Source organism: Flavonifractor sp. HCP28S3_F3 (assembly GCF_052065355.1).
GTDB lineage: Bacteria > Bacillota > Clostridia > Oscillospirales > Oscillospiraceae > Flavonifractor.
Genome location: NZ_JBQHUF010000005.1, coordinates 171,630 through 223,592 on the forward strand (window position 1 = coordinate 171,630; position 51,963 = coordinate 223,592).

Annotated in this window: 47 protein-coding genes, 1 tRNA gene and 1 riboswitch (1 of these 49 cut by a window edge); of the genes, 18 read left to right on the forward strand and 30 right to left on the reverse strand. The window is 60.7% G+C overall.

Annotation, left to right across the window (positions count from 1 at the left end; genetic code table 11):
• Together ACTNB1_RS07025 and ACTNB1_RS07030 are read left to right on the forward strand one after the other, a co-directional pair.
• Positions 1 to 958, forward strand: the 3' portion of a protein-coding gene (locus ACTNB1_RS07025) for an alkaline phosphatase (protein WP_441168544.1). The gene continues 605 nt to the left of window position 1, outside the view; only the last 958 of its 1,563 coding nucleotides appear in the window; the start codon falls outside the window, past its left edge; its stop codon occupies positions 956 to 958.
• A 78-nt stretch (positions 959 to 1,036) separates the two neighbouring features.
• A complete protein-coding gene (locus tag ACTNB1_RS07030) occupies positions 1,037 to 2,206 on the forward strand; it encodes a YibE/F family protein (RefSeq protein ID WP_441168545.1) in 1,170 nt (389 codons plus the stop codon).
• Positions 2,207 to 2,229: 23 nt separating this feature from the next.
• Here ACTNB1_RS07030 and ACTNB1_RS07035 read toward each other — a convergent pair whose 3' ends face one another.
• The 8 genes from ACTNB1_RS07035 to ACTNB1_RS07070 form a co-directional block, all read right to left on the reverse strand.
• Positions 2,230 to 3,657: a MerR family transcriptional regulator gene (locus tag ACTNB1_RS07035; protein WP_441168546.1), complete on the reverse strand. Its 1,428-nt coding sequence runs from the start codon at positions 3,655 to 3,657 to the stop codon at positions 2,230 to 2,232.
• A 67-nt stretch (positions 3,658 to 3,724) separates the two neighbouring features.
• Positions 3,725 to 4,852, reverse strand: a complete 1,128-nt coding sequence (locus ACTNB1_RS07040; RefSeq protein ID WP_441168547.1) for a S41 family peptidase — start codon at positions 4,850 to 4,852, stop codon at positions 3,725 to 3,727.
• Positions 4,853 to 4,930: 78 nt separating this feature from the next.
• Positions 4,931 to 6,190: a murein hydrolase activator EnvC family protein gene (locus tag ACTNB1_RS07045; RefSeq protein ID WP_441168548.1), complete on the reverse strand. Its 1,260-nt coding sequence runs from the start codon at positions 6,188 to 6,190 to the stop codon at positions 4,931 to 4,933.
• A gap of 35 nt (positions 6,191 to 6,225) precedes the next feature.
• Complete coding sequence (locus ACTNB1_RS07050) at positions 6,226 to 7,506, reverse strand: murein hydrolase activator EnvC family protein (RefSeq protein WP_441168549.1); 1,281 nt, start codon at positions 7,504 to 7,506, stop codon at positions 6,226 to 6,228.
• Positions 7,507 to 7,546: 40 nt separating this feature from the next.
• Positions 7,547 to 8,437, reverse strand: a complete 891-nt coding sequence (gene ftsX / locus ACTNB1_RS07055; protein ID WP_441168550.1) for a permease-like cell division protein FtsX — start codon at positions 8,435 to 8,437, stop codon at positions 7,547 to 7,549.
• Positions 8,421 to 9,113, reverse strand: coding sequence for a cell division ATP-binding protein FtsE (ftsE, locus tag ACTNB1_RS07060; RefSeq protein ID WP_130868891.1), 693 nt, complete (start codon positions 9,111 to 9,113; stop codon positions 8,421 to 8,423). The genes ftsX and ftsE overlap by 17 nt, the downstream gene beginning before the upstream one ends.
• 92 nt (positions 9,114 to 9,205) lie before the next feature.
• Complete coding sequence (locus ACTNB1_RS07065) at positions 9,206 to 10,297, reverse strand: PucR family transcriptional regulator (RefSeq protein ID WP_441168551.1); 1,092 nt, start codon at positions 10,295 to 10,297, stop codon at positions 9,206 to 9,208.
• 191 nt (positions 10,298 to 10,488) lie between these two features.
• On the reverse strand, positions 10,489 to 11,205 hold the full coding sequence (locus tag ACTNB1_RS07070; protein ID WP_441168552.1) for a pseudouridine synthase: 717 nt from the start codon (positions 11,203 to 11,205) through the stop codon (positions 10,489 to 10,491).
• Positions 11,206 to 11,303: 98 nt separating this feature from the next.
• On the opposite strand from ACTNB1_RS07070, the gene ACTNB1_RS07075 reads away from it, so the two are divergent.
• Positions 11,304 to 11,780 carry a DUF4830 domain-containing protein gene (locus ACTNB1_RS07075; protein WP_441168553.1) on the forward strand — a complete coding sequence of 159 codons (477 nt, stop codon included), beginning with the start codon at positions 11,304 to 11,306 and terminating at the stop codon, positions 11,778 to 11,780.
• A 47-nt stretch (positions 11,781 to 11,827) separates the two neighbouring features.
• Here the strand turns inward: ACTNB1_RS07075 and ACTNB1_RS07080 are convergent, their stop codons facing one another.
• On the reverse strand, positions 11,828 to 12,355 hold the full coding sequence (locus ACTNB1_RS07080; protein ID WP_441168554.1) for a hypothetical protein: 528 nt from the start codon (positions 12,353 to 12,355) through the stop codon (positions 11,828 to 11,830).
• Positions 12,355 to 13,215 (reverse strand): mechanosensitive ion channel family protein, encoded by an 861-nt coding sequence (locus tag ACTNB1_RS07085; RefSeq protein ID WP_441168555.1) that lies wholly within the window; start codon positions 13,213 to 13,215, stop codon positions 12,355 to 12,357. Before ACTNB1_RS07085 ends, ACTNB1_RS07080 begins: the two co-directional genes overlap by 1 nt.
• 124 nt (positions 13,216 to 13,339) lie before the next feature.
• On the opposite strand from ACTNB1_RS07085, the gene ACTNB1_RS07090 reads away from it, so the two are divergent.
• Entirely contained in the window at positions 13,340 to 14,575 is a 1,236-nt protein-coding gene (locus ACTNB1_RS07090; RefSeq protein ID WP_441168556.1) for a hypothetical protein, read from the forward strand.
• Between the two features lie 268 nt (positions 14,576 to 14,843).
• Here ACTNB1_RS07090 and tuf read toward each other — a convergent pair whose 3' ends face one another.
• The 5 genes from tuf to ACTNB1_RS07115 all read right to left on the reverse strand — a co-directional run bounded on the left by tuf (position 14,844) and on the right by ACTNB1_RS07115 (position 19,702).
• Positions 14,844 to 16,046, reverse strand: a complete 1,203-nt coding sequence (gene tuf / locus ACTNB1_RS07095; RefSeq protein WP_441168557.1) for an elongation factor Tu — start codon at positions 16,044 to 16,046, stop codon at positions 14,844 to 14,846.
• A 126-nt stretch (positions 16,047 to 16,172) separates the two neighbouring features.
• Positions 16,173 to 18,278: an elongation factor G gene (fusA, locus tag ACTNB1_RS07100; RefSeq protein ID WP_441168558.1), complete on the reverse strand. Its 2,106-nt coding sequence runs from the start codon at positions 18,276 to 18,278 to the stop codon at positions 16,173 to 16,175.
• Positions 18,279 to 18,292: 14 nt separating this feature from the next.
• The gene (gene rpsG, locus ACTNB1_RS07105) at positions 18,293 to 18,763 is read right to left on the reverse strand and encodes a 30S ribosomal protein S7 (RefSeq protein WP_441168559.1); all 471 of its coding nucleotides are present in this window, start codon (positions 18,761 to 18,763) and stop codon (positions 18,293 to 18,295) included.
• A gap of 198 nt (positions 18,764 to 18,961) precedes the next feature.
• Complete coding sequence (gene rpsL / locus ACTNB1_RS07110; RefSeq protein ID WP_087187743.1) at positions 18,962 to 19,384, reverse strand: 30S ribosomal protein S12; 423 nt, start codon at positions 19,382 to 19,384, stop codon at positions 18,962 to 18,964.
• Positions 19,385 to 19,459: 75 nt separating this feature from the next.
• Positions 19,460 to 19,702, reverse strand: a complete 243-nt coding sequence (locus ACTNB1_RS07115) for a L7Ae/L30e/S12e/Gadd45 family ribosomal protein (RefSeq protein WP_441168560.1) — start codon at positions 19,700 to 19,702, stop codon at positions 19,460 to 19,462.
• A gap of 425 nt (positions 19,703 to 20,127) precedes the next feature.
• Here ACTNB1_RS07115 and ACTNB1_RS07120 point away from each other — a divergent pair, with 425 nt between their 5' ends.
• Together ACTNB1_RS07120 and ACTNB1_RS07125 are read left to right on the forward strand one after the other, a co-directional pair.
• A complete protein-coding gene (locus ACTNB1_RS07120; RefSeq protein ID WP_441168561.1) occupies positions 20,128 to 20,943 on the forward strand; it encodes a cell wall hydrolase in 816 nt (271 codons plus the stop codon).
• A 143-nt stretch (positions 20,944 to 21,086) separates the two neighbouring features.
• A tRNA-Ser gene (locus ACTNB1_RS07125) sits at positions 21,087 to 21,178 on the forward strand.
• A 157-nt stretch (positions 21,179 to 21,335) separates the two neighbouring features.
• Here the strand turns inward: ACTNB1_RS07125 and ACTNB1_RS07130 are convergent.
• On the reverse strand, positions 21,336 to 28,052 hold the full coding sequence (locus tag ACTNB1_RS07130; RefSeq protein WP_441168562.1) for a leucine-rich repeat protein: 6,717 nt from the start codon (positions 28,050 to 28,052) through the stop codon (positions 21,336 to 21,338).
• Positions 28,053 to 28,686: 634 nt separating this feature from the next.
• On the opposite strand from ACTNB1_RS07130, the gene ACTNB1_RS07135 reads away from it, so the two are divergent.
• From ACTNB1_RS07135 to ACTNB1_RS07145, 3 genes are read left to right on the forward strand one after another with little or no spacing between them, the layout of a single operon-like run.
• The gene (locus tag ACTNB1_RS07135; protein WP_441168563.1) at positions 28,687 to 29,361 is read left to right on the forward strand and encodes a TVP38/TMEM64 family protein; all 675 of its coding nucleotides are present in this window, start codon (positions 28,687 to 28,689) and stop codon (positions 29,359 to 29,361) included.
• Positions 29,358 to 30,020 (forward strand): lysoplasmalogenase family protein, encoded by a 663-nt coding sequence (locus ACTNB1_RS07140; protein WP_441168564.1) that lies wholly within the window; start codon positions 29,358 to 29,360, stop codon positions 30,018 to 30,020. The genes ACTNB1_RS07135 and ACTNB1_RS07140 overlap by 4 nt, the downstream gene beginning before the upstream one ends.
• A gap of 1 nt (position 30,021) precedes the next feature.
• A complete protein-coding gene (locus tag ACTNB1_RS07145; RefSeq protein WP_441168565.1) occupies positions 30,022 to 30,675 on the forward strand; it encodes a TIGR01906 family membrane protein in 654 nt (217 codons plus the stop codon).
• A 36-nt stretch (positions 30,676 to 30,711) separates the two neighbouring features.
• Here the strand turns inward: ACTNB1_RS07145 and ACTNB1_RS07150 are convergent, their stop codons facing one another.
• Genes ACTNB1_RS07150 through ACTNB1_RS07170 form a run of 5 tightly spaced genes read right to left on the reverse strand, consistent with a single transcriptional unit; the run spans position 30,712 to position 35,158 of the window.
• Positions 30,712 to 31,905, reverse strand: coding sequence for a hypothetical protein (locus tag ACTNB1_RS07150; RefSeq protein WP_441168566.1), 1,194 nt, complete (start codon positions 31,903 to 31,905; stop codon positions 30,712 to 30,714).
• Complete coding sequence (locus tag ACTNB1_RS07155) at positions 31,906 to 33,054, reverse strand: hypothetical protein (protein ID WP_441168567.1); 1,149 nt, start codon at positions 33,052 to 33,054, stop codon at positions 31,906 to 31,908.
• Positions 33,051 to 33,905 (reverse strand): ABC transporter ATP-binding protein, encoded by an 855-nt coding sequence (locus ACTNB1_RS07160; protein WP_441168568.1) that lies wholly within the window; start codon positions 33,903 to 33,905, stop codon positions 33,051 to 33,053. The genes ACTNB1_RS07155 and ACTNB1_RS07160 overlap by 4 nt, the downstream gene beginning before the upstream one ends.
• Positions 33,892 to 34,629 carry a hypothetical protein gene (locus ACTNB1_RS07165; protein WP_441168569.1) on the reverse strand — a complete coding sequence of 246 codons (738 nt, stop codon included), beginning with the start codon at positions 34,627 to 34,629 and terminating at the stop codon, positions 33,892 to 33,894. Before ACTNB1_RS07165 ends, ACTNB1_RS07160 begins: the two co-directional genes overlap by 14 nt.
• A gap of 1 nt (position 34,630) precedes the next feature.
• Positions 34,631 to 35,158 carry an RNA polymerase sigma factor gene (locus ACTNB1_RS07170; protein WP_441168570.1) on the reverse strand — a complete coding sequence of 176 codons (528 nt, stop codon included), beginning with the start codon at positions 35,156 to 35,158 and terminating at the stop codon, positions 34,631 to 34,633.
• Between the two features lie 190 nt (positions 35,159 to 35,348).
• Here ACTNB1_RS07170 and ACTNB1_RS07175 point away from each other — a divergent pair, with 190 nt between their 5' ends.
• From ACTNB1_RS07175 to ACTNB1_RS07185, 3 genes are all read left to right on the forward strand, one after another.
• A complete protein-coding gene (locus tag ACTNB1_RS07175; RefSeq protein WP_441168571.1) occupies positions 35,349 to 35,501 on the forward strand; it encodes a hypothetical protein in 153 nt (50 codons plus the stop codon).
• Between the two features lie 104 nt (positions 35,502 to 35,605).
• Positions 35,606 to 35,779, forward strand: coding sequence for a hypothetical protein (locus ACTNB1_RS07180; protein WP_441168572.1), 174 nt, complete (start codon positions 35,606 to 35,608; stop codon positions 35,777 to 35,779).
• 26 nt (positions 35,780 to 35,805) lie between these two features.
• On the forward strand, positions 35,806 to 35,982 hold the full coding sequence (locus ACTNB1_RS07185) for a hypothetical protein (protein ID WP_441168573.1): 177 nt from the start codon (positions 35,806 to 35,808) through the stop codon (positions 35,980 to 35,982).
• A 40-nt stretch (positions 35,983 to 36,022) separates the two neighbouring features.
• On the opposite strand, the gene ACTNB1_RS07190 is transcribed toward ACTNB1_RS07185, so the two are convergent.
• From ACTNB1_RS07190 to ACTNB1_RS07200, 3 genes are all read right to left on the reverse strand, one after another.
• Positions 36,023 to 37,276: a replicative DNA helicase gene (locus tag ACTNB1_RS07190; protein ID WP_441168574.1), complete on the reverse strand. Its 1,254-nt coding sequence runs from the start codon at positions 37,274 to 37,276 to the stop codon at positions 36,023 to 36,025.
• Positions 37,270 to 37,782, reverse strand: coding sequence for a hypothetical protein (locus ACTNB1_RS07195; protein ID WP_441168575.1), 513 nt, complete (start codon positions 37,780 to 37,782; stop codon positions 37,270 to 37,272). The genes ACTNB1_RS07190 and ACTNB1_RS07195 overlap by 7 nt, the downstream gene beginning before the upstream one ends.
• Positions 37,783 to 37,858: 76 nt before the next feature.
• Complete coding sequence (locus tag ACTNB1_RS07200) at positions 37,859 to 38,167, reverse strand: hypothetical protein (RefSeq protein ID WP_441168576.1); 309 nt, start codon at positions 38,165 to 38,167, stop codon at positions 37,859 to 37,861.
• 346 nt (positions 38,168 to 38,513) lie between these two features.
• On the opposite strand from ACTNB1_RS07200, the gene ACTNB1_RS07205 reads away from it, so the two are divergent.
• From ACTNB1_RS07205 to ACTNB1_RS07215, 3 genes are all read left to right on the forward strand, one after another.
• Entirely contained in the window at positions 38,514 to 38,888 is a 375-nt protein-coding gene (locus tag ACTNB1_RS07205; protein WP_441168577.1) for a PH domain-containing protein, read from the forward strand.
• 99 nt (positions 38,889 to 38,987) lie between these two features.
• Positions 38,988 to 40,472, forward strand: a complete 1,485-nt coding sequence (locus tag ACTNB1_RS07210; RefSeq protein ID WP_441168578.1) for a recombinase family protein — start codon at positions 38,988 to 38,990, stop codon at positions 40,470 to 40,472.
• A gap of 165 nt (positions 40,473 to 40,637) precedes the next feature.
• On the forward strand, positions 40,638 to 41,252 hold the full coding sequence (locus ACTNB1_RS07215; RefSeq protein ID WP_441168579.1) for a hypothetical protein: 615 nt from the start codon (positions 40,638 to 40,640) through the stop codon (positions 41,250 to 41,252).
• Between the two features lie 36 nt (positions 41,253 to 41,288).
• Here ACTNB1_RS07215 and ACTNB1_RS07220 read toward each other — a convergent pair whose 3' ends face one another.
• A complete protein-coding gene (locus ACTNB1_RS07220; RefSeq protein ID WP_441168580.1) occupies positions 41,289 to 41,786 on the reverse strand; it encodes an SLOG family protein in 498 nt (165 codons plus the stop codon).
• A gap of 163 nt (positions 41,787 to 41,949) precedes the next feature.
• Positions 41,950 to 42,083, forward strand: a riboswitch (FMN riboswitch).
• Positions 42,084 to 42,165: 82 nt separating this feature from the next.
• Between ACTNB1_RS07220 and ACTNB1_RS07225 the strand changes: the two genes are divergently transcribed.
• From ACTNB1_RS07225 to ACTNB1_RS07235, 3 genes are all read left to right on the forward strand, one after another.
• On the forward strand, positions 42,166 to 42,786 hold the full coding sequence (locus ACTNB1_RS07225; protein WP_441168581.1) for an ECF transporter S component: 621 nt from the start codon (positions 42,166 to 42,168) through the stop codon (positions 42,784 to 42,786).
• 183 nt (positions 42,787 to 42,969) lie between these two features.
• On the forward strand, positions 42,970 to 44,391 hold the full coding sequence (locus ACTNB1_RS07230; protein ID WP_441168582.1) for an MATE family efflux transporter: 1,422 nt from the start codon (positions 42,970 to 42,972) through the stop codon (positions 44,389 to 44,391).
• A 163-nt stretch (positions 44,392 to 44,554) separates the two neighbouring features.
• Positions 44,555 to 46,348 carry a Na/Pi cotransporter family protein gene (locus ACTNB1_RS07235; protein WP_441168583.1) on the forward strand — a complete coding sequence of 598 codons (1,794 nt, stop codon included), beginning with the start codon at positions 44,555 to 44,557 and terminating at the stop codon, positions 46,346 to 46,348.
• Between the two features lie 100 nt (positions 46,349 to 46,448).
• Here ACTNB1_RS07235 and ACTNB1_RS07240 read toward each other — a convergent pair whose 3' ends face one another.
• The 5 genes from ACTNB1_RS07240 to ACTNB1_RS07260 all read right to left on the reverse strand — a co-directional run.
• Complete coding sequence (locus ACTNB1_RS07240; RefSeq protein ID WP_441168584.1) at positions 46,449 to 48,086, reverse strand: recombinase family protein; 1,638 nt, start codon at positions 48,084 to 48,086, stop codon at positions 46,449 to 46,451.
• Between the two features lie 77 nt (positions 48,087 to 48,163).
• The gene (locus ACTNB1_RS07245) at positions 48,164 to 48,457 is read right to left on the reverse strand and encodes a hypothetical protein (protein ID WP_441168585.1); all 294 of its coding nucleotides are present in this window, start codon (positions 48,455 to 48,457) and stop codon (positions 48,164 to 48,166) included.
• A gap of 26 nt (positions 48,458 to 48,483) precedes the next feature.
• Positions 48,484 to 49,959 carry a MobQ family relaxase gene (gene mobQ, locus ACTNB1_RS07250; protein ID WP_441168592.1) on the reverse strand — a complete coding sequence of 492 codons (1,476 nt, stop codon included), beginning with the start codon at positions 49,957 to 49,959 and terminating at the stop codon, positions 48,484 to 48,486.
• Positions 49,960 to 49,961: 2 nt separating this feature from the next.
• Complete coding sequence (locus ACTNB1_RS07255) at positions 49,962 to 50,279, reverse strand: DUF3847 domain-containing protein (RefSeq protein ID WP_441168586.1); 318 nt, start codon at positions 50,277 to 50,279, stop codon at positions 49,962 to 49,964.
• Positions 50,280 to 50,598: 319 nt separating this feature from the next.
• The coding region (locus ACTNB1_RS07260; protein WP_441168587.1) for an S-layer homology domain-containing protein at positions 50,599 to 51,963 on the reverse strand (1,365 nt) is incomplete at its 5' end.

Consider the following 51,963-nt stretch of genomic DNA (forward strand, 5'->3'; position numbering starts at 1 on the left):
GCTGGTGGAGTCCGGCTTCGAGTACTTCTCCGGCGGCGGCCTGCTGAAGCCCACCGGCGCCGAGGGCGATCAGGAGGACCTGTACGCCCTGGCTGAGCAGGCGGGTTACAACGTGGTCAAGACCCAGGCTGAGGCCGAGGCCGTTACCGAGGGTCCCGTCATCATCATTGACGAGCACCTGGCCGACGGCGACGCCATGGCCTACGAGCTGGACCGCACCGATGACATGTGGTCCCTGGCCGACCACGTCTCCAAGGGCATCGAGGTCCTGGAGCAGGACGAGGACGGCTTCTTCATGATGTGCGAGGGCGGCAAGATCGACTGGGCCTGCCACGCCAATGACGCCGCCTCTACCATCCACGACACCCAGGCTCTGGCCGACGCGGTGCAGGTGGCCATCGACTTCGCCAAGGAGCACGCTGACGAGACCCTGATCCTGGTCACCGGCGACCACGAGACCGGCGGCCTGACCATCGGCTTCGCCGGCACCGACTACGACACCTACCTGGACCTGCTGGAGGCCCAGAAGATCTCCTTCGCCAAGTTCGACAGTGACTATGTGGCCGGCTATAAGGAGAACAAGACCTCCTTCGAGGATGTGCTCAAGGACGTGGAAGAGCTGTTCGGCCTGAAGACCCAGGGCGAGGAAGGCGACAAGCTGGTCCTCACCGACTACGAGCTCAGCCAGCTGAAGGCCGCCTATGAGAAGAGCATCAACGGCACCGCCGCCAGCCAGTACGAGCAGGAGGAGTACGTCCTCTACGGCACCTACGAGCCCCTGACAGTCACCATCACCCACATTCTGAACAACAAGTCCGGCATCTCCTTCACCTCCTACAGCCACACCGGCCTGCCGGTAGCCGTGCTGGCCCACGGCCTCAACGCCGAGGTGTTCAACGGCTACTACGACAACACCGACGTGTACAACAAGCTGGCCGACATGCTGAACGTCGACTGATTTCCCGCCTTTCCCTATCGCACCGCAGCCCCGCCTTTTGGGCGGGGCTGCGGCAATATTCCATAAAGAGGTACCGCTATGAAATTGCCTTCCATCTCCCGGTCAGTCCGCTACAACGCCCCCGTGCTGGTGTGTCTGCTGGCCATTCTCGTCCTGTTCTTCCTGCCCACCGGATATGAAGGGGCTCTGCTCTACCAGGAGGCGGAGCGATGCACCGCCCGGGTGGTGGCCACCGACGACTCCACCATCGTCGACACCGGTCTGGTGCGCTCCGGGGAGCAGCGCTGCACCCTGGAACTGCTGGACGGAGCCTTTGCGGGCCAGACCGTCACCGGCGTCAACATGCTCAACGGATCCCTGGAGCAGGACAAGCTGTTCGCCCCCGGGGACAAGGCCATGGTGGTGGTGAGCCACGACGGGGACACCATTACCAACGTCACCATGTCCGACCACTACCGGCTGGGCTGGGAGGGTCTGCTGGCCGTCCTGTTCGCCCTGTTCCTTATCCTCTTTGCCGGACGCACCGGCATACGGGCCATCGCCTCCTTCGTCCTGACGGTGCTCACTCTGTGGAAGGTGCTGGTGCCTCTCTACCTGAAGGGCTTCAACCCCATCTGGGTGGGGCTGGTCATCACCCTGTTCCTCACCGTCCTGATCATCGCCCTGGTGTACGGCTTTGACCGCCGGTGCGCCTCCGCCGTGTCTGGAGCCTGCCTGGGCATCCTGGTGACCTGCGTGCTGGGCATTGCCTTTACCAATCTGTTCCGCATCCACGGGGCGGTGATGGCCTACTCGGAGAGCCTGCTGTACGCCGGGTACCAGCACCTCAATCTGACCCAGATCTTCATGGCCTCCATCTTCATCGGGGCCTCCGGCGCGGTGATGGACCTGAGCGTGGACATCACTTCCGCAGTGTACGAGGTGGTGGAGAAGCGGCCGGACATCTCCCGGTGGGAGGCCGCCCGCTCGGGCATGAACGTGGGCCGGGCCGCCATGGGCACCATGACCACTACTCTGCTGCTGGCCTACTCCGGCGGCTATGTGGCCCTGCTGATGGTGTTCATGGCACAGGGCACTCCGGTGGACAACATCCTCAACTATAAATATGTGGCTTCCGAGATCATCCACACAGTGGTGGGCTCCTTCGGACTGGTCACCGTGGCTCCCTTTACCGCCCTCACCAGCGGGTTCCTGCTGGCAAAGGGCAGACAGAGCCTTCCCCTGAACGCAAAAGAAGCGGCGGAGTAAATCCGCCGCTTCTTTTTATTCTGTTACGCCTGGAGGGTCATGGTGAATTCCATCCGGTACCGCTGCTGGTCCTCTGGAACGCTGTCATCCGCAAACAGCCAGTCTCCCGCGTCCTGATAGCCCTCCCGAAGCACGGTCTGGGTGATGGTCACATCTCCCGCCTGGATGGTGTAATCCCCAAAGCCGCCTTCCGCGATGGAAGTCAGCACACCGCTGTTCAGCCAGCTGATGCAGTTATAGTCCCCCACTGCCGCCGCGAAAGAGAGGGCAGCCAGCTGTTTGCTGAAGGTGGTGTCCGATATCACCGGCTGCCCCGTCGCCTCTTCCACCAGAGTCACGGCGGTCACCTTTCCTTCTTCGTTCAGGGTGAGCTGGTGGTCGGGTGAGCCGTCTCCAAACAGGTGGATGACGTTGCCCTTTTCCTCCCAGTGTCCGTTCGCGTCCATGACCTGGTCGGAGCTCTGGGTGGTGTAGTGATACAGGTCGTTTACGTTGGCCACATACTGTTCCGCCGTAAGCATCCCCCGGTGGCGGGGCATCTGGGCCTGGGCCGTCGAAAAGAACAGCAGCGCCCACAGCGCCACCGCCGCGCCCACGAAGCCCCAGCACCGCAGGGTCTTTGCATCCTTGATGGCGTAACCACACTCCTCCTCCCAGGGCAGGGTCTCACAGTCCACACAGGCCCGGTAGCTCTTGTAATTGCGGTAGAGATTATAGAACGGAATACCATAGCCCTCGCCCTTGGCAAAGACCTGCCAGGTACGGGCCATAGCGGTGGTCCAGTAGATTTTTCCACCGTAGGTGTCCTTGACCTGGAGGCCGAAGATCCACTTGCCGGGGGTATAGCCCCAGGTGGACAGCAGGAGCGGCTCCACCACCAGCATGGTACCGTAATTCAAATAGCTTCCCAAAAGGGTAAAAAAGAGGCCGTCCGGCGGATTGAACCGCAGTACCAGCATGCCGAAGGCAGACCACAGCACACCGTAGAGGAGAATGTCCAGCCACCGGGCAAAGAACCGCCGCCAGGGGTAGGCCACCATAGGAGCGCTGTCCTTGTTCAGGCTGAAATACCCCTCCCCTTCCGCCGGGCGGTCCAGGGTGTTGAGATACTTGCCGGCATCCAGGGTGGCGTACTCCACCTGGTCGGAGCGCATGGATGCGCACACCCGGCCGGCCCACTCCAGCTCGGCGCGCTGTTCCTCCAGGGCCTGCTGCTGCATAGCCAGAGCAGTATCCAGTCTCAGTTCTCCCTGCTGCACCTTTTTGATGGTATCCAGAGGCAGGCCCAGCTGACGCAGGAGCTTGAGCTTCCGCAGGGTCTCCACATCCTCCTCCGAGTAGATGCGGTAGTTGTTGGCACCCCGGGCGGGAGAAAGAAAACCCTCCTGCTCATAAAAACGGATGTTGGCACGGGTCATGCCCAGGCTGGTCTCCAGCTCTTTGATGGTCATGGATCTCGCCTCCTCACCCTCAATATAAAGCATCAAGTACCTTTACAGTCAAGACTTTTTGCAGATTTTACCCATTCAGCAGCGCCAGAGCGGACTCCAGCTGGGCGTCGCCCTGGTCGGTGAGGTAGACCTCCTGGTCCAGGGTCAGGCCGGTACCGATAAGGGAGGTGCCGCTGCCGGTATAATAGCTGGCGGTGGAGATGGCGATCGCCCCGCCGTGAGACAGCGCGAAGGTCTGCTGGGAATAGCCCTTGCCGCTGGTGGGCTCGCCCACGATCTTGGCCACGCCCTGCTCCTGGAGCTCGGCGGCGAAAAATTCCGCGGCGGAATAGGTGTCGGCGTTCACCAGCACCACCATGGGCAGATCCACGCAGGAGGCGTCGGAATAGGTGATGTCCTCATGGCCCGCCTTGTCCCGGGTGATGAAGATGGGACCCTCGGGCAGCAGGAAGTCCAGCATGTCGGTGAGCTGGTTCAGGTAGCCGCCGCCGTTGTTCCGCATGTCGAAGATCAGGGACTGGGCTCCCTGGTCCACCAGCTCGGTCACCGCCTCCTCCAGGCGGGCGGCGCTGTTGTCATAGAAGTTCAGCAGGCGGACATAGCCCACATTGCCCTCCAGCATCTCGCTGACCACCGGGTCGGTGTCCACGCTGGCCCGCTTCACCTCCACGGTGCGGCTGGCGCCGTCGGTTCCCAGGATCTCCAGGGACACGGTAGTGCCCTCCTCTCCCTGGATCAGGGAGGCACCGTCATAGCGGGCGTCCCCAGCCAGAGAGGTGCCGTCCACGGCGGTGATGACCTCACCGGCCAGCAGGCCGGCTTCCTCCGCCGGGCCGCCGGCGGTCACCTCCTGGATCAGCAGACCGTCCTCCCGCTCATAGGTAACGGTGACGCCGATACCCACGTACTGGTTGGTGCGCCGCTGGTTCTGGGCGGCGTACTCCTCCTCGGTGAGATAGTAGCTCCACCGGTCCCCCAGGGCGTCCACCAGAGACTCCAGGGCGGTGTCCACGGCGGCGGTCTCGTCATACTCACCCACGAATTTGTCCTCCACCAGCTTCAGGGCCTCCAGCATGGAAGCACCGTAGGTGCCCACATAGGCCCTAAACAGCAGGAAACCCCCGCCGATGCACAGCAGGGCGGTAAGCACGATGGCCGCCGCCAGGTGGATGCCGGTAAAACGTCTGGTCTTCATCAGGCTTCAGATCCTTTCGCTAAAAATCCAATAAGGGCGGAGAGGCTTCCCCCTCCGCCCTTATGTAACTACAGTCTATTACCAGGAGCTCAGATTCAGATCCGGAAATTTTGCCTCCGGATCGGTGCGCTGGCCGTTCACCCGGATCTCCAGGTGCAGGTGGTTGCCGGTGGAGTTTCCGGTGGTGCCCACGTAGCCGATGACCTGGCCCTGCTTCACCATCTGGCCCTCGCTCACCGCACGGGAGCTCATGTGGGCGTACAGCGTGGAGTTGCCGTTGCCATGGTCGATGACCACGTAGTTGCCATAGGACCAGTAGGCACCGCTGCCGTACACCGAGGTGATGACCTGACCGCTCTTGGCAGCCAGGATGGGCGTGCCGCCGTTGGCGGGGATGTCAATGCCGCCGTGGTTCTGGGCCCGGCCGCTGACCGGGTTGATGCGGTAGCCGAAGGGAGAGGAGATTCGGTACCAGCCGGGCAGGGGCCACATATAGCCGCTCTCGGACACGATGGTAGTGCCGTTCTGCTTTCTCTCCTCTTCCAGCTGCTTCTGCTTTTTGACAATATCCGCCTGGATGGCGGCGGCGGCCTTGTCCTCCTCGTCCAGAAGCCGGTTGACCTCCGCCACGTTCTTGTTCAGCTCGTCCAGGACCTTCTCGGCCTCAGCCACCTTTTCCTGCTGCTCGGCCTTCTTGGCCTCCTGCTGCTCCTTGACGGCCTGCTCGTCCGCCCGGGCGCTCTCCAGCTCCGCCTGGAGCCGCTCCAACTCCTCACGGACGGCAATGAGCTCGTCCATCACCTGGTTGTCGTAGTCCATGACGGCGTCTACGTCGGCCAGGCGGTCCAGCAGATCGGAAAAGCTCTCGGCGTTGAAGAGGATGGACCAGTAGGATACCGTTCCCTCCTCCTCCATGGCCCGCACCCGCTGACAGAACAGCTCGTACTGGGCCTGCTCGTTGGCCTCGGCCACCTTGCGCTCTTCTTCCTTCTGGGCGATGGCGGCGTCATAGTAGGCGATCTGCTCGTTGATGTTGTCCAGCTCGTCATTGATAGCGTCCAGCTGAGCCAGCAGCAGGTTGCGCTTGTCCTCCGCGGCGGACTGCTCCGCCTCGGCGGCTGCCAGCTGCTCTTTCAGCTCCTTCTGCCGAGCCTGGCTCTCCGCCTGCTCCTGCTTCAGGGCGTCGATCTCACTCTGGGTCACCGCGCCCGCGCCGCCGATGATCATGGTGAGCATAGGCAGCAGCATCAGCAGCACCAAAACGATCGCCAGCGCGCCCACTACCACCCGGCGCTTATCGATCTTCTGTTTCTTCTGCTTATTCTGCGTTTTTGACACGTCGTTGTCTTCCTTTCTGCCGTTGGCCTGTCTGCCTACCAATTATAGGCGCGGATAAAGGAATCATAGAGGTCGGGGAAACAGGACTCAGGGTCCACACGCTGGCCGTTGACCCGCACCTCAAAGTGCAGGTGGGGACCCGTTACGTTGCCCGTAGCGCCCACATCGCCGATGTACTGGCCCTGGGTCACGATATCCCCCTCGCTTACCGCCCGGTAGCTCATGTGGGCGTACAGGGTGGTGGTCCCGTCCCCGTGGTCGATGACCACATAGTTGCCATAGGACCAGGTGGAGCCAGTACCCATCTCAGAGATGATGACCTGACCGCTCTTGGCCGCCGTGATGGGCGTGCCGGTGGTGGCGGCAACGTCGATGCCGGTATGGCTGTGGGGCACGTGGGTAACCGGGTGGATCCGATAGCCAAAGGCGGAGGTCAGCTTCAGATTGCTGGCAGGCAGGGGCCACTGATACCCTGAGCTGGACGGCGGCAGCGTCACATTCTCTTCCTGCCGCTGAGCCTCCAGCTCCGCCTGCTTCTTCTCAATGTCCGCCTGGATGGCCGCCGCGGCGGCGTCCTCCTCCTCCAGCAGACGGTTGACCTCTTCCACGTTGGCGTTGAGCTCCGCCAACAGCTCCTCCGCTTCGTCCACCTTGGCCTGCTGTTCGGCCTTTTTGGCCTCCTGCTGCTCCTTGACGGCCTGTTCCTCGGCCCGGGCGCTCTCCAGCTCCGCCTGGACCTGCTCCAGCTCCTCCCGGGCGGCGGTGAGCTCCTCCATCACCTGGTTGTCGTAGTCCATCACCGCGTCTATGTCGGCCAGACGGTCCAGCAGGTCGGAAAAGCTCTCGGCATTGAAGAGGATGGACCAGTAGGACACCGTCCCCTCCTCTTCCATGGCCCGCACCCGCTCACAAAACAGCTCGTACTGCTCCGCTTCCCTGGCCTCGGCCTCTTTTCGCTCCACTTCCTTCTGAGCGATCTCGTCGTCGTACCAGGCGATCTGCTGCTCGATGTTGCTCAGCTCGTCGTTGATGGCGTCCAGCTGCTCCAGCAGCAGGTCCCGCTTGTCCTTTGCCGCGGACTGCTCCGCCTCGGCCTGGGACAGCTGTTCCTTCAGCTCCTCCTGCCGGGCCTGGCTCTCCTCCTGCTCCTGTTTCAGGGCGTCGATCTCGCTCTGGGTCACCGCACCGGCGCTGCCGATGATCATGGTGAGCATGGGCAGCAGCATCAGCAGGGCCAGCATCAGCGCCAGCCCTCCGAACACCGTCTGCCGCGTAGTTACGTTCTGTTTTTTCTGGGTATTCCGGCCTCTTGCCACGATGCACTCCTTTTCTCCAGGGATGGGTTTGCTGTACTTGTTACACTTGCAGGAACTTCCGAATGGCCATCACCGAACCGCCGGCGCCGATGACGAAGCCGGTGAGAACGAACACGCCCAGCACCCGCAGGGCCATGGGCTGGAAGGCCAGGACATTGATCAGGTTGATGGTGTCCGAAGTGGTGATGGCACGTCCCACCAGGACGTAGATGCCCCACTCCAGGAAGAAGGCCACCAGGGCCCCGAACAGGCCCAGGATCAGGCCCTCAAACACAAAGGGCCAGCGGACGAAGGAGTTGGTGGCGCCGCACATCTTCATGATGGCGATCTCCTCCCGGCGGTTGAAGGTGGCCAGCTTGATGGTGTTGGCGATGATGAACAGGCTCACCGCCAGCAGGATGATGACCAGGATGATGGCCACGGCTCCCGCTACATTTCGGATGACGGTAAAGCCCTCGGCGATCTCAGGGGCGGACTTGGTCCAGGCTACGCCCTCGATGTCGTCCACCGCCGCCTCGGTCTCTGCCAGCTTGCTGATATCCTCCAGGTAGATATGGAACCGGTCCCGATACACGTCGGAGGGCAGGCCCTCAAAGAGGGGGTTGCCCTCGTAATCGGCCTCAAATTCCTCCTGGGCCTCTTCCTTGGTGACGAACTCCGCACGAGCCACATTGGGGACGTTCTCGATCTGGGTCTCCAGAGCCCGGGCCTCGTCCTGGGTCAGGGTGTCTTCAATATAAGCAGTAAACTGGTTTTCCTTCTCCAGATCGCTGAACATGTGGGAGGCGTTCACCGCCACCAGGGAGAAGGACCCCATGATGAGCAGACAGCACACGATCATACACACAGCCGCGAAGGACATCAGGCCATGGGTGAAGATGCTGCGGAAGCCCTCCATGAAGAAATAGCCAAAATCATATCGTTGTTTCATTATTATAATACCCACCTGTCTCGTCGCTGATGATCCGTCCGTTTTCGATGGCCACCACCCGCTTGGAGAAGCGGTTGACCAGCTCCCGCTCGTGGGTGACCACCAGCACGGTGGTGCCCAGTTCATTGATGCGCTCCAGCAGCATCATGATCTCCAGGGACCGCATGGGATCCAGGTTGCCGGTGGGCTCGTCGGCAATGATCATCTGGGGATTGTTCACCAGCGCCCGGGCGATGGCCACGCGCTGCTGCTCGCCGCCGGAGATCTCGCTGGGCAGCCGGTCCCCCTTCTGGTCCAGGCCTACCAGCTCCAGCACATAGGGCACCCGCTTGCGGATCTCACGGGGAGAGGCCCCCACCGCCCGCATGGCGAATACCAGGTTTTCCTGCACCGTCTTTTTCTCAATGAGCCGGAAATCCTGGAAGATAACCCCCAGGGTGCGCCGCATATAGGGCACCTGGCGGGGCCGGATGTTGTTCAGATTATAGCCGTTGACCATCAGACGGCCGGCGGAAGGGGCGATCTCCGCCGTGATCAGCTTCAGGATGGTGGACTTGCCGGACCCGGAAGGCCCCACCAGAAAGACAAATTCGCCGTCGTCGATGCGCATATTGACCCCTTTCAGGGCCTTGGTCCCATTGTCATAGGACTTCTGAATGTCGATCAGACGTATCACACTTGGTACCTCACCGTATGTATTTATCGTGTTCTAAGGATCTGTTCAGCACCAGGAGGGACGCCGTTTCCGGCGTCCCTCCTGACGTTTTTTCAGTTATCGATGCCCCGGGAGATCAGGTACTTCTTGACCATCAGAGCCACCTTGAAGGTGATGGCGTCGTCAAACTCCCGCAGATCCAGCCCGGTGAGCTTCTTGATCTTTTCCAGACGGTACACCAGGGTGTTCCGGTGGACAAAGAGCTTCCGGGCGGTCTCGGACACGTTCAGGTTATTCTCAAAGAACTTGTTGATGGTGAACAGGGTCTCCTGATCCAGCGCGTCGATGGGGTTCTTCTTAAAGACCTCCTGGAGGAACATCTCACACAGGGTGGTGGGCAGCTGGTAGATCAGCCGGCCGATACCCAGGTTCTCGTAGTTGATGATGCTCTTCTCCGTGTCGAACACCCGGCCCACGTCGATGGCGATGCCCGCCTCCTTGTAGGCACGGGCCAGCTCCCGGATGTGGCCCACGATGGTGCCGATGCCGATGACCACCCGGATGTGGAGCTCGTCGGTGATCTTGTCCTCGATCTGCTTTGCGATCTTGTACAGGTCCCGGGTCTCCGCGCCCTCGTTGAGCTGCTTGATGAGCGCAACGTCGGTCTCGCTGATGGAGAGGACGAAGTCCACCTGCTTATCGGGGAACAGGGCGTGGACCACGTCGATGAGCGCCGGGTCAGTGGTCTCCACCTGCCGGATCAGGAACACCGCCCGGGGCGCCTCGGAGATGAAGTGCAGCTCCTTGGCCCGGACATAGATGTCGCCCAGCAGGATGTTGTCGGAAATGATGTTCTTGACAAAGGTAGCCTTGTCGTGCTTTTCCTCATAATAGGTCTTGGCGCCGTTAAGCGCCACAGTGGCCATGGAGCAGATCATCCGGGCCTCCCCGTCCTCGCCCTTGGCAAAAGCGGCATAATCGAACTGGGAACCCCAGCCGGTCAGCGCCTTGAAGGTGCGCCCCTCAAAATGGACGCTCTCCCCCTCTCCGCGGTTCACCGCGTCAACGGCGCCGGGCCAGTGCTCACCGATGCAACTGAGCTCGTTGCAGGCCACCACCGTTCCCTCAGAGTCGATCACGCCTATTGCCCGGTCTGTGCTGTCCTTCATCTGTAAGACAACGCTCTGAAAAATTCTGCTGGACATGGTGTCAGCCTCCTTTATTTCTCCGTACCCTCAAATTGTCCCACCGCAAGTGAGCAGCGGGACCTCTTTTACGGCTCTTCTCGCTTAACAGACAATATTATACCGATTCTTTTCTCTCTTTTCAATATCTTTTTCAAAGTTTTTTGTGGAAAATGCCTAAAGCCTTTTGCTTTTGTCGAAAAACGCCGCTGTCACAGGCGTCCGCCGCTTTCCCGCAGGGCCGCCAGCTCTTCTTCCGTCAGAGGCCGCCACTGTCCGGACTCCAAAGCCGGGTCCAGAGTCAGCGGTCCCATGGTCAGCCGCTTCAGGTAGAGCACCGGCTTGCCCCGGCTGGCCAGCATCCGCTTGATCTGGTGATACTTGCCCTCCCGCAGGGTGACGATGGCGGTGTCCGGCTCTTCCAGAATCTCCAGCCCCGCCGGCAGGCACTCCAGGCCGTCGGCCAGGGTGAGACCACGGCGGAAGGCCTCCGTGTCGGCCGTCTCCAGCCGGCCATCCACCCGGACGAAATAGGTCTTGTCCACGTGCCAGCGGGGAGAGAGCAGCCGGTGGGCCAGGGGTCCGTCATTGGTGAGCAGCAGCAGCCCCTCGGTGTCCTTGTCCAGCCGCCCGGCCGGGAACAGGCCCACCCGGCGGAGATGCTCGGGCAGCAGCGTGAGCACCGTAGGCTCCCGGGGATCCTCGGTGGCCGACACCAGCCCCGCAGGCTTGTGGAGCATCAGATAAACCAGCCGCTCTCCCGATACCGGCTGGCCGTCCACCAGAAAGGCAGAGGCGGGGTCATGCTTCTCCTCCGGCGTCCGGGCCACCACGCCATTCACCGTGACCCGGCCCGCCCGCACCAGCTCCCGGACCTCCTTTCGGGACCAGCGGCCCGTATTGGCTAAAATTTTATCCAGGCGCTCCATTTCCCGCCCTCCTTGTCCTTTTTTCCATATTCCGTCATATCCCCGGCTCCTCCCCCATATCCATGAAATACCAGCATCTGGGAAGGGAGCGTTGCGCTGTGTTTATCTTTACCGCCAAGATCCGCAAAGGCCGGATCGCGGCCGTGGCCGTGGCCGCCGCTGTGGTGTGCGGCATTCTGGTGACCGGGTCCGTCCTGGCGGGAGGGCGGGACGCCGCCGCTTCCGCCGCCGTCAGTCCCAAAGGCGTCAAGACCAACGAGGACCGGATCGCCTATCTGAGCAGCTTCGGCTGGTCCGTCTCGGAGGAGCCTGTCTCCGTGGAGGAGCTCATGATCCCGGAGGAGTTTGACGAGACCTACAGCCAGTACCTGGAGCTTCAGGCCTCCCAGGGCTTCGACCTGACGGAGTACGCCGGCAAGCGGGTAAAGCGGTACACCTATCAGGTGAACAACTACCCCACCGGGGAAACCGGCGTTCAGGCCGGCCTACTCGTCTACAAAAACACCGTCATCGGCGGAGACGTGCTCTCCGCCCAGCTGGGCGGCTTCATCCACGGCCTGGAGATGCCCTCCTAAATAAAACAGCGCGGCGCTGCACAGCGCCGCGCTGTTTTCCTTTTCCTTCAGGACAGGAAGTTCGAGGCCCGGTACAGGAAGATCAGGTACTGGATGCCCGCCACAACGGAGGCGATGGCGGTGGGGATAATGACCAGCGCCGCCAGAATCACCACGCCGGGGATCAGAGCCAGCAGGCCGCACACCACCATGATAATGGTGCACACGACGTACAGCTTCCAGACGAACCGGCCCTTGGCGGCGGTGTCGCCGTCCCCTTCCGCATCCAGGATAGCGGCGGTGGTATTGCAGATGCAATAGACCACAGCAAAGTTCAAGATGCTGGCGATCAGGTTCATGAACGGAAGGAACAGCCCCAAAACGTTCAGTACGATAGCGGCAATGCTCAGCATAAAGGCCGTCTTGTAGTCATACTCCACCTGGGAGGCCTCGTTCAGGCCTACCAGAGTCAGAATCAGACCCACCAGGGCCAGGATGCTGCCCAGCAGCGGGATAAACGAAAAAATCGACAGGATCCCGCCGACAAAGATCTTGTTCAGTCCGCGGCCTACCGCGGAATACTTGCCGTAACCCATTATGACACACTCTCTTTCTTCTCTACAATACGCACATCCAACTGATTGTAGGGGATCTCGATCCCTTTCTGGTCAAAGGCGGCTTTGATCTGCTCCAGCAGGTCAAAATACAGGTCCCAATAGTCCGGGGTGGCACACCAGACCCGCAGGGTATATTCGATGGCACTGTCCTTCAGGGCGGACATGCGCACAAAGGGCTCCGGCGTAAAAAGGGCCTTGGGGTGGGCGCCCACCACCGACTTGATGCAGGCGATCACCTGCTGAGGGTCGTTATCGTAGGACACACCGAACACCAGGTCTACCCGCCGCCGCTCCGCGCTAGAGTAGTTGGTGATCTTTTCCCCGGAAATCTGGCCGTTGGGCACGGAGATCACCTTGTTGTCCACGGTGGCCAGCTTGGTGTAGGCCAGGCCCACTTCCTTCACGGTGCCGCCCACCCCGCCGGCCTCCACATAGTCCCCCGCCTTGAAGGGTTTGGAGACCAGGATCTGGATTCCGCCGGCCAGATTGGACAGGGTCCCCTGGATGGCCAGAGACACAGCCAGGCCCAAGACACCCAGCATCGCCACCAGACTGGTCATGGGCACGCCCATATAGTCCAGCACGATGCACAGTGTCAGCAGCCACAGGATCACCCGCAGGGCGGCGTGGATGAAGGTATGCAGGCTCTTTTCCATCTCCAGACGAATGAAGGCCCGGTCCACCAGCTTAAGGATGATCTTCATGGTCACCATGCAGCCCAAAAACAGCAGAACAATGGTGATGATCTTCTGCAGATTCAGATTGCTGAAAAAACCGCTGACAGACTGGATGGTCTCTTCCGCGTCTTCCGGCGTGATATTGGTCAGGTTGGTCAGCATATTTCCCCTCCTCTCGGCATCCATTCTATCATAGCTTTCCACTGGGGACAAGTCCTTCCCGACCAGGCTAGAAATGGAAGCAGGCCTGTGCTATACTGAAAAAAACAGGAGGTGAAATGTCCGTATGAAACGGCGGAAGATCGACCCCACCCCCTTTGACCGGAAGCGGGAGCCGCCCCGGCAGAACGCCCTGATCATGCCGGCCCTGTGGCTGTGGAGCTGGCTGTCCACCCGGTCCGGAAAGCTGAAAATCCGCAAAGTCAACATGGAAGGGCTGCGCCCTCCCTTTCTGGTGCTGGGCACCCACCACGCCTTCATGGACTTCTATGTCACCCCGCTGTGTCTCTTCCCCCACCGGGCCAACTATGTCTCTGAGCTGGAGGGCTTTGAGTACTACGGGGAGTGGCCCTACCGGCAGGTAGGCTGTCTGGGTACCCGGAAGTTCGTCAATGATCTGGCGCTGGTGCGCAATATCCGCCGTTGTATGGACCGCGGCGGTATTCTGGTGCTCTATCCTGAGGCCCGGTACGCCAATGTGGGCACCAGCTCCCGCCTGCCGCCCTCCACCGCCAAGCTGATTCGCTACCTGAAGGTACCTGTGGTCACCATCAACATGCGGGGCAACTACCTCCAGTCCCCCATCTGGAACCTGAAAAAGCGGAAGGGCGTCCGGCTGGAAGCCGATGTGACGCAGCTTCTGACAGCGGAGGAGGCCGCTTCCCTGCCCCTGGAGCAGATCCAGAGCATGGTGGAGGAGGCGCTTTCCTATGACGAGTACGCCTGGCAGGCCCAGCAGGGCATGGTCATCGACGCGCCCTGGCGGGCGGAGGGTCTGGAGCATCCGCTCTATCAATGCGCCGCCTGCGGGGCGGAGTTCACCATGGCCTCTCAGGGCGCGGAGCTCTTCTGCACCGCCTGCGGCGCCCGCTGGCGGATGGACGAGCTGGGCAAACTGGAAGGCCCCCGGTTCTCCCACATCCCGGACTGGTATGAGTGGCAGCGCAGCCAGGTGGAGGAGGAAATCCGGCAGGGCCAATACCAGCTGGACACCAGAGTGCGGGTGCAGTCTCTGCCCAACGCGGTGAATTTTATTGAACTGGGCGAGGGTCGGCTTCAACACGGACCTGGCGGCTTTGCTCTCACCTTTACCGACTATGGCGCAGCAGAGCCGGATACCCTGCGTTTCCCCGCCAAGTCCACCTTTTCCATCCACACGGAATATGACTACCGGGGACAGGGAGAATGTGTCACCCTCTCCACACCGGACAACACCTATTTCCTCTATCCGCTGGAGCCTGGCTTCAGTGCCACCAAGATCCAGTTCGCCACGGAAGCGCTGTGGCAGCAAAACCAAGTATGAACACTGAAAAAGGCGCCGGTCTTATGACCGGCGCCTTTTACTGACCCAGGCAGAAAAGAAAAGGAGAATTACTCCTCGATGTCGATAACAACGCTTTTCCCTCGGGCGGACACCCTCCTATGCAAAGAGGACCTGCCTTTCGGCAGGTCCTCTTCCTAGGAGTACAGATTACTCCCCGACGTCGATAACAACGCTTTTCCCTCGGGCGGACATCCTCCTAGATGCAAAAAGACCTGCCCTATGGCAGGTCCTTTTGCGAAAAGGAGAATTACTCCTCGATGTCGATAACAACGCCGGAACCCACGGTACGGCCACCCTCACGGATAGCGAAACGCAGGCCCTTCTCGATGGCGATGGGGGTGATCAGCTCCACCTTCATGTCGACGTTGTCGCCGGGCATGCACATCTCAGTGCCCTCGGGCAGAGTGATGACGCCGGTAACGTCGGTGGTACGGAAGTAGAACTGAGGACGATAGTTGTTGAAGAAGGGGGTGTGACGGCCGCCCTCGTCCTTGCTCAGGACGTACACCTGGCCCACGAACTTGGTGTGGGGGTGAATGGAGCCGGGCTTGCACAGAACCTGACCGCGCTCGATGTCGGTCTTGGCAATGCCGCGCAGCAGGGTGCCGATGTTGTCGCCAGCCTCAGCGTAGTCCAGCAGCTTGCGGAACATCTCGATGCCGGTGACGACGGTCTTCTTCTTCTCGTCGGTCAGACCAACGATCTCGACTTCCTCGTTCATCTTGATGACGCCGCGCTCCACACGACCGGTAGCCACGGTGCCGCGGCCGGTGATGGTGAACACGTCCTCGACGGGCATCAGGAAGGGCAGGTCGTCGTTACGGGCAGGAGTGGGGATATAGTCGTCGACAGCGTCCATCAGCTCCTTGATGCAGGCGAAGTCGGGATCGTTGATGTCGCCGGACTCGCAGGTCAGAGCGTTCAGAGCGGAGCCCTTGATGATGGGGATGTCGTCGCCGGGGAACTCGTACTTGGACAGGACCTCGCGGACCTCCATCTCCACCAGCTCCAGCAGCTCCTCGTCGTCGACCTGATCGCACTTGTTCAGGAAGACCACGATGGCGGGCACGCCCACCTGACGGGCCAGCAGGATGTGCTCACGAGTCTGAGCCATGGGGCCGTCGGTAGCAGCGATAACCAGGATGGCGCCGTCCATCTGAGCAGCACCGGTGATCATGTTCTTGATATAGTCGGCGTGGCCCGGGCAGTCAACGTGAGCATAGTGACGCTTGTCGGTCTCATACTCAACGTGAGCGGTGTTGATGGTGATGCCGCGCTCGCGCTCCTCGGGAGCCTTATCGATGCTGGAGTAGTCCTCGTACTGAGCCTGGCCCTTCAGAGCCAGATACTTGGTGATAGCAGCGGTCAGAGTAGTCTTGCCGTGGTCAACGTGGCCGATGGTGCCGATGTTGACATGGGGCTTGGTACGCTCAAATTTAGCCTTAGCCATTTTGGATGTTCCTCCTTAATTCAAATCATGGGATAGACCCTGTTCCACAATAAATGCGAAAACATTGTATAGCATTGCAGGAAAAAATGCAATACCTTTGTTGCAGGAAATGTCAAAGGACGGAAATTAATCCTCCTTGCGGCCCCGCTCAGCAATGATCTTGTCAGCGATGCTCTTGGGAATCTCCACATAGCTGTGGGGCTCCATGGAGTACTGACCACGGCCCTGCGTGGAAGAACGCAGGTCGGTAGCGTAGCCGAACATGTTGGCCAGAGGCACCAGAGCGTCCACCTGAGTGGCGCCGGTACGGTTCTCCTGGCCCTGGATCATGCCGCGGCGGCTGGTCAGGTCGCCGATGACGTTGCCCAGATACTCGTCGGGCACGATGACGGAAACCTTCATCACAGGCTCCAGCAGCACGGCGTTGGCCTTGCGGCAGGCCTCCTTGAAGGCCATGGAACCGGCGATCTTAAACGCCATTTCAGAGGAGTCGACCTCGTGGTAGGAACCGAAGGTCAGGTGCACCTTCACGTCCACAACGGGATAGCCAGCCAGGATACCAGACTGCATGGCGCCCTGGATACCGGCGTCGACAGCGGGGATATACTCCTTGGGGATCACGCCGCCGGTGATCTCGTTGAGGAACTCGTAGCCCTTGCCGGGCTCGTTGGGCTCCACAGTGATGCGGACGTGGCCGTACTGGCCCTTACCGCCGGACTGACGGGCATACTTGGTGTCCTGCTCCACAGCCTTCTTGATGGTCTCCTTGTAAGCAACCTGGGGAGCGCCAACGTTGGCCTCCACCTTGAACTCGCGGAGCAGACGGTCCACGATGATCTCCAGGTGGAGCTCGCCCATGCCGGCGATGATGGTCTGACCAGTCTCCTCGTCGGTGTAGGTCTTAAAGGTGGGGTCCTCCTCAGCCAGCTTCACCAGAGCCAGGCCCATCTTCTCCTGACCGGCCTTGGTCTTGGGCTCGATAGCCACGCGGATAACGGGCTCGGGGAACTCCATGGACTCCAGAATGATGGGAGCCTTCTCGTCGCACAGAGTGTCGCCGGTGGTGGTGTTCTTCAGACCAACAGCGGCGGCGATATCACCGGCGTAGACCTCCTCGATGTCCTCACGGTGGTTGGCGTGCATCTGCAGGATGCGGCCCATACGCTCCTTCTGGTTCTTGGTGCTGTTGAGCACGGAGGAACCAGTAGTCAGCTTACCGGAGTACACGCGGAAGAAGGACAGACGGCCCACATAGGGGTCGGTCATGATCTTGAACGCCAGAGCAGCGAAGGGGGCGTTGTCGTCGGCAGGACGCTCGTCCTCTTCCTCGGTGTCAGGATTGGTGCCCTTGATGGCCGGGATGTCCAGCGGGGAGGGCATGAAGTCCACGATGGCGTCCAGCAGCTTCTGCACGCCCTTGTTGCGGTAAGAGGTACCGCAGGTCACGGGAACCAGCAGGTTCTCGATGGTGCCCTTACGCAGGGCACGGCGGAGCATCTCCTCGGGGATGGGCTTCTCTTCCAGAGCCAGCTCCATGATCTCGTCGTCGATGTCGGCGCAGGCGTCCACCAGCTTGGTGCGGTACTCCTGAGCCAGCTCCAGCATGTCGGCGGGGATCTCCTCGACGCGCATGTCCTTGCCCAGCTCGTCGTAGTAGATGTCGGCGTCCATCTCCACCAGGTCGATGATACCCTTGAAGGTGTCCTCGGAGCCAATGGGGAGCTGGATGGGCACGGCATTACACTTCAGCCGGTCATGGATCATGTCCAGCACGTGGTAGAAATCGGCACCCATGATGTCCATCTTGTTGACGTAGATCATACGGGGGACCTTGTAGTGGTCGGCCTGACGCCACACAGTCTCAGACTGGGGCTCCACGCCGCCCTTGGCGCACATAACGGTCACGGAACCGTCCAGCACGCGCAGGGAGCGCTCCACCTCAACGGTGAAGTCCACGTGGCCCGGGGTGTCGATGATGTTGATACGGGTCTGGGGGAACTGATTCTTGGAACCCTTCCAGTAGCAGGTGGTAGCGGCGGAAGTGATGGTGATGCCGCGCTCCTGCTCCTGAGCCATCCAGTCCATGGTGGCGGTGCCGTCATGGGTCTCACCGATCTTGTAGTTGACGCCGGTGTAGTAGAGGATGCGCTCGGTAGTAGTGGTCTTACCGGCGTCGATGTGAGCCATGATGCCGATGTTTCTGGTATTCTCTAAGGTAACTTTCCTAGGCATACTCTAACTCCTTATTACCAGCGGTAGTGAGCGAACGCCTTGTTGGACTCGGCCATCTTGTGGGTATCCTCACGCTTCTTGACAGCGGAACCCAGGTTGTTGGCGGCGTCCATGATCTCGCCGGCCAGACGCTCCTTCATGGTCTTCTCGCTGCGGCTGCGGGAGTAGTTGGTCAGCCAACGCAGACCCAGGGTCTGCCGGCGCTCGGGCCGAACCTCGATAGGCACCTGGTAGGTGGCGCCGCCCACACGACGGGCCTTGACCTCCAGGGACGGCATGATGTTCTCCAGAGCGGTGGTGAACACGTCCAGGGGGTCCTTCTCGGTCTTCTCCTTAATAATGTCGAAAGCTCCGTAGACCACCTTCTGGGCCACGCCCTTCTTGCCGTCCAGCATGATGCTGTTGACCAGCTTGGTCACCAGGACGGAATTGTAGATAGGATCGGGCAGAACCTCCCGCTTGGGTACGTTTCCTCTTCTGGGCACTTTGCTTCCCTCCTTCATAGTATGATTTCATAGGTACTCGAAGGCTTATTCATAAGCCCCCGTGTAAGACAAGTGCCTGCTTGTCCAGTGCCCCACAGGAAACGCACCTATATATATAGGTAAGCGCTTCTGCAAGGACAACTGCCTTGCGCTTTACGCGCGTTGATTCATTCGATTGCTTGGATACAGAAGTAATGCTTACTTCTTGCCGGCCTTGGGCCGCTTGGCGCCGTACTTGGAACGGCCCTGCATCCGGTTGGCAACGCCCTGGGCATCCAGAGTGCCGCGGATGATGTGGTAACGCACGCCGGGCAGGTCCTTAACACGACCGCCGCGGATCATGACCACGGAGTGCTCCTGCAGGTTGTGGCCCACACCGGGAATATAAGCGGTAACTTCGTAGCCGTTGGTCAGACGCACACGGGCGATCTTACGCAGAGCGGAGTTAGGCTTCTTCGGGGTGGAGGTACGAACAGCGGTGCACACACCTCTCTTCTGGGGAGAAGGCAGGTCGGTCTCCCGATTCTTCAGAGTGTTCAGACCCTTCTGCATAGCGGGAGAGTTGGACTTGTAGGTCACGGCCTCGCGTCCCTTCCGGACGAGCTGGTTAAACGTAGGCATGGTTTTCCTCCTTTCTTTTGTTCTGAAATATATATTTTAACGGAACAACCAAAAGTTATACCGTTAAAATCAAAATTAGTGCAGCAGGGCGGCCACTGCGCTGCCCACTGCGATGCCGCAGGCGGAGCCCAGCTCCTTCATCTGCGCCACCCGCTCCACAGGAACGGAATGCTCCTCACACAGGTTGGCGATGGGATCGGTCACCCGGGGGTCGGCGTCCTCCGCCAAAAATACGCGGGCAGCCTTTCCGTCGTTGATGGCCCGCTTGGTCTGCTTGACGCCGACTACCTTGGGCCCCTGCTTGAGTTCTGACAACATCAGGCTGCTTCTCCTTCCTTGGCGGCTTTGCGCCCCAGGGCTTTGCGCCCTTTTCCCACTTTCGCGGGCACACCTGCGCAATTTGGGATTATACCATATAGCAAAATATTAGTCAATCAGAAAATCACTAGATTTTTCAATACTTTTGCCCCTTTTCCCGGTCAGATATACCAGAACCCTCTTTCAGGCCCCTCTCCCCTCCTGCCGGCTGTTTCTTTTTGTTATCATTTGTTGTTACTTTTAGCGTGAAAAAGGCGAAAAAGGTTCTCAGCTCATTTTTTATTGGACCCTGTATCCATTGGGCCCCAAGGCTTCTGCCTTTTACGCCAAAATTTCCTATTGACTTTTGGGTCAAAAAGTGGTTACAATGTGGTTACAATTCAGCAACCAACAAGTAACAGACTGTAACAGGAGGATTCCTAACCATGAAAAAACGAGCCCTTCGTGTGCTCGCCTGCCTGGCCATCTGCTTCACGTTGGCCAGCCCGGCATATGCCACCGAGAGCGGCGTCACGGTCACCGTTAACGGTACCGCCATTGAGACGGGATTTGCCTCGCAGGTACTGAATAACCGCACCTACGTCTCTTATCTTCCCATTGTACGCGCACTCTATCCCGACGCCACTGCTGTGTGGGCCAACGGCCAGGCGGAAGTGACCGCCCCCGGCCTGAAGCTGTTCATCAAGCCCGGCGCCAAGTATATCGTGGCCAACGGCCGCTACCTGTATGTGCCCGACGGCGTGAAGGTGGAAGACACCCACATTCTGGTGCCGGTGCGCACCCTGTGCCAGGCGCTGGGCGCCACGGTCACCTGGGACGCTGCCACCTCTACCGCTTCCATTATCGCGGGCGGCACCCCCATCCAGTCCGGCGACAGCTACTACGATTCCAACGATCTGTACTGGCTCTCCCGCATCATCTATGCTGAGAGCGGCAACCAGTCCCTGGAGGGCAAGATCGCCGTAGGCAACGTGGTCCTCAACCGCGTGGCCAGCTCTCAGTTCCCCAACACCGTTTACGACGTCATCTTCCAGCGCAACCAGTTCACCCCCGCTTCCAGCGGCACCATCAAGCGCACTCCCAATGAGGAGAGCGTGATCGCCGCCAAGCTGTGCCTGGACGGCGCCAACACCGCCGGCAACGCGCTGTTTTTCGTCAACCCCAAAGTTTCCCCCAACAGCTGGGCCGCCCGCAACTGCACTCTGGTTGCCACCATCGGCGCCCACGCCTTCTTTGCCTGAATTGTAACCGCGGCCCGATCCCCTGCCGGATCGGGCCGCTTCATTTTTTCTTTTATTTTTTTCAAAATAGGGGTTGACGAAATCGAAATATGTGCTATAATAATTTTCGCTGTCCGCCACAGAGCGTTGGGCAAACAGAATATGGAGTAGTATCGAAGTGGTCATAACGAGCACGACTGGAAATCGTGTAGCCGTCAAAAGCGGCTCGAGGGTTCGAATCCCTCCTACTCCGCCAGAAAAATAACCACACCTTTCGGTGTGGTTATTTTTTTATGGAATTGCCCCTGCGCCGTTTTTTCCTGTTTCAGCGGCCATAGGCAAAAAGAAAGACATCTGCCCAAGCAGATGTCTTTCTTTTTTATTTCCGCTCTCTGGTCGGCATGCCCGCCGGCTCAGGCCGTTCCGGTCACAGGGCGGATCAGAGGACACAGGCTGCCGTCCAGGACGAAGATGCGGCAGCTGCCGTCAAACCAATCCCAGGGCACATTTCTCAGGACAGCTTCGCCCTCCTGGAAAGGCGCCGTGCGGATGTCGGTCATCCGATCCCCGTCATAGCTGGCCACGCACAGGATGGCCTCCGGCAGGTCCTGGCTGAGCTGGGCCGTGATCTTCACCGCGCCCGCTGACGGGGCGGTGCGGGTCAGGGAGGTGACTGTCACTGTCTGGCCCTCAGCCGCGGGCTCTGTGGGAAGCTCTACCGGCGGCTCCTCCGGCTCCAGGAAGAGCAGCTCCGCCGGGCGCAGGCCGTTTTCAGTGGTGCCGTTGCCCAGCTGGCCATACTCATTGCAGCCCCACACCCACAGGGTGCCGTCGCTCTTGATAGCGGCGGTGTTGCTGCTGCCGGCGGCCACGAAGACCACATCCCACAGGACCTGGTAGGGCTCCGTGACGTTCTGGGTGGTGCCGTTCCCCACCTGGCCCTCGTCGTTGCGGCCCCACACCCACAGGCCGCCGTCCCGCTTGATGGCAGCGCTGTGGTAGGCACCCGCTTTGACGGAGGTCACCGTATCCATAAAGAGCAGGCCCACCAGGTCAAAGCTGTTCTCAGTTGTACCATTCCCCAGCTGGCCGTAGGTATTGCCGCCCCGGGTGTAGACCTGTTCATCGGCGCAGTACACCGCATGGGTAACACCCAGCGCAGCCCCCTGGGGCTTTACGATGCCGGACAGCAGCGGGATCGGAGCCCGATAGGTTGCGGTGGCGTTGCCGTCCAGCAGCATACCGCTGCCCCAGCCCCACAGACTGCCGTCGCTCTTCAGGGCCATGGCGGCATTGAAGCCGGTGTAGACGTGCTCCACACCCTCCATGATCTTCACCGGGGACAGCCGCGTATTCTCCGTGGTGTTGTCCCCCAGGCCGTAGAGGCTCATGCCCCAGGTCCACAGACTGCCGTCGTTCTTTACCGCCGCAGCGTAGGTATTGGAGGCGGAGACCTCCTTCACGCCATCCATGATCTTCACCGGCTCCATCCGCAGCTCGCCGGTGCCGTCTCCCAGCTGGCCGAAGGCGTTGGCGCCCCAGCCCCACAGACTGCCGTCCTCCAGAACGGCCAGGGAGTAGTCCTGCCCGGCGGCGGCGGAAACCACCCCGTCCATGACCTTCACCGGCGTGGTGCGGTTTTCTGTGGTGCCGTCTCCCAGCTGACCCACGTTGTTCTTGCCCCAGGCCCACAGACTGCCGTCCTCCAGGATGGCCAGCATATGGTTGGAGCCCACCGTCACAAAGGAGACCTTCCTGGGGTTGATGACCTCCTGGCTGGCCTCAGAGACCAGAGTGCCCACACACCAGGCGGCGGTGACCCGCAGGCTGAGACAGCTGCCGGTGTCCTCCGCTGTAACGGTGTAGCTGTCCCCATTGGCGCCGGGGATGGGCGTCCCGTCCCGCAGCCACTGGAGGGTCAGGGGGCCGGCAGCGCCCACGTCGGCCCGGATCTGGGTGGTATCAACGCTGAAGGTGCGGCCCACCCGGGCCTCGCCGCTGATGGTGACCGTTCCTGTCAGGGTGGTATCCCTGGGGGTAATGTACATGATGCTGCCGGGGGTGGTGGTCTCCATGTTGTCCCGGTTGCCCAGCTGGCCCCGGTCGTTATGGCCCCAGGTATAGAGCACCTCACCGGAGATGGCCAGGTTGTGCCGCTTGACCTGGCCGTAAGCGGCGCAGGTAGAGGCGGCAATGGCGTCAAAATTCTCCCCGATCTTCCGGGGGGTGCGGACATAGGTGCTGGTGCGGTCAATGGCTCCCCAGGCCCACAGGGTACCGTCGTTTTGGATGGCCAGGGTATGGTCGGCACCGGCGGCCACTGATTTGACATTCTCCAGCACCAGCTTGGGACTGTTGCTGCTGGCCTGGGTGCCGTCTCCCAACTGGCCGTAGGTGTTCTGGCCCAGGGTGTACAATTCGCCGTCGGTGGTCACATAGGCCACATGGAAACCGCCTGCCGACACCGAAACCACGTTGGACGCCTTCTGGACCGGAGTAGCCTGCTCCGGGTGGTTGATGGACTCATACCAGTCGTCCACGCTGCCCGACGTCCAGCCGGAGCCGATGGCGCTCTTCTGGCCCCAGAGCCAGAGGGTGCCGTCCAGCTTTACCGCCGCTGAGTGGACGCCGCCGGCGGAGATGGCGGTCACACCGGTCATGACCCGCACGGGCACAGAGCTGCTGACGGTGGTGCCGTTGCCCAGCTGGCCATAGGTGTTGCTGCCCCAGGCCCACAGGCTGCCGTCGATCTTCAGGGCCAGGGTGTGGTCGCTGCCCGCCGACACCGCCGCCACGTTCTCCAGGATCTGCACGGGCGTGGTGCGGTTTTCTGTGGTACCGTCTCCCAGCTGGCCGTAGGTGTTGTCGCCCCAGGCCCACAGAGTGCCGTCCTCCAGAATGGCAAAGCTGCTGCGGCTGCCCGCCGACACTGCCGCCACATGCTCCAGGCCGGGCACCTGGGCGGGGTAGTCCCGGCTCTCACCGGTGCCGTCCCCCAGCTGGCCGCAGGTGTTGTCGCCCCAGGCCCACAGGGTGCCGTCGGTGCGCACGGCCAGGGAGTGCTCATAGCCACCGGCCAGCCGCACCTCGCTCAGCCCGGTCACCGGCTCCGGCTCGGTCTGCTCGCCGGTAAACTCCACACGGTAATTCTCCCACTGTCCGCCGGAATAGCTGTCCTGATCGGCATCCGCCGGGGCGACAACCACAATTCCGGGCTGCAGGGACATCTCTCCCTCCAGCACAGGGGCCTGGACAGTGCGCAGGACAGCGGCGCTCAGGCTCGTGCAGCCCCAGAAGGCGTGCTCCCCGATCTGGGTGATGGTGTCGGGGAGGGAGACACTGCGCAGGCTGGTATCGCCCTCAAAGGCGGACATGGCCACGGTGGTCACGGAATAGCGCACCCCCTGCCAGGTAATAAAGGCAGGCACGGTGAGCGCGGTCTGCCCGCCCTGGCCGGCGGCATAGCCCAGCAGCTTGGCCTCGCCGCCGCTGACGCTGTAAGCCAGGCCATCCACCTCCGCCATGGCCGCAGTGGAGACCAGCTGGTCCCGGTAGGCGCTCCAGTCGGAGGCGGACCGGTAGGTGAACAGGGCGGACTCAGGTACCACGATGGCGGTGCGTGTCGGGAAGGCATTGCTCCCCACCGCAGGGGGGTCCTGGGCATAAATGGTGACCGTCTCCAGCTCATCGCACTCCTTAAAGGCCCCCGCGCCGATCTGGGTCACCCCTGCCGGCATGGCGACGCGGTTCAGGGCCAGGGCGTGCCAGAAGGCCTCGTCGTGGATCTCCGTCACGCTGTCCGGGAGGACGATGGTCTCCAAATATGGGGCCTCCAGGAAGGCCCAGGTGGCAATGGTGGTCACCGTATCGGGAATGACCAGGGTTTTGGCCCGGGTGCCGTCCAGGATCCTCATGGGGGACGGGATCAGCCGGCCGGCGCCGGAGGCGTTGCGGCTCTCCGCCCCCAGCCAGGTCACGGGATAGGTGTAGCTTACCCCGTTGTTGTTGACGTAGGTGGCGGTCTCGGGGATCACGATGGTCTCGCTGGTGGTGTCCAGCACGTCGATCACCCCTACCCCCAGGCCCTCCACTGCCTCAAAGATGAAGTCGCCGGACTGGAACTGCATGCCCGCGGTCTTACTGTAATACAGGCCGTTGAACAGGGTCAGAGAGACGTCCTCCTCAAAGGCCCCCTCCGCGATCTGAGGCGGCTGGGTGAGTTCAAAGGAGGCTTCCGTCAGGCCGGTATCGGCAAAGGCCCCCTGATCCACAAAGGCGGTGCGCTCCGGCAGGGTAATTCGGGTCAGGGCGGTACAGCCCCGGAAGGCGTCCTTCCCCACCCGGCTGAGCTTGGGGTCATAGTAGAAGCTCTGGAAATCAACGTCAGAGAGCTGTGTACAGTTTTGGAAGGCACCCTCCCCGATGGTCTGGACGGACGTAGCCAGCACCAGCTCGGTGATGCCGGAGCCCTGGAAGGCGTGGTCCCCCACGGAGGTGACGGCATAGGTGATGCCGCTGGTATAGACCTCCTCCGGCAGGGTCACTTCCGTGCCGCTGCCGGTCCAGCCGGTAACGGCCACCTGGGGCTGGTCCCCCTGGGCGGTGACCCGGAAGGTAAAGTCCCCGGAAGCAAAGGTCTCCCCCATAGCCAGCGGATCGTAGGTATCAAACACCACATCCTCCGGGAAGGCGCCCTCCCCCACAGTTTCCGGCATCTCCCCTTTCAGGGAGACACTCTTCAGGCGGCAGTCGGCAAAGGCCCCGCTCCCCACGGTGGTCACACCAGCGGGCAGAATCAGATGCTCCAGACTATAGCTGTAAGCAAAGGCGTTCGCCCCGATCTCGGTCAGGCTGTCCGGCAGCTGCAGGTCGGTCAACGACGAGAAATTGTAAAAGGCCTGAATGCCGATGGAGGTCACTCCCTCGGGAATGACCACCTCCTCCACCCAGGTGAAGCAGTCGGGTCTTTCCTGGAAGGCATAATCGGCCACCTGGGTAACGGGATAGAGCCTTCCGTTGTAGGTTGCCTCCTGGGGGATGACCAGCCGGAGCACATCGTTTTCCGGCGGGGTTTCCGGCTCCACCAGGCCGGTGACGGCGACGCTGGCGCGGTCGATGATCTCATAGGTAAATACGCCGTCGTCAAAGGTCTTGCCCACGTCGGCGTCAGCCTCCAGGTAGATCCTGGCCCCCGCCCAAAATGCCTCCTCCCCCATTGTGGGAAGGGTATCGCCCCGGACCATCACGTCCGTGGTGATGCGGGGATTATAGAAGGCACTTGCCCCGATAGTCTCCACGCTGTCCGGAATCACCAGGGCGGAAATATTGTGGAACTCAAAGGCGCTCTCCCCGATGGTGACCAGGCTCTCCGGCAGGGTGAGGTTGGTCAGGGACTGGCATTCCAAGAAGGCGGAGTCCCCGATGGACTCCACGCCGTATTCCACCGTCAGGTCGGTGATCCCGGTGAAGGCAAAGCCCTGCTTCCCCACCTCGGTCACTCCGCCGGGGATGGTCAGGGAGCCAGTCAGCGCCGTGCAGCTGTAGAAGGCGAAATCCCCGATGTGCTCCAGGGTGGAGGGCAGCTCCACATGGGTCACCCCGGTATTTGCAAAGCTGTAGGTGCCGATAGAGGTGACGCCCTCGGGCAGGGTCAAATCACTGAGGGGGCAGCTCCGGAAGGCATAATCTCCGATGGTGATGGTGCCGCCGGGCCGGCCCACAGTCACATGCTCCAGATTCGGCAGGATGCCGAAGGCCCCGGTGCCGATCGAGACATTGGTCCCCTGGATGTCCACAGTGGTCAGGCTGGTACAGTTCTCAAAGGCATATGCCCCGATCTGGGTCACCCCCGATGGGATGACGATCTCCTTGAGGGCGGAGCAGCCGTTGAACGCCTGCTCTCCAATGACCTCCAGGCTCTCGGGCAGCGTGATCTTGGTCAGTTCTCTGCAGTATTGCAGGGCAATGTTAGGGATCTCCGTGATCCCCTCCCCCACCACCAGCTCGGTCACCTCGTCATACACGATCCCGTCGGGAAGGGTCTTCAAGCCTCCGGGAATGACCGCTTTTTTCAGATGATAGCACTCCCAGAAGGAGGTGAGGTGGATCTCCGTCACAGTGTCGGGGAGGATCAGCTCCTCCAGGTTGTTGCACCCCCGAAAGGCATATTCGCCCACAGTGACCAGGGACGTGCCGAAGTCCACATGACGCAGATTGGTGCAGCCGTCAAAGGCATACTGCCCGATCTCCTCCACCGTGTCGGACAGCTCAATGCTTTCCAGGGCGGTACAGTTCCGGAAGTCATAGGTGCTGATGGTCGTGACAGCATTCCCCATGTCCACCTGAGTCAGACTGCTGCACCCATAAAAGGTATAACCGGGCAGGGCGGTCAGGCCCTCAGGCAGGGCCGCCCATTCCAGGGCGGCGCAGCCGTAAAACACACTGGTCCCCATCTGAGTCAGGCCGGTGCTGGCACTCAGGTCGGCCCGCTCCAGCCTGGTGCAGCCGTAAAAGCAGGAGTTGCCGATAGAGGTGAGGCTGGCGGGCATCACGATCTCCGTCAGGGCCGTGCAGTTCTGGAAGGCGTACGTCCCGATGGTGGTCACCCCCGGCATCTCCACCCGGGTCAGAGCATCACAGTAGCCAAAGCAGTTGTCTTTCAGGGTGGTCACCGTCTCCGGCAGGACCACCTCTTTCAGTCCCGAGCACCAGTAAAAATACACCGTGGTCACCGTGTCCGGCAGACCGTCTCCCGTGAAGGTGGTTATATTGTTACAGTTGCTGAACCTGGCCTCCGTTACGGTGTACACCACATCCCCATAGGTGATCTGCTCCGGGATGGTATATTCCGTCAGTGTACGGTCTTTGGGTGACGCGGACACGGTATTCTCGGTGAGGATGGTACAGCTGAAATCATCCGTATAAAACGAGCCCAAATTGGCCTGGAGCTCCAGCTCCTCCTCTTCCGGAGCAGGCTCACTTCTTTCCGTTCCGGCGGGCTCAGCGGCCGCCGGGATCTCCTCCGACGGGATCGTCCCGTCCCCCGGCTCCTCCGCAGCCGCCCACGGCACGCTTAGGGACAGCAGCATGGCGGCCGTCAGCAGGATGCTCAGCCATCGTTTCCCTTTCATAATCGATCACCCTTTTCCGCTTTTTATACCTTTTTTATTTTATCAATCCGTCCCGGTCAAAACAATATTCTGCCAGCATAGTCTTTTTCCGGCAGGCCCTCTCTGCCGCGTTCAGCAGGTGCAAGTTCCGCCTTGGTTTATGCCATACCTGCCGTTGCCCCATCGCCGAGCGCATCCGGCAAATGCGCCCCAGCAGGCGCCGAAAGGGTCAAATTATTGGCGTCTCATACCATTTTGATCCCGGCATCTCTTGTTTTGCTCGTTTCTTTACTATTCCTCTACAATTTTATTATGCAAGCATTACATATTTCTCTTGCATTTTTCTGAGAAAGGTGCTATACTGAATCCAATCAAGTGAAAGGAGGTGGATGCATATGATCATTTATAAGGGTATTGATGTTTCCGATGTGGACGAGCTGATCTTCGGCAGTGACGAATCTGTTGTTTACAGTGAGCGCTGAGTATGACAGGCAGAAACCACACCGTGTCGGGTGTGGGTTTTTTGTTTATATGGAAAATGTTAATAAAATACCACTGGAATACAGGTCCAAAACATGGTAGCCTGTTAGAGCGGGGCCGGATGGCAGCCATCCGGCCCTTTTTGATTTTGTATACAACAGGGAGACGGAAACGGATGAAACGAAAGTGGCTGATCACACTGCTGCTGGCCGTGCTGCTGGCGGCGGGCGGCGTCCTTCTGCTCTGGAAGAGCGGATTCTTTGCCGCCCTCGGCTCCGAACAGGACATGCGGGACTATATCCAGCGCTTTACCCCCTACACCCACCTGTTCTTCTTCCTGATCCAGTTCCTGTCCGTCATGCTGGCCCCCATCCCCAGCAACATCACCGCCCTGGCCGGCGGACTTCTGTTCGGCACCTGGGTCTCCTTCCTGCTCACCTGGCTGGCGGTGGTGCTGGGCTCCGTGGTGGTGTTCCTGCTGGCCAGAAACCTGGGCCAGTCCTTTGTAGATCGGATGGTCAGCCAGTCGGTCACCAGCCGGTACCTGGACGTCATCCGCCGCAAGCAGGACGTCTTTCTGATCCTGGTCTTCCTCTTCCCCTTCTTCCCTGACGACCTGATCTGCATCCTGGCCGGCCTTACCTCTATATCCTTCCGCCGGTTCCTGGTCATCGTGCTCGTCACCCGGCCCTGGGGTCTGCTGGTGGCGTCCGCCCTGGGCGGCTCCGCCCTGTCCATTCCTCCCTGGGCCATGGCCCTGCTGGCCCTGGCCGGGATCGCAGTGTTCCTGGTGGGTATGAAATACGGCGATTACTGGGAGCGCAAGCTGCTGGAGCGGTTCCGGAAATGAGAAGAAATCCGGTTCCTTTTCTGATTGCGGAGGGCTGTCTGTACGCCGCCTTCCTGGGCCTGGACCTGTTCCTGCCGGGCAGCGGCCTGGATGTACCCATCAAATATCTGTCCATCCTGCTGTGCTTCTGCTATCTGCTGGGTCACAGCCGGAATACAGACCTCAGGCTGACCCGGGTCGCCCTGGCCTTCACCCTGCTGGCTGACCTCTTTCTCCTGGTGCTGGACCGCTGGTACACGGCAGGGGTGGCCTCCTTCTGTGTGGTGCAGGTCCTCTACCTGATCCGGCTCCAGCGGGCGGGCAGACGGCCCTGGGCCCATACCCTGGCGTTCCGGGGCGGGCTGGCCGCTGTGCTGCTGGCCGCAGGCGGGGCGCTGGGGGTCCTGGACCCGCTCACCGCCCTGACCTTGCTCTACTTCTCCCAGCTGACCGCCAACGCCTTTACCGCCCTGTCCCTGGGCCGGCGGGGCCGGATGCTGGCTGTGGGACTCTTCCTCTTTATGGGGTGCGACCTGTGCGTGGGCCTGTGCAATCTGGCCCCTCTCCTGCCGGAGGCGCCGGTGCTGGTCCTGCTCCCCTTCGCCCAGGTGGGGATGTGGCTGTTCTACCTCCCCTCCCAGGTGCTCATTACTCTCTCCGCCGGAAAGCTGTGTGATTGATATGAAACCCTCCAGACTGGCCTCCCTGCTATGTACGGTGGCCCTGGCCCTGTTGGTGCTGAGCTTCTCCATCGCCGTGCCCATCCTGTTCCGCCCCTTCTACTACGTCCAGATCGACGCCCTGGACCTGCCGGAGCGTACCGGCTGGTCGGAAGAGGTGATCCGGGAGGCCTACGACGAGGTGCTGGACTTCTGCGTGCTGGGCAAGCCCTTCGGCACCGGGCAGCTGGCCTGGTCGGAGTCCGGCCGCAGCCACTTTGCCGACGTGCGGGAGCTGTTTCTGATCGACTTCGCCGTGCTGGCCCTCTCCGCCGTGGTATGCGCGCTGCTGCTGGGGCTGCGGCTGAACGGAAAGCTCCGCTTCCACCATCCCCTGGGTCGGGGTCCCGGCTTCTGGGCGGGCGTCCTGGCCGCCGGGCTGGTGGCGGTGGTGGGGGGCCTGGCCGCCCTGGATTTTGAGCGGGCCTTTGTGGTCTTCCATGCCATCTTCTTCCCCGGCAAGGACAACTGGCTCTTTGATCCGGCCACGGATCAGATCATCCTGGTCATGCCGGAGGAATTTTTCCGCAACTGCGCCATCCTGATCGGCGTGGTACTCCTGGTCTGCTGCGCGGGGCTGATCGCGGCAGATCTGCTCCGGCGGCGTAAGCAATAAGAAAAGCAGGGCTCCCACAGGAGCCCTGCTTTTTTGTTACAGTTCGGCCCGCCGCTGGCGGCGGACGGTCAGCATACACAGCGCCAGGGCCAGCAGGACGGTCAGGACGGCGCAGATGAACTCCGTACCCGGCAGGCCGGTGAGCCGGACGGGTCTGCCGGAAAACAGCCCCGCTCCCGCCATGATCCAGGGCACCACGCCCCAGCACAGCACAAAAATCAGGGGTATGGCCTTGAGGAGCATGGCCACATAGCTGGCACTGAACTGGGAGAGCACCACCGTGAACCCGGAGGCCGCCAGGGTCAGCAGGAAGGTAAGCCCCAGCAGGATCAGCAGATACTGGCCGTAGGTCCAGTCGAACCAGGGGAAGGAGAAGCTGTTCCACACGCTGACCAGGGAGCAGTTCCAAAACCGCAGGGCACCGGTGGCCAGGAAGGGGCCCAGGTAAATTGCGCAGTTGAGCAGGGTGAGCAGCGCCCCGGACAGCAGAGCCGCCCCCATCTGGGCGTTCAGCACCCCCCGCCCCCGGCGGGAAGCCCACTGCATGGCTCTGGTGCGGCGGAGGGCGTCCCGCACCAGGGTGGGGGACAGCAGCAGCACCGCGCTGAAGACGCACCAGATGGCGAAGTAGTGAAAGAAGTCGTCGGCGGAACCGATGGCGGCGGCGGGCAGGAACCCGGACACGCCCTCCGTTCTCACGTCCTCCACCCGCTGCACGCTGGGCTGGTGGGCGGGAGAATACTCCCCCACCTCACTGCCCCAGACCTCTGGCTTTTCACCGGCTGCCAGGGTGTCATAGTTCTCCACAAACTGAAGCAGCGCTTCTATTGTGTTCCGGTTGGTGGCGTAGTAGATACCCCAGTACAGGTCGGAGTCCTCCTCTGTCTGTGCCTCTGCCCGGGTGCTGTTGTGGTAACTCTCCTCCCAGTCCAGGTAGCTCTCATAATCAGTGATCCCCGCCTCCGCGGCCCCGGAGATCTGGGCCACCTGCTCGGCAAACTCCGCCTCCAGCTCTTCCAGCTGGCCGTCCAGCTGAGCCCGCTCCTCCGGCTCCATGGTGGTGCCGTAGGCTTCCAGCCAGCCGGCGGAGAGCCGCAAGTTACTTGCATCCCAGAAGTATTCCAGATAAAAACCGGGCCGCGCGTCATAAAACACAAGGCCGATGAGGGCGATGGCCAGCAGCAGGCCGGGCCGCCAGATCTTTTTCAGTTCCCATTTCAGCAGAGCCATTTACGCCACATCCTTTCTTCCGAACCGCCTCAGGGCCAGCAGGGTGAAGCCGCCCCACACCAACAGGTTGAGGGCCAGGCCCACCGTCTCCTGCCAGGGCACCAGCCCTCCCTGCCCCAGCTCGGTGAACCAGCCGTTGACAGCCAGCCACAGATAGGCCGGGGAAAAGGTGGTGAGCAGGTAGGCCCACCACAGCCCAAGGCCGTTGACCAGGGCAGAGGCCAGGCCGATCATCAGGGCGCATAAGGCCGCCGCGGCGATGGCCGCCCCGTAAGTATTGCCCACCAGCAGGCCCGCCACGGCCCCTATCAGGGTAAAGACCGCCACCAGCGCCCCGCCGGCCGCCACCATGGCGGCAAAATAGCTCCCCACGGTGAAGTCCGCCCAGGTAAGGAAGGGGCGGGAGTAGAGCATATCCACCAAATAGTTGAACTGGCTGGACACGCTGGCTGACCAGATGCCGCCGTAGTCCCACAGAATCAGGTAAGGTCCCAGGGTGAGCAGAACCAGCAGGGCGTAGAGGCCCAGGGCGGCGGCCAGAGCGGCCAGAGTCTTGCTCCGCCACAGCTTCCGACCCGTCCGGCTGGCGCAGGTCAGGGCGCGTGTGCCGGTCATGCCCTCATACCCCACCAGATAGAGGGCGCACAGCAGACCCAGCAGAATACCCTCGGCCACGACGGCCCGGAACAGGGTATCATAGAGGTACTGATGGCTGTTAAAGGTGATGGGCCCCACATACAGGTCCATGGCCGCGCCGGTCTGGGCCAGGTGGTCCACCCGGGCCTGGAGCAGGTCGTACTTCCAGGCCATCCAGCTCTGGGCCAGGGGGTCCCCCTCCATCAGATTCTGGTAAAAGTCGGTCAGCTCCCCGGTGTCGTAGTCTGTAAAGATATTCTCCAGTCCCTCCACCGACTGACGCAAAATTTCCCGGTTCTCCGTGTCTGGCAGGGCGTCCAGCCCCGCCAGGAACGCCTCGTCCACCCGCTGGCCCAGGGCGGCGGCGTCCGCCGAGGTATCGTTGAAGAAGGACCGGTCCAGGGCGGAGGGACTGGACAGCAGCAGGCCGTTGAACACTAGGCACAGCCCCACGAACACCCACAGGGCGGGCATGCGGAACAGTTTTCGCCATTCCCACACCGCCAGCCTCATGCTCCTCCCTCCTCCCGGTAGATGGCCAGGAAGGCATCCTCCAGGCCGGGCGTCACAGGGACAGCACCCGCCGGGGCCGTGTCGGACAGCACCCGCAACACCGCCCCTGCCTCGCTCTGGCCTTCGCTGAGAACCAGCTGGTCCGGGCCCAGGGCGGCTCCCTCCGGCACCTGCCACACCTTGCCCTTCCACTGGGCGCAGATGCGGGCGGGGCTGTCGCAGCAGTACAGCTTATGGTCTTTGAACATGACGATCTGCCCGGCGATGGTCTCGATGTCCGAGACGATGTGGGTGGACAGGATGACGATGCGGTCGGCGGCCAGGGCGTGGATCAGGTTGCGGAACCGCACCCGCTCCCGGGGATCCAGTCCGGCGGTGGGCTCGTCCAGCAGCAGCAGCCTGGGGTCCGTGAGCATGGCCACGGCGATGCCCACCCGCTGGCGCATGCCGCCGGAGAAGGTTTTTAGCTTCTTGTCCGCCGCGTCGGACAGGCCCACGGTGTCCAGCAGCTCCGCAATGCGCTTCTCCGCCTCTCCCTTGGGCAGGCACTGGAGAGCGGCGGCGTAGCGGAGGAACTGCCGGGCGGTGTAGGAGGGGTAGAAGCCGAAGTCCTGAGGCAGATAGCCCAGCAGGCTCCGGTACTCCGCACCCAGGGTGTGGATGTCCTCCCCGTCCCACAAAATCTGCCCCTCCGTGGGGAACAGCAGGGTAGCCAGCAGCTTAATGAGGGTGGTCTTGCCCGCCCCGTTGGGGGCCAGCAGGCCGTACACTCCCGGCTCAAAGGCCAGGTTCACGTCCTCCAGAGCGGTGAATGTCCCATAGCGCTTGGTCACATGTTCAACTGAAAGCATAAGTCTCTCCTCTCCTCCGCCCCAGGCAGAACCGTCTCAATTCCAGCAGGTACAAGGCCAGGGCTCCCCCGGCCAGGGCCAGAAACACCGCCCCGGGCAGGGCGGCCAGCCAGGCCGACGCCCCGTCCCACATCAGCAGCAGGCCCCCCAGGGCCGCCCAGATGACCGGCGGAGCGACCAGTTGCCCCCGTCCCCGTCTCTCCAGGCAGATCAGGGACAGCAGGCCGTAGAGGAACAGGCTGGACAGGGACACCCCCAGCATCCAGCTCAGGGGCAGTTCCCCTCCCATCGCTTTCCACAGCCACAGGTTCACCGGCACCCACACCAGCACCGAGCCGCCGCCGAACACCACCATCCGCAGGGCGGTCACCGCCCGGACGGACAGCCGGCAGCTCCGCTTCCAGTCCAGCAGGCCGGACTGGGCCTCCTTCCAGGCGGTGAGGCCCAGCAGCAGGGCGTACAGCGCCGGGGAGGCCAGAAAGAGCATGGGGACCACGGCGGCCATTTGAAGGGCAGCTGCCAGCAGAGGGATCAGCAGCAGCACCGCCGCCAGGATGCTCAGAAAGATGCAGTCGGCCACCCCGAAAAAGAGCACCCGGGCGTCCAGGGCGGACCGGAGGACGGCGGTCAGGCCGGGCCGTGGGACCAGCCCCCGGTCCAGGATGGCGGCGATCTCCGCCTCCCGCTCCCATCGGGCGGGCATGGGTTCGTTCCAGCGCTCCATATCATCCAAACTCCTTTCTCAGCCGGGCCATCAGCCGGTAGTAGCGGGTCTTCACCGCCGCCTCCGGCCGGCCCAGGGCGGCGGCGATCTCGGGAAAGGTGCGCTCTCCGTACACCCGCAGGCGATACACCGCCTGGGTCTCCGGGTCCAGGCCGGAGACGTAGTCCTCCAGCCGGTTCAGCAGGTCCCGGTCCTGGACCTGGGCGGCAAAGTCGGTCCGGTCGGGCGCTTCGGTCTCCTCCAGGGGCACCACGTCCTCCCGGACCATCCGGCGGCAGTCGATGGCCTTGTTCACCGCGATGCGGTACAGCCAGGTGCGGAAGGAGGCCTTCCGCCCGTCAAAGGCGGGCAGGGACCGGAGCACCGCCAGAAAAATGGTCTGGGTCAGGTCCATGGCGTCCTCCTTATGGCCGGTCTGCCGGACGGCGAAGCGGTAGATCTCGTCATAGTAGGCCCGGACCAGCTGGTCCGCCGCCTGCCGGGACCCGCGGCGCTGGATGTCCCGGATCCATTTGCGTTCTTCCTCCACTGCCTCACCGCCCTTCTCTGATGATATATTCGGTCCAGGACCGCCAATCGTTTCACAAAATTCCGCTTTTTTCTGCTTGCCGCAGACGGGCCATCCCTCTTTTTGACTTGCTTCGGGCACCAACCCGCCGGACGCACATAGAATGGTGCGGAAGGGTTTCCCCTTTCAATATCTGCTAGGAGGTATTGCAATGCCTGAGAAGGTTATGCCCGGTCCCGTGCAGGATACCGCTTGTATCCGGGAGGCCGTCTGCATACACACCAAGAAGATCTATGATTCCTGCAAGGAGGAGGATATAGCGTCTTTTAATCAGCCGCTCCCTCCTGCTCTTACCGATCTATGATACAATACAGGTTCAACCAATGTCACGGTCCTCTGAGCCTCCATCTTTTTTCTCTTATCATAACTGCATGACCGGTGGGCATGCTATCCTCGGAGGTGATTTGCATGGAACCCACTTACAGCGACAGATACGCCAATTTGATGGAAGACCCGGCCATGGAAGCCTATTTTGCCCAGCTGCCCGGCTATATCCAGGCAAAAATCCGCGCCCGCAAGCAGCAGCCTGCGACCCTGGAAGATCTCAAACGCATGGCAAACGAGGTAAAGCAGCTGTTTTAAGCCGCAGTTATCGAGGTGATATCAGTATGGCCAAACAAGGCATGGCGCGTCCGGAGCGGACCCACACCCAGCCCCGCAACGAACAGGCACCCGTTCCCGAAATTCAGGGCAAGGCCAAGCACGGAAAGGAAAAGGCGAATCCCATCATCGCCGGCACTTCCGGCCCTCACATGAAGGTCTACCACCCCAATTCCCAGGATTGACGCCGGACAGGCGCCGCCCCGCATGTGGACGGCGCCTGTTTTACGTCTGATCGGCCCCGGCCTGGCGGAACCGCTGATGGGCCCCGTCAAAGGCCAGGTACATCCGACCCCGCTCGCCGTCCTTGTTTTTGGCCAGCTTGAGCACCCGGCGGCTCTCGTTGGGCCGGGACGGCTCCTCCAGGTAGAGCAGCAGGACGGCGTCGGCGTCCTGCTCGATCTGCCCCGACTCCCGCAGGTCGCTCATGGTGGGCTCGACGTACCTGCTATCGTCCCTGGCCTTTTCCGAGCGCGCCAGCTGGGACAGGGCCACCACCAGGATGCCGCTGCCGTGGGCCATCTGCTGAAAGGCCCGGCTGATGGCGGACACCTGCTCCGTGCGGTTGGCCCTGCGGTTCTCCGGCTCCACGATCTGGAGATAGTCCACATAGACGATCTGGTACCGGTTGGCCAGGGCGTCCGCCCGGATGTCGCCGGCCGTCATGCCGGAGGCGTCGATCAGCTCCAGCTGGTGCCTGAGGATCTTGGGTGCCGCGTCAGCCGCCCGGGTCCACTCCGCCTCGGTGAGCTCCCCCCGCTTGATGGCGGCCATCTCGATGCCCGCCATGCCGGCGATCAGCCGGTCGGCCAGCTTGTACCGGCTGGTCTCCAGGGAGTAAAACCCCACCCGCTTTTCCGCGCTCTGGTGGTAGGCGAAGGACACCGCCAGGGCGGTCTTGCCGGCGGAGGGGTAGCCGCCCAGCACGATCATGTCCCCCAGGTCCGCAAAAAGCTGCTGGTCCAGCTTGGACAGCCCCCAGGTCAGATACCGGTGGGGCGTGGTGTGCCGCTGCCAGAAGGATTGCAGCATCTGCTCCATGTTCATCCGCCCCACGTCCTGCCGCTCCACGGTGAGGGCCTGGAGCTTGTCCAGCCCCCGGCGGAGCTCCTCCATGTCGCTGACCCTGGCAAGGTCCTGGGCGATCTCACGGCCCCGGAACAGCCGGGCCTGCTCCTGCATCCGGGGCACATACTCCCAGATGTTGGCGGCGGTAGGCGTGTCCTCCATGATCTCAAGCAGCAGCCTGCTCCAGGTCTCTCCCCCGCCCAGCCTGTCCCGGACGGTCACCGGGTCCACCGGCTTGCCGCTGACGAACTGGGCCCGGATGGCCTGGAAGATCTGCCGGTAGGCGTCGTCCAGGAAGTCCCGGTCCGCTACCTTCCCCAGCACCGGCCCGATCAGCTTGGGCTCGATCAGCAGGGAGCCCAGCACCGCCTCCTGACTGGACAGGCGGTCGTTGGCCTCCAGACTTACCATGTGGGCACCTCCTCACGGACGATCATCCCCGGCGGCTGAGCCTGACCGGGCTTGTCCACTTGGGGAATATCAGGGGATATATTTAACTGGTTAGTAACTGTTTCCTTATTACATTTCACCGAACGGGGAAATGGTTTTCCCGTTTTGGGGGGATGCAATTCACCGTTTGGTGAAATGGGAGGCGTAAGGAGACCGTACACCTCCAGCACGCTGTCCGCCAGAGCGTACCAGACCGTCCGGTCGGTCTTGTCCCGGCTGAAGTTCCCGGTGAACAGCACCCCGTCCTTCTTCAGCTTTGCCACGATCCCCTCCACCTGCCGGCGGCTCCAGAACGGGAACTGCCCGGCCAGTGCCTCCAGCGTGTTATATGTCCAGGTGCGGCCCTCGTGGAAGTGCCGACCGGCGGCTTGGTTTTTCCCGACCCAAAAGGCCATGGCGTGGAGGAAAATGGCTCCATTCACGCCATGGCGCCGGGCCAGCTCCACATTGAAATGACACTCTTTCACAGACCCTGCCCTCCTTGTAATAATTGCGCCCCAGACAGCGGGGCCTCTCTTTTGTGTGTTCTCACGGCGATCTTCCCTACCAAATCCCCTGGTCCAGCATGGCTTTGACCGCCGCCTTTTTGATCATCTCCCGGTTGGCGGCCCGCTCCTGCGCGCTGACCGCAATGTCTTTGTGAGGGGTGAAGCACAGAGTGGTGCCCAGCTCTCCCGCGTCCATCGTGGCGCTCTCGTCCACCAGCACCCGCTTTCCCGACAGCTCGGTGAGCCAGTGCAGTCCCCTCCGGCGGGTCATGACGGTGTCCACCTCATGCCGGCCGATCTTTTCGTGAAGGATCCTGGCCGTGACCACCAGCTCCTCCACAGGCTCGATGTTCAGCTCCCACATATGTACCGCACCTCCCCCATTTTGTTGTATGTTTCCGTACGGATGTCCTATGAGGATTTCCGGCGCGGTCCCTTCTCGTCACGTTATGGCTTATGTTTACACCATTCCCTGAGTTTCTAAGTTTTTCCTTCTTTTAGGTTGTCCTTTTCCCGGTTGTATGATATGATTTGCAGTACGGATGCCCGTGGACGTTTCTTTTTGCGCAAAAAGTCAGGTTTCTTAGAAGGTCCTTCTATTTATCCTTATACGGAGAACACCCCCACCTTTTCAACAAATTTTGCAAAAATTTTATTTCGCAAACGGGTATCCAGAGGAAAATCTTGGTTAAATGAGAGGAGTATGCAACGTGATCGACTTTAAAAATGCAGCTTACTTAAAGTTAAAGCCTGTCCCGGACCAGAATTTTCTCCCCATGATTCAGCCCATGTTCGTGCCCGGCGAAACTGTCATCCAGTCTTTCCAAACCATTCGGGACGGCGTAGTATTTACAACCAAGCGTATCTTTGCCATCAACGTTCAGGGCCTTACCGGAAAGAAGAAGGACTTCTCCAGCCTGCCATACAGCAAAATCCAGGCGTTTTCCGTTGAAACGGCCGGTGTGCTGGATCTGGACAGTGAATTGGAGCTGTGGTTTTCCGGTTTGGGGAAGGTAAAGTTCGAGTTTACCGCCAACTGCAATGTGGCTGACATTTGCCGCATGATCAGCGAGAGAGTGCTGTAAAATAATCAGGAAGTACAAAAGAGCCGGGGCTCACGCCCCGGCCTCTTTTTCCGCCCGATATCGAACATATGTATCATTTTTCTCCAGGAGGTGACAGACATGAACGCGGCGCAATATCTCCGCAAATCCCGGATGGAGGAGGGCATGGACACCGAGGAGGTGCTGGCCAGGCACCGGAAGGCCCTGGCCGCCTTCGCCGCCGCCCACGATATCCACATCACTGAGACCTATTACGAGGTAGTCAGCGGAGAGAGTCTGTACGCCCGTCCGGAGATGCTGCGGCTGCTGGAGGACGTGGAGGACGGCCGGTATGACGCGGTACTGGTGATGGATCTGGACCGGCTCTCCCGGGGCCGGATGAAGGACCAGGGCATCATTCTGGACGCCTTCCGGGATTCCGGCACCCTGATCGTCACCCCGGAAAAGACCTACGACCTGTCCGACGATCTGGACGACGAGATGGCGGAGTTCAAGACCTTCATGAGCCGCCGGGAGTACAAGATCATCAACAAGCGGCTGCGCCGCGGCCTGAAGCAGACCATCCAGGACGGCTGCTATGTGGCCAACGCCCCCTACGGCTACCGAAAGGTAACGGTGGACCGGAAGCCCACCCTGGAGATCTACGAGCCGGAGGCCAAATTCGTGCGGATGATGTACGACCTCTACCTCCAGGGCTACGGCTGTGTGTCCATCGCCCGGTACGTCAATTCTCTGGGCGCCAAGCCCCACCGCTCGGCGGAGTTCACCCGGAACAGCGTGGCTCACATTTTGCGCAACCCCACCTTTGCCGGCAAGATCGTATGGGATCAGAAGACCCACATCCGCAAGGGGGCCAAGGGCAATCCCAAGCACATCACCATCTGCAACCCCAGGGAGCAATGGACCATCGTGGACGGGATACACCCGGCCATCGTGTCCCAGGAGACCTACGACCAGGTGCAGGCCATTCTGGCCGGGCGGTATCATCCCTCCAGGCGGGACGGGACGGTGCGCAGCGCTCTGGCGGGGGTGGTGCTGTGCGCCAACTGCGGGCAGCACATGCAGCGTGTGACCATGCGGGGCACCCCCTACCTGCTCTGCACCAAGCCGGGGTGCTGCGCCTCTACCAGGTTCGAGCTGGTGGAAGGGCGTATCCTCACCTACCTGGAGGATGCTCTGGCCCAGCTGGAGCTGGAACACCAGGCCGGGACCGGCCGGAACACCGCGGTACTGGACAGCACCCTGGCGGCCGTCCAAAAGGAGCTGGCCGCCGCCCAGCGGCAGAAGAGCCGGCTGTATGAGCTGCTGGAGTTGGGGGAATACGACCTGTCCACCTTCCGGGAGCGGCTGGGGGCGGTGAGGGAGAAAATCGCCGGCCTGGAGCGCCTCCGGCGGGAGACCGAGCGCACCCTCGAGCAGGCCAGGCTGGCGGCCTCTGACTCCCTGGCCGGAAAGATCCGAGGGGTGCTGGACGCCTACGGCGCCGCCGACGCCGCCGGACGCAACGCCATGCTGAAGGGGGTCCTGGACGCCGTGTGGTATGAAAAAAAGAAGAAAACCGCGCCTGCCGACTTTCAGCTGAGATTCGACCTAAAACCCTTTTGAGGGGGAGCTTTTTTCTATCTATAAGGCGCTGTATCTTCCGATAAGGATTGTATCGAGGATCTTCGTTTCTACCCCACCCAGTGCTCCCAGGCCGCCATTGAGCGGGCTGTCAGCATCAAGGCCGGCAGCGCCGAGCTGCTGTATGTTTACATCGACGTGGAGCCGGTGAGCTTCCACCGGGGCTTCTACACTGTGGATGTGCGCTACTTCTACAAGGTCACCGCCGACGCCTTCGTGGGCGCCGCCCGGCCTGTGGAGGTCAGCGGCCTGTGCGTCTTTGACAAGCGGGTCATCCTCTTCGGCAGCGAGGGCAGCGCCAAGGTGTTCTCCTCCGAGCTGTCGGTGGACGGCCTGGATGAACAGAGCCTGCGCAAGACCAATCTCCCCACCGCCGTGGTGGAGGTGGTGGACCCCATCGTCCTCAACATGAAGCTGGTGGACGTGTGCGAGTGCCACCCCTGCGACTGCCCCCTGTCCGACGTGCCCCCCTGCATCTGCTCCTGCTTCGGCAGCGACCTGTGCTTCGGCGGCGACAACAAGCGCATTTACGTCACTCTGGGCCAGTTCTCCATCATCCGTCTGGAGCGTGATTCCCAGCTGCTCATGCCGGTGTACGACTACTGCATGCCCGAAAAGGAGTGCGCCTGCGGCGGCAACGACGAGGACCCCTGCGAGATGTTCCGCCATGTCAAGTTCCCCGTCAACGAGTTCTTCCCGCCCAACGATCCCAACCCCTCCCACGACTGCTGCCGGGAGCCCAAGGGCTGCTGCCACAGCTGAGAAAAGGGCCCATCCATTGCGGATGGGCCCTTTCTTTTATATGTCCAGGATCTTCACGTCCAGCCCCTGGCGCATGGCGTAGGTCAGGGTATACATGGTGCCTCCCAGCATCCCGTCGTACACGGCGATGAGCAGGGCGGAACGGTCCACCATGTAGCGGTTGCGGCGCAGCATGCACCCCTTGTCGTAATGGCGCTGCACCATGGTCTCCTGGTCACAGCGCTCCACCAGCGTGAAGTACCGCTCCCGCTCCCGTTCCCGCCAGTGGGCGGCCTGCTCCTCGCAGGGGATCACCGCCTCCAGCGTCACGTCCGGGCACCGCCGGCGCAGCTTCAGCACCGCCTCGCAGAAATAAAAGTCCGCTCCCCGTGCCATGCCGCACATGAAATGCCGCATGCCCCGGTCATAGGCCTCCTCCACCGCTTCATCCAGCCGCCCCTTCAGCGCAATGCACCGGGGATCAGTCTCGTTGTCCTTCCAGGGCAGCTTTTCCGGCCGGTGACCGGTAAAGCAGCACGTGGTCCTCCGCTCCATGCCCGCCGCCTCCCATCCGAGCAAAGTAAATTCAGCTTCTCCATTGTATTATATCCACAGGGACAAGTCAACGATTTATCGAACATTTGTTTTTCTGAAAAGTCCCATTTAGGGGTTGCTTTTTTCTTCGGACTGTGTATAATGAGGGTGGAACAACTGAATGAAATGTCTTCAGGGCAGGGTGAAAATCCCGATCGGCGGTACAGTCCGCGAGCCTTTTCGGCTGACCCGGTGGAACTCCGGGACCGACAGTGACGCGCACAGTGGGGCGCGAAGTCTGGATGGAAGAAGATGTGTTGAAATTGCGCATGCTCCTTTGATTTTGACACCTGGAAGACATGGTCTTTCAGGTGTTACTGATTTCTAAGGAGTGTTTTTTATGTCCGCAAGATCCGCCCGCATCAAGAAGCTGGCTGTCATGGCCATGCTGGTGGCTCTGTCCATTGTTCTGGTGTCCCTGGTCCACTTCCCCATCTTCGCCCCGGTGGCCTTCCTGGAGTATGACCCCGCCGACATCCCCATCCTGATCGGCACCTTCGCCTACGGTCCCCTGGCCGGCATCGTGCTGACGGTGGTGGCCAGCCTGATCCAGGGCTTTACCGTCAGCGCCCAGAGCGGCGTGATGGGCATCGCCATGCACATCTTTGCCACCTCCACCCTGGTGCTGGTGGCGGGCACCATCTATAAGATCCGCCACACCCGCTCCGGCGCGGTGATCGCCCTGGCGGCCGGCGTGCTGGCCATGACCGCCGCCATGATGGTGTTCAACCACTTCATCACCCCCTACTTCATCACCCCCGACTGGAGCGACGCCGCCGCCGTGGCCGCCAACCGGGCTTATGTGGACACCCTGCTGTTCCCCTTCATCGCCCCCTTCAACCTGATCAAGGCCGGTGCCAATTCTGTGGTCACCTTTCTGGTGTACAAGGTGGTCTCCCGGTACATCGTCCACGGGGACGCCTTTGCCTCCAAGCCCCGGAAGGCCGCCGATCAGGCCTGAGCCTTCCTCTCAAAAACAGCAGAGAACAGCACCTGCGGTTTTGTTGAAATCTGCCTTTGAAAAAGGGCGGACGGCATTTTATAATAAGTGTATAGCGTGTGGCCGAAGGCATAAATCCAGCTTTCGGCCACACGCTTTTTTGTCGCCCGTCAAAGGGTCCAGCAAAAAAGGAGGCTGCTGCTTATGCACGAACAATCCAACTCATTTCTGGTCACCCAGCCCATCGGAAGCCTGATGCGGCGCTACGCCATCCCCTGTATCATCTCCCTGCTGGTGGCGGCCCTGTACAATATCGTGGACCAGATCTTCATCGCCAACGCCAGCTACCTGGGCTCCTACGGCAACGCCGCCAACACGGTGGTCTTTCCCCTGACCGTGGTGGCTCTGGCCATCGCGGTGATGATCGGCGACGGCTGCTGCGCCTTCGTCAGCATCAGCCTGGGCTCCGGCCAGACCGACCGGGCCAGGAAGAGCATCGGCAGCGCCATCCTGCTCAGCGTGCTGCTGGGCATCCTGCTGACCGCCTGCTACCTGCTCTTCTCCCAGCAGATCCTCACCATGTTCGGCGGCCAGGTCAACCAGGAGACCTACGCCTGCGCCAAGGAGTATTTCTTCTGGATCACCCTGGGAGTGCCCTTCTACATGTTCGGCCAGGCCATGAATCCCATCATCCGCTCCGACGGCAGCCCCCGGTTCGCCATGGCCTCCACCCTGGCAGGGGCGGCGGTCAACCTGGTCCTGGACCCGGTGTTCATCTTCGGCTTCCGGTGGGGCATGATGGGAGCCGCCGTGGCCACCATCCTGGGGCAGATCCTCACCGCCCTGCTGTCCGTCCGGTACCTGTGCCGCATGAAGGCCGTCCGGCTGGACAGAAGCTGCTTCCGGCTCCACGGGGACCTGGCTAAACGCTATCTGCCCCTGGGCATCTGCAGCTTTCTCTCCCAGATCTCCCTGGTGGCCGCCATGGCCGCCATCCAGAACATGACCCTGAAATACGGCGCTCTGGACCCCATCTTCTCCCAGAGCCAGTACGCCCAGATCCCTCTGGCGGTGCTGGGCATCGTCATGAAGTTCTTCCAGATCGTCATCTCGGTGGCGGTGGGCATGGCCGCCGGATGCATCCCCATCATCGGCTATAACCTGGGAGCGGAGCGCCGGGACCGGGCCGCCGGTCTGCTTACCCGGCTGATCCTGGCGGAGGCCGCCGTGGGCGCGCTGGCACTGGTGATCGTGGAGCTCTTCCCCGGCCAGCTTATCGGCCTGTTCGGCGCCGCCAATGAAAGTACCTACTACACCCAGTTCGCCGTCCGCTGCTTCCGGGTCTACCTGTGCATGATGGTCCTGGCCACGGTAAACAAGGCCGCCTTCATCTATCTCCAGGCTCTGGGCAAGTCCTTCCTCTCCACCGCCCTGTCCATGATCCGGGAGGTGGTTTTCGGCGTGGGCCTGTCCCTGCTCCTCCCCCGCTTTTTCGGCCTGGACGGTGTCCTCTACTCCATGCCCGTATCCGACGTCCTCACCTTCCTGATCTCCGCCGTGGTGCTGGTCCGCACCTACCGCGCCCTCCGCCAGGGCGGGGACGGAGCGAGTTTCAGCGCTCTCTGAAATTTCGTCTAAAAACAACTCCTCCATTTTGGCACAACCACCAAAATTCCCGAAAAACCGCCCCTGCCATTTACGGGAGCCGGGCGGAGAGCTATAATTAGGCTGTGTAAATTTGATGTGTACCACTACTATTTGGCCTGCGGGCCAGATTTGGGGGAGAATCGTGGAATTAGGAAATATCATTGCCGTGCTGGGTGCGGTGGCCACCTTCCTGTTTGGTATGTCCACCATGACCGACGGTCTGGAAAAGCTGTCCAGCGGCCGGCTGGAGAACATTCTGGAGCGGCTGACCAGCAACGTCATTAAAGGTGTGCTGCTGGGCGCCGTAGTCACCGGTCTGATCCAGAGCTCAGCCGCCACCACCGTTATGTGCGTGGGCTTCGTCAACGCCGGCATCATGAAGCTGGAGCAGACGGTGGGCATCATCATGGGCGCCAATATCGGCACCACCGTCACCGCTCAGCTGCTGAGCCTGGGCGACATCTCGTCGGACAACATCGTGCTGATGTTCCTCAAGCCCTCCTTCCTGGGCCCCATCCTGGCAGTCATCGGCATCATCTTCTATATGTTTATCAAAAGCGGGCACAAAAAGACCATCGGACAGATCGTCCTGGGTCTGGGCCTGCTGTTTATCGGTATGAACACCATGTCCACGGCGGTGGCTCCCCTCCAGGATCTGCCGGAGTTCCAGGCGGTGTTCACCGCCTTCTCCAACCCCTTCCTGGGCGTGGCCGTGGGCGCTCTCATTACCGCCCTGCTCCAGTCCTCTTCCGCGTCCATGGGCATCCTGCAGGCCATCAGCACCACCGGTGTGGTCACCTTCCACATCGCCATGCCGCTGATCATGGGCCAGAACATCGGCACCTGCATCACCGCCCTCATTTCCTCCATCGGCGCCTCCCGCAACGCCAAGCGCACCGCCATGATCCATCTGTTCTTCAACATCATCGGTTCCCTGTTCTTCCTGGTGGCCCTGTATGCGGGCAACGCCCTGTTCTCCTTCCCCTTCTGGGGCGCCACCATGAATATGAGCTCCATCGCCAACCTGCACCTGGCCTTCAACGTGGCCTGCACCGCCCTGCTGCTCCCCTTCAACCGCCAGCTGGTGAAGCTGGTGAAGCTGGTGGTGCCCGGCGACGCGGAGGAGCGGGAGCTGTCCGTGCTGGACGACCGCTTCCTGTCCTCCCCCTCCCTGGCTCTGGAGAAGGCCCACGATGCGGTGGTACAGATGGGCGAGTTCGCCCGGGACAACTTTCTGCTGTCTGTGGAGCTGATTAAGAAGTTCGACGCCAAGAAGCTGGAGCGGCTCAATGAGACTGAGACCGCCCTGGATAAGCTGGAGGAGCTGCTGGACAACTACCTGGTGAAGCTCACCGACCGGGCCCTGACGCCGGAGGAGAGCGCCAAGGTGTCCGAGCTGCTCCACACCCTGTCCGACTTTGAGCGGATCGGCGACTACGCCGTCAACGTCTCGGAGTGCGGAGCTGCCCTGCATAACCGGGGCATCGCCTTCTCCGCCCAGGCGCAGGGCGAGCTGGATCAGCTGGCCGCCGCCGTGAATGAGACGCTGGAAAAAACCATCGCCTGCTATCAGAGCCACCAGCGAGCCGTGGCCGTCCAGGTGGAGCCGCTGGAGGAGGTTGTGGACCTCATTGCCGACACCCTGAAAAACCGCCACGTGGAGCGGCTGAAGACCGGCGAGTGCACCATCGAGCTGGGCACCCAGTTCCTGGAGCTGCTGATCAACCTGGAGCGCATCTCCGACCACTGCTCCAATGTGGCCCTGCGGGTGGTGCGGCAGACCGCCTCCAAGGACGACAAGATCCGTATCGACTCCCACGCCTATACCCGGGATCTCCACCACGGCGGCGCCGATCCGGAGTTCGACCAGCTGTTCGGCGAGTACCGGAAAAAGTACTTCGCGCCCATCGCCCAGGACAGCACCGCCCACATATAACAGCAAAAAAAGAGCGCCTGCTTAGGCGGGTGGTCGTAAAACAGTAAAATGAAAAAATGGTGAAACCCTTGAGTTTTCAAAGGGTGCGGCGTGACTTCGGTCACGCCGTTTCCTCTTTCATCAGCTCATTCAGCGGGATGAAGCCCAGCCCATCGTACTGGATGTGAATGTGCTGCACACGCTTCCCGCTGGATTTGTCCGGTGCGTCCACATAGATGGCGGACACCAGTTCCCGCAGAGCGTAGCCGTCCAGCTCGTCGATTCCCACATACTTGTGCGCCGTCTGAATGAACTTCTCAACGTTTTCGTTCTGTCGTTCCTGTACTTCAATTTCCTGCCGCAAGGTGACGCACTCGTTCTCCAACTGCTTCTGCTCCGTTTCATAGGTCAGGCTCAGCATATCGAAGCGGTCATCACTCAGCCGCCCGCTGGCGTTGTCCTCGTAAATCCTGATGAACAGCCGTTTCAGTTCAGCAATGCGGTTTTCGTTCCGTTCCAGCCGTTTCCTGCGGATGCGGATCTGCTCACTGCTTTCCAGCCGGAGTTGTTCCTCCATCACTGTACGGAAATGTGCCTCATGCCGCAGAATGTAGCCCGTCACAGCCTGGATGTGTTTCAGGACTATGTGGCTGAGTACGGTTTCCCGGATGTAATGAGTACCGCACTTGTCCTTGTGCTTCCAATGGAGAGAACAGTCAAAGAACGCGCCCTCCAGTCGGTAATTGTTGGTCGCCCCGTAATATAGCTTCTCACCGCAGTCGGCACAGTACACCAGCCCGGAAAAGATGCTGCTTCGGCCTGCACGGGTCTTGCGATGCCGCTGCTGGCGCACCTGCTGTACCTTCTCAAACACGGCTTCCTCGATGATGGCCTCATGTGTATTGGGGAAGATGGCTTGCTTCTCAAGGGGATTGTCCCGCTGCTTCTTGTCCCAGATGGAGTTGGTATAGGTCTTGAAGTTCACCGTACAGCCCGTGTACTCCCGCCGTTCCAGAATCGCCACAACGGTACTGCTGTGCCAGTCGCAGGGGTCCTCCGGTTTCTTGTTTGGGGTCTTGATTCCCTGCAAGGCCCTGTATGCGCTGGGCGTTAGCACCTTGTCCGCTTTCAGTTGGTTGGCGATCTGCATGGGACCACGGCCCTCCATACACTGGTCGAAGATGCGTTTCACCACATCAGCGGCTACCGGGTCAACCACCCAGCAGCGGGGGTTCTCCGGGTCTTTTACATAGCCATAGGGTACATTGGTGGTCAGGGGTACGCCTCGCTCACCCTTGGCTTTCTGGACGGCTCTGATCTTGCGGCTGGTGTCCCGGGCATAGAACTCGTTGAACCAGTTTTTGATGCCCGCAAAATCGTTGTCCACACGGTTAGGGTCAATGGTGTCGTAGTTGTCGTTGATGGCGATGAAACGAACACCGTTCTGCGGAAAGGTGAAGTTGGTGTAAAGCCCGGTCAGCGCGGAGTTGCGGCCCAGTCTGGAAAGGTCTTTGGTGATCGCCACGGCCACCCGTCCCGCCTCGATTTCGGCCAGCATGGCCTGAAAGCCGGGACGGTCGTAGGTCACACCGCTTACACCGTCATCCACGAAAAAGGTTGGGTTGGGGAAGTGATGCTCCCTGGCATACTGCAAAAGCATGGCCTTCTGATTTTCAATGGACAGGGATTCGCCAGCCCGGTCATCCTCCTGAGACAGTCGGCAATAAAGGGCGGTCATTTTATCTGTTGCTCCGTACATTTCTGTATCCTCCTTTGGTGGAGCAACTGTCAGTACAGGATTGGTTGGCTCTATTGTACCAAGATTCTGGTTGTTTGTCATTCTGAATCCTCCATCTTTTCTGCAAACTTTCTGGATGTGATGCGTTCCAGCTTGCGGACAAAGTTTTCTGTCCCCTCATAGCTGCCTGTGACAACATAGGTCGTGCTGTGGATGACCTCGGTGACGGTCAATTCGGGAATCCAGAAAGCGGAGAGATTCTTCACATGGATATGGCCGTCCTCGCCCCAGAAGAATCTGCGCTCGGTTTTTTCAGACGGCAGAGACTCCGGCTCGGAGAAATAATATCCCTCCGGGTCGAGTTGGTGTTCAAATTTCGATTTCTCTTCCATAAGTACCTCCTGATTTTCTGTAAGAATTAGTGTTCGATTTCCTGCTTTTTCTGCCGCACAGCGGCGTTCTGGCGCTCCTGCTCATGTTGCACTTCATAGATGTTGTAATGGATGCCCCAGAGCTTTTTCATGTCCGCATACAACGGTGTAAGCTCCGTCTGCAAATCCCTGTACTCTGTTTCCAGACGGGCCTTTTCCTCACGCCATGCGGCAGCAGGCAGCTTATCGTCCACCACTTGTCTTTTCAACTTGCGCTCAGCCATGTAGAACAGGCGAAGCGTATCGTCGTGTTCTGCCTTGTACTTCTGGCGGGATTTCTCAAAGCGGATGGTTTTCAGCTTGTCCGCAACGGGTTTTCCGTCCTCGTAGTAGTCCGCCATGCGAAGCAGCTCGTCCAGTTCCTTGATGCGGGCCTGCTTCCCGGATGCCGACTTTTTCAGCGTGTCGATTTTGTCCTGCATGGTATGCAGAGCTGCGTCCAGATCGTCAGCGTTATAGAGCTGTTTTGCTTTCAGAAAACTGACGGCTTGTGAAAATTTTTTCAGATTGGCAATCTTGGCCTTGCTGCTGTATGCGCCCTTATTGCGGTTGTCATAGTAGACGGACAGAAGCTCCACCAGTGCAGGCGGCTGGGGCTTGGGAAGCTCGGTTTTGACAGCTTTCAGCCAGTCGATCAGAGCAGCAATTTTCTGTTTCGCCTCTCGGAGCATGGCGTTGGTTTTCCTGATCCAGCGGTTGAGATCGCCCTTGTCGGTGCGGATGCCCTTGGCCTCCATCGCCCGGACAGTCGGCCCCTCATGCTGGGTGGGTATCTGCTCCACACCCTGCCGATCGAAGCTGCGGTGGTCGATGCGGCAATTCAAACCTTTCTCGGCAAACTTGGCGTTGCAAAGTTCAGCCCATGCTTGCCGCCAATGTTCCAACGTTTCCGGGCTGCCCCAGTCTGTGGTGGGCACAGCGTTGAAAACATAGTTCCCGGCCTCATCCCGGATACGCTCACCCTGTTCGTCCAGCACATATTCCCGCCGCTGCTTGTTGCCCCATTTTCCGTCCGGCTCGATAGGACGGATGGGACACATGACATGAAAATGCGGATTCCGGATACCGCCGTCCTCCTTGTCGGGAGAGTGAACAGCGAAGTCCACCACCATGCCCCGGCTCACAAAATTGTCCAACAAAAATTGCCTTGCAAGGGCGATGTTCTCCTCCATGGAAAACTCGTTCTGCAAGGCGATATCAAAACTGTATGCAAGCTGGGCTTTCTTTCCACGTTCCACTTTCTCCACGGCGTTCCAGAGCGTTTCCCGGTCAGAGAAAGAGGGTGGGGCTTGGGACGTCAAAAGGATTTCCGAACAGATCACGCCGCCCTTGCGGGTGTAGTCGCTGTTCTCACCGTAATATTCGCTGTGCAGCTTTTCGCCGGAGCGATAGGCGGCAGCAGCCACGGCAGACTGTCCGGCGCTGCGCTTGATCTGGATCACATGAAAATGGAATAATGCGATGATTAGAACCTCCCTTCGTATTCAGCACGATTGTGTTCGTTGACGGCCTCCATGAGCAAACCCTTGACCTCCGGCAAGGCGAGGGCTTTTTCCGCAAAGGCGTAAAACTCGGTTTCAGTCAAAACCTTTGTTAGTGATGCGATGCTTTCAATGGCTGCGCCACGGGTGATAAGCCTGTGCGCCCGTTTCCGGCGGTCACCCTTTTCATAGTAGACGGCACGGTTTTCAAGCTGCTGCTGTTTGTGTTGGAGTTGGGCAAGCTGACGCTCATTGGCGGTAATCTCGGCCTTCAGTTCCGGGATGGTTTTCTGTTTCGGCATAGCACATGACCTCCTTTTTGATGGGATGGATGGGATGAAAAAGACCGCCTACATTTTCAGTAGACGGTCTGGCTGAGGGTATGGGATTTTCAGACTTTGCGGCGGGGACAGTTTGCGTCAGCAGATTGTTTCCGCTGCAAAGAGCGCTGGGATAGCTGCGTAAGCAGCGCAAGGGAGGCACTCCCTTGTTCGGAACGAAGTGACGCAAAACAGCCCGGACATTCAGGTGTCCGGGCTGTTCGCTCCGCAGGACGCACAATACAGGGTTTACCCTGTATAGAAGTGCGCCATTCCGCTGGAATGGATTTTTACTTTGAGATCAGTTCTCGTAGCGAGTCCAATCGGGATCCTGCTTCATGCTGATCCAGGTCTCGTAGTTACCGGCCTTGTGCTTGTAGTTGTGGGAGTTAGTTGCCTCCTGCACCGCCAGATAGAACCAGTCGCCGGGGTTGCAGTCCGGCCAGACGTTCATGTCGGGCAGCAGGTCGCTTGCATCCTCCGGGATACGGTTCAGCACACGGTTGATCATGGTCATGGCCTGGGCACGGGTGATGCAGTCATTGGGACGGAAGGTGCCGTCCTCAAAGCCCTTGATCCAGCCCAGCTCGGCAGCACGCTCAATGTAGCTCTGCGCCCAATGACCCTTGATGTCGGAGAACGTCTGGGTGCCGCTGCTCTTGCCGGTATCGAACCGGGCGCAGATGGCGGCGAACTCGGCGCGGGTGATGGACGCGCTGGGATCGAAAGCAGTGCTGCTGCGTCCCTGTACGATGCCCAGACCCGCCATAGTGGAGATGGCGGTATTGGCCCAGTAATTATCCGCCGCATCCGCAAAGGTGTTGCTGGTGCGTAGATTGCCGTCACGCACTTCATCCTTCAAAAGTCTGAAGAAAATGGTAGCGGTCTCAGCACGTGTGATCAGGGCGTTGGGGTGGACACAGCCATCCTGATAGCCGATGACATAGGCGAAATGGTCATCGCCATTGAGCAGGTCAGGTGTGGAGCCGCGGTAGTTCCGAACCGTCTCAGCGTCCTTTTCGGCCTTGCTCCTGCTGGTAGTCAGATCGCTCTTTTCGATGCTCACTTCATCGCTGTTCACGACATATCCTTCAGGAGCAGTCAACTCCTGATAGTAGAGATCGCTCTTAGCATTGATCTTCCGGTAGTAGCTTTCATTAACCCGGAACATTGCGATACCGCTGCGGTTGGAAGTGGCGGTCGCGATCTGTTTACCGTCCAGATACAGTCCAAACTTGGCGCCGTTGAGCGCATGGCTGTCCTGTGCGTCGATCTTCTCAATGGCAAAATAGTAATAGGTCGTGGAGGAACCACCACCGCCACTTCCGCTGGAATTTTCGCTCCACTGTGCAACATAGGTAGCGTTCTCAGTCACGGTCTCTTCGACTTCAGGTTCCCAGCCAGTGAACTGATAGCCCTCACGGGTGGGAGTACCGTTGAAAGCGGGAGTCGCAGTGCCGGACTTGAGATTTCTGGTGACCTGATCGGCAAAGATTTCTTCGCCGTCCACGCCATCGGTATAGGTCACGGTGAAGGTTTCGGCAGGAGTCTCCTCCCACTGTGCAACATAGGTAGCGTTCTCAGTCACGGTCTCTTCGACTTCAGGTTCCCAGCCAGTGAACTGATAGCCCTCACGGGTGGGAGTACCGTTGAAAGCGGGAGTCGC

Bases quoted from the DNA above. Each gene is read 5' to 3' on its own strand.
- ACTNB1_RS07030 (WP_441168545.1), top strand. From the start codon at position 1,037: ATGAAATTGCCTTCCATCTCCCGGTCAGTCCGCTACAACGCCCCCGTG.
- ACTNB1_RS07035 (WP_441168546.1), bottom strand. From the start codon at position 3,657: ATGACCATCAAAGAGCTGGAGACCAGCCTGGGCATGACCCGTGCCAAC.
- ACTNB1_RS07040 (WP_441168547.1), bottom strand. From the start codon at position 4,852: ATGAAGACCAGACGTTTTACCGGCATCCACCTGGCGGCGGCCATCGTG.
- ftsX (WP_441168550.1), bottom strand. From the start codon at position 8,437: ATGAAACAACGATATGATTTTGGCTATTTCTTCATGGAGGGCTTCCGC.
- ACTNB1_RS07065 (WP_441168551.1), bottom strand. From the start codon at position 10,297: ATGTCCAGCAGAATTTTTCAGAGCGTTGTCTTACAGATGAAGGACAGC.
- ACTNB1_RS07070 (WP_441168552.1), bottom strand. From the start codon at position 11,205: ATGGAGCGCCTGGATAAAATTTTAGCCAATACGGGCCGCTGGTCCCGA.
- ACTNB1_RS07080 (WP_441168554.1), bottom strand. From the start codon at position 12,355: ATGGGTTACGGCAAGTATTCCGCGGTAGGCCGCGGACTGAACAAGATC.
- ACTNB1_RS07085 (WP_441168555.1), bottom strand. From the start codon at position 13,215: ATGCTGACCAACCTGACCAATATCACGCCGGAAGACGCGGAAGAGACC.
- ACTNB1_RS07090 (WP_441168556.1), top strand. From the start codon at position 13,340: ATGAAACGGCGGAAGATCGACCCCACCCCCTTTGACCGGAAGCGGGAG.
- tuf (WP_441168557.1), bottom strand. From the start codon at position 16,046: ATGGCTAAGGCTAAATTTGAGCGTACCAAGCCCCATGTCAACATCGGC.
- fusA (WP_441168558.1), bottom strand. From the start codon at position 18,278: ATGCCTAGGAAAGTTACCTTAGAGAATACCAGAAACATCGGCATCATG.
- rpsL (WP_087187743.1), bottom strand. From the start codon at position 19,384: ATGCCTACGTTTAACCAGCTCGTCCGGAAGGGACGCGAGGCCGTGACC.
- ACTNB1_RS07115 (WP_441168560.1), bottom strand. From the start codon at position 19,702: ATGTTGTCAGAACTCAAGCAGGGGCCCAAGGTAGTCGGCGTCAAGCAG.
- ACTNB1_RS07120 (WP_441168561.1), top strand. From the start codon at position 20,128: ATGAAAAAACGAGCCCTTCGTGTGCTCGCCTGCCTGGCCATCTGCTTC.
- ACTNB1_RS07130 (WP_441168562.1), bottom strand. From the start codon at position 28,052: ATGAAAGGGAAACGATGGCTGAGCATCCTGCTGACGGCCGCCATGCTG.
- ACTNB1_RS07135 (WP_441168563.1), top strand. From the start codon at position 28,687: ATGAAACGAAAGTGGCTGATCACACTGCTGCTGGCCGTGCTGCTGGCG.
- ACTNB1_RS07140 (WP_441168564.1), top strand. From the start codon at position 29,358: ATGAGAAGAAATCCGGTTCCTTTTCTGATTGCGGAGGGCTGTCTGTAC.
- ACTNB1_RS07145 (WP_441168565.1), top strand. From the start codon at position 30,022: ATGAAACCCTCCAGACTGGCCTCCCTGCTATGTACGGTGGCCCTGGCC.
- ACTNB1_RS07150 (WP_441168566.1), bottom strand. From the start codon at position 31,905: ATGGCTCTGCTGAAATGGGAACTGAAAAAGATCTGGCGGCCCGGCCTG.
- ACTNB1_RS07155 (WP_441168567.1), bottom strand. From the start codon at position 33,054: ATGAGGCTGGCGGTGTGGGAATGGCGAAAACTGTTCCGCATGCCCGCC.
- ACTNB1_RS07160 (WP_441168568.1), bottom strand. From the start codon at position 33,905: ATGCTTTCAGTTGAACATGTGACCAAGCGCTATGGGACATTCACCGCT.
- ACTNB1_RS07165 (WP_441168569.1), bottom strand. From the start codon at position 34,629: ATGGAGCGCTGGAACGAACCCATGCCCGCCCGATGGGAGCGGGAGGCG.
- ACTNB1_RS07175 (WP_441168571.1), top strand. From the start codon at position 35,349: ATGCCTGAGAAGGTTATGCCCGGTCCCGTGCAGGATACCGCTTGTATC.
- ACTNB1_RS07180 (WP_441168572.1), top strand. From the start codon at position 35,606: ATGGAACCCACTTACAGCGACAGATACGCCAATTTGATGGAAGACCCG.
- ACTNB1_RS07185 (WP_441168573.1), top strand. From the start codon at position 35,806: ATGGCCAAACAAGGCATGGCGCGTCCGGAGCGGACCCACACCCAGCCC.
- ACTNB1_RS07190 (WP_441168574.1), bottom strand. From the start codon at position 37,276: ATGGTAAGTCTGGAGGCCAACGACCGCCTGTCCAGTCAGGAGGCGGTG.
- ACTNB1_RS07200 (WP_441168576.1), bottom strand. From the start codon at position 38,167: ATGTGGGAGCTGAACATCGAGCCTGTGGAGGAGCTGGTGGTCACGGCC.
- ACTNB1_RS07210 (WP_441168578.1), top strand. From the start codon at position 38,988: ATGAACGCGGCGCAATATCTCCGCAAATCCCGGATGGAGGAGGGCATG.
- ACTNB1_RS07220 (WP_441168580.1), bottom strand. From the start codon at position 41,786: ATGGAGCGGAGGACCACGTGCTGCTTTACCGGTCACCGGCCGGAAAAG.
- ACTNB1_RS07225 (WP_441168581.1), top strand. From the start codon at position 42,166: ATGTCCGCAAGATCCGCCCGCATCAAGAAGCTGGCTGTCATGGCCATG.
- ACTNB1_RS07230 (WP_441168582.1), top strand. From the start codon at position 42,970: ATGCACGAACAATCCAACTCATTTCTGGTCACCCAGCCCATCGGAAGC.
- ACTNB1_RS07240 (WP_441168584.1), bottom strand. From the start codon at position 48,086: ATGTACGGAGCAACAGATAAAATGACCGCCCTTTATTGCCGACTGTCT.
- ACTNB1_RS07245 (WP_441168585.1), bottom strand. From the start codon at position 48,457: ATGGAAGAGAAATCGAAATTTGAACACCAACTCGACCCGGAGGGATAT.
- ACTNB1_RS07255 (WP_441168586.1), bottom strand. From the start codon at position 50,279: ATGCCGAAACAGAAAACCATCCCGGAACTGAAGGCCGAGATTACCGCC.